The sequence below is a fragment of the Treponema sp. UBA6852 genome (genome assembly GCA_002449305.1).
Taxonomy (GTDB): domain Bacteria; phylum Spirochaetota; class Spirochaetia; order Treponematales; family Treponemataceae; genus Treponema_D.
Map to the genome: position 1 here is coordinate 53,837 of DKDI01000018.1, position 57,671 is coordinate 111,507.

General features: G+C 41.1%; 52 protein-coding genes (1 of these 52 cut by a window edge). 42 read left to right on the top strand and 10 right to left on the bottom strand.

Features of this window, described 5'->3' with window-relative positions:
• Positions 1 to 208 precede the first annotated feature (208 nt).
• From B3209_RS04550 to B3209_RS04600, 11 genes are all read left to right on the top strand, one after another.
• A complete protein-coding gene (locus tag B3209_RS04550) occupies positions 209 to 874 on the top strand; it encodes a LolA family protein (protein WP_296664807.1) in 666 nt (221 codons plus the stop codon).
• Between the two features lie 3 nt (positions 875 to 877).
• Positions 878 to 1,993, top strand: coding sequence for a helix-turn-helix domain-containing protein (locus B3209_RS04555; RefSeq protein ID WP_296090207.1), 1,116 nt, complete (start codon positions 878 to 880; stop codon positions 1,991 to 1,993).
• Complete coding sequence (gene rimO, locus B3209_RS04560) at positions 1,986 to 3,440, top strand: 30S ribosomal protein S12 methylthiotransferase RimO (RefSeq protein WP_296664805.1); 1,455 nt, start codon at positions 1,986 to 1,988, stop codon at positions 3,438 to 3,440. Before B3209_RS04555 ends, rimO begins: the two co-directional genes overlap by 8 nt.
• Complete coding sequence (locus B3209_RS04565; RefSeq protein WP_296664803.1) at positions 3,437 to 5,647, top strand: ATP-dependent helicase; 2,211 nt, start codon at positions 3,437 to 3,439, stop codon at positions 5,645 to 5,647. The genes rimO and B3209_RS04565 overlap by 4 nt, the downstream gene beginning before the upstream one ends.
• Positions 5,644 to 6,672 carry an FAD:protein FMN transferase gene (locus B3209_RS04570; RefSeq protein ID WP_296664800.1) on the top strand — a complete coding sequence of 343 codons (1,029 nt, stop codon included), beginning with the start codon at positions 5,644 to 5,646 and terminating at the stop codon, positions 6,670 to 6,672. The genes B3209_RS04565 and B3209_RS04570 overlap by 4 nt, the downstream gene beginning before the upstream one ends.
• A 70-nt stretch (positions 6,673 to 6,742) precedes the next feature.
• A complete protein-coding gene (locus tag B3209_RS04575) occupies positions 6,743 to 8,080 on the top strand; it encodes a sodium-dependent transporter (protein WP_296689959.1) in 1,338 nt (445 codons plus the stop codon).
• Between the two features lie 628 nt (positions 8,081 to 8,708).
• Positions 8,709 to 12,326, top strand: coding sequence for a helicase-related protein (locus B3209_RS04580; protein WP_296664325.1), 3,618 nt, complete (start codon positions 8,709 to 8,711; stop codon positions 12,324 to 12,326).
• Between the two features lie 14 nt (positions 12,327 to 12,340).
• Entirely contained in the window at positions 12,341 to 15,661 is a 3,321-nt protein-coding gene (locus tag B3209_RS04585) for an Eco57I restriction-modification methylase domain-containing protein (RefSeq protein WP_296689960.1), read from the top strand.
• A gap of 104 nt (positions 15,662 to 15,765) precedes the next feature.
• Positions 15,766 to 16,380: a type IV toxin-antitoxin system AbiEi family antitoxin domain-containing protein gene (locus tag B3209_RS04590; RefSeq protein ID WP_296689964.1), complete on the top strand. Its 615-nt coding sequence runs from the start codon at positions 15,766 to 15,768 to the stop codon at positions 16,378 to 16,380.
• On the top strand, positions 16,370 to 17,212 hold the full coding sequence (locus B3209_RS04595; protein WP_296689966.1) for a nucleotidyl transferase AbiEii/AbiGii toxin family protein: 843 nt from the start codon (positions 16,370 to 16,372) through the stop codon (positions 17,210 to 17,212). Before B3209_RS04590 ends, B3209_RS04595 begins: the two co-directional genes overlap by 11 nt.
• Positions 17,213 to 17,248: 36 nt before the next feature.
• On the top strand, positions 17,249 to 17,629 hold the full coding sequence (locus B3209_RS04600; RefSeq protein ID WP_414718099.1) for a hypothetical protein: 381 nt from the start codon (positions 17,249 to 17,251) through the stop codon (positions 17,627 to 17,629).
• On the opposite strand, the gene B3209_RS04605 is transcribed toward B3209_RS04600, so the two are convergent.
• The 4 genes from B3209_RS04605 to B3209_RS04620 all read right to left on the bottom strand — a co-directional run bounded on the left by B3209_RS04605 (position 17,630) and on the right by B3209_RS04620 (position 20,357).
• Positions 17,630 to 18,487, bottom strand: a complete 858-nt coding sequence (locus B3209_RS04605; protein ID WP_296689968.1) for a TaqI-like C-terminal specificity domain-containing protein — start codon at positions 18,485 to 18,487, stop codon at positions 17,630 to 17,632.
• 64 nt (positions 18,488 to 18,551) lie between these two features.
• On the bottom strand, positions 18,552 to 19,151 hold the full coding sequence (locus tag B3209_RS04610) for a master DNA invertase Mpi family serine-type recombinase (protein WP_296689969.1): 600 nt from the start codon (positions 19,149 to 19,151) through the stop codon (positions 18,552 to 18,554).
• A gap of 228 nt (positions 19,152 to 19,379) precedes the next feature.
• Entirely contained in the window at positions 19,380 to 19,826 is a 447-nt protein-coding gene (locus tag B3209_RS04615) for a GNAT family N-acetyltransferase (RefSeq protein ID WP_296689972.1), read from the bottom strand.
• A 42-nt stretch (positions 19,827 to 19,868) separates the two neighbouring features.
• Entirely contained in the window at positions 19,869 to 20,357 is a 489-nt protein-coding gene (locus B3209_RS04620; protein ID WP_296689974.1) for a prolyl-tRNA synthetase associated domain-containing protein, read from the bottom strand.
• A gap of 69 nt (positions 20,358 to 20,426) precedes the next feature.
• On the opposite strand from B3209_RS04620, the gene B3209_RS04625 reads away from it, so the two are divergent.
• The 15 genes from B3209_RS04625 to B3209_RS04695 all read left to right on the top strand — a co-directional run bounded on the left by B3209_RS04625 (position 20,427) and on the right by B3209_RS04695 (position 32,001).
• On the top strand, positions 20,427 to 20,939 hold the full coding sequence (locus tag B3209_RS04625) for a GNAT family N-acetyltransferase (protein WP_296689976.1): 513 nt from the start codon (positions 20,427 to 20,429) through the stop codon (positions 20,937 to 20,939).
• A 277-nt stretch (positions 20,940 to 21,216) separates the two neighbouring features.
• Positions 21,217 to 21,675, top strand: a complete 459-nt coding sequence (locus B3209_RS04630; RefSeq protein WP_296689978.1) for a pyridoxamine 5'-phosphate oxidase family protein — start codon at positions 21,217 to 21,219, stop codon at positions 21,673 to 21,675.
• Entirely contained in the window at positions 21,672 to 22,637 is a 966-nt protein-coding gene (locus tag B3209_RS04635) for an SIR2 family NAD-dependent protein deacylase (protein ID WP_296689980.1), read from the top strand. The genes B3209_RS04630 and B3209_RS04635 overlap by 4 nt, the downstream gene beginning before the upstream one ends.
• A 9-nt stretch (positions 22,638 to 22,646) precedes the next feature.
• Positions 22,647 to 23,060 (top strand): Fur family transcriptional regulator, encoded by a 414-nt coding sequence (locus B3209_RS04640; RefSeq protein ID WP_296689982.1) that lies wholly within the window; start codon positions 22,647 to 22,649, stop codon positions 23,058 to 23,060.
• Entirely contained in the window at positions 23,057 to 23,368 is a 312-nt protein-coding gene (locus B3209_RS04645; RefSeq protein ID WP_296689984.1) for a hypothetical protein, read from the top strand. Before B3209_RS04640 ends, B3209_RS04645 begins: the two co-directional genes overlap by 4 nt.
• A 224-nt stretch (positions 23,369 to 23,592) precedes the next feature.
• Complete coding sequence (locus B3209_RS04650) at positions 23,593 to 24,705, top strand: CobW family GTP-binding protein (protein ID WP_296689985.1); 1,113 nt, start codon at positions 23,593 to 23,595, stop codon at positions 24,703 to 24,705.
• A 37-nt stretch (positions 24,706 to 24,742) separates the two neighbouring features.
• Complete coding sequence (locus B3209_RS04655; RefSeq protein ID WP_296689987.1) at positions 24,743 to 26,308, top strand: metal ABC transporter solute-binding protein, Zn/Mn family; 1,566 nt, start codon at positions 24,743 to 24,745, stop codon at positions 26,306 to 26,308.
• A gap of 314 nt (positions 26,309 to 26,622) precedes the next feature.
• Positions 26,623 to 27,450, top strand: a complete 828-nt coding sequence (locus tag B3209_RS04660) for a M15 family metallopeptidase (RefSeq protein ID WP_296689989.1) — start codon at positions 26,623 to 26,625, stop codon at positions 27,448 to 27,450.
• 10 nt (positions 27,451 to 27,460) lie between these two features.
• Entirely contained in the window at positions 27,461 to 28,159 is a 699-nt protein-coding gene (locus B3209_RS04665; protein ID WP_296689991.1) for a metal ABC transporter ATP-binding protein, read from the top strand.
• A 26-nt stretch (positions 28,160 to 28,185) separates the two neighbouring features.
• On the top strand, positions 28,186 to 29,022 hold the full coding sequence (locus tag B3209_RS04670) for a metal ABC transporter permease (RefSeq protein WP_296689994.1): 837 nt from the start codon (positions 28,186 to 28,188) through the stop codon (positions 29,020 to 29,022).
• Complete coding sequence (locus B3209_RS04675) at positions 29,019 to 29,702, top strand: hypothetical protein (RefSeq protein WP_296689996.1); 684 nt, start codon at positions 29,019 to 29,021, stop codon at positions 29,700 to 29,702. The genes B3209_RS04670 and B3209_RS04675 overlap by 4 nt, the downstream gene beginning before the upstream one ends.
• A 149-nt stretch (positions 29,703 to 29,851) precedes the next feature.
• A complete protein-coding gene (locus tag B3209_RS04680) occupies positions 29,852 to 30,085 on the top strand; it encodes a hypothetical protein (RefSeq protein ID WP_296689997.1) in 234 nt (77 codons plus the stop codon).
• Positions 30,086 to 30,098: 13 nt separating this feature from the next.
• Entirely contained in the window at positions 30,099 to 30,569 is a 471-nt protein-coding gene (locus tag B3209_RS04685; protein ID WP_296690000.1) for a GNAT family N-acetyltransferase, read from the top strand.
• A 34-nt stretch (positions 30,570 to 30,603) separates the two neighbouring features.
• Positions 30,604 to 31,149: a GrpB family protein gene (locus B3209_RS04690; RefSeq protein WP_296664785.1), complete on the top strand. Its 546-nt coding sequence runs from the start codon at positions 30,604 to 30,606 to the stop codon at positions 31,147 to 31,149.
• Positions 31,150 to 31,164: 15 nt separating this feature from the next.
• Positions 31,165 to 32,001, top strand: a complete 837-nt coding sequence (locus B3209_RS04695; RefSeq protein ID WP_296664783.1) for a protein-ADP-ribose hydrolase — start codon at positions 31,165 to 31,167, stop codon at positions 31,999 to 32,001.
• A gap of 18 nt (positions 32,002 to 32,019) precedes the next feature.
• On the opposite strand, the gene B3209_RS04700 is transcribed toward B3209_RS04695, so the two are convergent.
• The 3 genes from B3209_RS04700 to B3209_RS04710 all read right to left on the bottom strand — a co-directional run bounded on the left by B3209_RS04700 (position 32,020) and on the right by B3209_RS04710 (position 38,638).
• A complete protein-coding gene (locus tag B3209_RS04700; protein ID WP_296664781.1) occupies positions 32,020 to 33,507 on the bottom strand; it encodes a glutamate synthase subunit beta in 1,488 nt (495 codons plus the stop codon).
• A 20-nt stretch (positions 33,508 to 33,527) separates the two neighbouring features.
• Complete coding sequence (gltB, locus tag B3209_RS04705) at positions 33,528 to 38,051, bottom strand: glutamate synthase large subunit (protein WP_296664779.1); 4,524 nt, start codon at positions 38,049 to 38,051, stop codon at positions 33,528 to 33,530.
• Between the two features lie 209 nt (positions 38,052 to 38,260).
• On the bottom strand, positions 38,261 to 38,638 hold the full coding sequence (locus B3209_RS04710; RefSeq protein WP_296664777.1) for a NusG domain II-containing protein: 378 nt from the start codon (positions 38,636 to 38,638) through the stop codon (positions 38,261 to 38,263).
• 111 nt (positions 38,639 to 38,749) lie between these two features.
• On the opposite strand from B3209_RS04710, the gene B3209_RS04715 reads away from it, so the two are divergent.
• The 6 genes from B3209_RS04715 (at position 38,750) to B3209_RS04740 (ending at position 43,792) form a co-directional block, all read left to right on the top strand.
• On the top strand, positions 38,750 to 39,463 hold the full coding sequence (locus B3209_RS04715; protein ID WP_296690001.1) for a rhomboid family intramembrane serine protease: 714 nt from the start codon (positions 38,750 to 38,752) through the stop codon (positions 39,461 to 39,463).
• Between the two features lie 83 nt (positions 39,464 to 39,546).
• Positions 39,547 to 40,629, top strand: coding sequence for a 6-phosphofructokinase (locus B3209_RS04720; protein ID WP_295798769.1), 1,083 nt, complete (start codon positions 39,547 to 39,549; stop codon positions 40,627 to 40,629).
• A complete protein-coding gene (locus B3209_RS04725; protein WP_296664772.1) occupies positions 40,619 to 41,470 on the top strand; it encodes an alpha-hydroxy-acid oxidizing protein in 852 nt (283 codons plus the stop codon). Before B3209_RS04720 ends, B3209_RS04725 begins: the two co-directional genes overlap by 11 nt.
• Before the next feature lie 8 nt (positions 41,471 to 41,478).
• Entirely contained in the window at positions 41,479 to 42,135 is a 657-nt protein-coding gene (locus B3209_RS04730; RefSeq protein WP_296664770.1) for an ECF transporter S component, read from the top strand.
• A 54-nt stretch (positions 42,136 to 42,189) separates the two neighbouring features.
• Entirely contained in the window at positions 42,190 to 42,957 is a 768-nt protein-coding gene (locus B3209_RS04735; RefSeq protein WP_296664767.1) for a TrmH family RNA methyltransferase, read from the top strand.
• Between the two features lies 1 nt (position 42,958).
• Positions 42,959 to 43,792, top strand: coding sequence for a phosphatase PAP2 family protein (locus tag B3209_RS04740; protein ID WP_296664764.1), 834 nt, complete (start codon positions 42,959 to 42,961; stop codon positions 43,790 to 43,792).
• 118 nt (positions 43,793 to 43,910) lie between these two features.
• Here the strand turns inward: B3209_RS04740 and B3209_RS04745 are convergent, their stop codons facing one another.
• Positions 43,911 to 44,909, bottom strand: a complete 999-nt coding sequence (locus B3209_RS04745) for a methyl-accepting chemotaxis protein (protein ID WP_296664762.1) — start codon at positions 44,907 to 44,909, stop codon at positions 43,911 to 43,913.
• 338 nt (positions 44,910 to 45,247) lie between these two features.
• On the opposite strand from B3209_RS04745, the gene B3209_RS04750 reads away from it, so the two are divergent.
• Complete coding sequence (locus B3209_RS04750; protein ID WP_296664760.1) at positions 45,248 to 46,144, top strand: GerMN domain-containing protein; 897 nt, start codon at positions 45,248 to 45,250, stop codon at positions 46,142 to 46,144.
• A gap of 2 nt (positions 46,145 to 46,146) precedes the next feature.
• Here the strand turns inward: B3209_RS04750 and B3209_RS04755 are convergent, their stop codons facing one another.
• A complete protein-coding gene (locus B3209_RS04755; RefSeq protein WP_296664758.1) occupies positions 46,147 to 47,202 on the bottom strand; it encodes a hypothetical protein in 1,056 nt (351 codons plus the stop codon).
• 25 nt (positions 47,203 to 47,227) lie between these two features.
• A complete protein-coding gene (locus tag B3209_RS04760; protein ID WP_296664756.1) occupies positions 47,228 to 49,039 on the bottom strand; it encodes a proline--tRNA ligase in 1,812 nt (603 codons plus the stop codon).
• Between the two features lie 154 nt (positions 49,040 to 49,193).
• On the opposite strand from B3209_RS04760, the gene fliS reads away from it, so the two are divergent.
• From fliS to mnmA, 9 genes are all read left to right on the top strand, one after another.
• Positions 49,194 to 49,652 carry a flagellar export chaperone FliS gene (fliS, locus tag B3209_RS04765; RefSeq protein ID WP_295798189.1) on the top strand — a complete coding sequence of 153 codons (459 nt, stop codon included), beginning with the start codon at positions 49,194 to 49,196 and terminating at the stop codon, positions 49,650 to 49,652.
• 57 nt (positions 49,653 to 49,709) lie between these two features.
• Positions 49,710 to 50,198, top strand: a complete 489-nt coding sequence (locus B3209_RS04770; protein ID WP_296664754.1) for a flagellar biosynthesis protein FlgN — start codon at positions 49,710 to 49,712, stop codon at positions 50,196 to 50,198.
• A gap of 21 nt (positions 50,199 to 50,219) precedes the next feature.
• Positions 50,220 to 50,855 carry a TetR/AcrR family transcriptional regulator gene (locus B3209_RS04775; protein WP_296664752.1) on the top strand — a complete coding sequence of 212 codons (636 nt, stop codon included), beginning with the start codon at positions 50,220 to 50,222 and terminating at the stop codon, positions 50,853 to 50,855.
• 61 nt (positions 50,856 to 50,916) lie between these two features.
• Complete coding sequence (locus B3209_RS04780; protein WP_296690003.1) at positions 50,917 to 53,019, top strand: toprim domain-containing protein; 2,103 nt, start codon at positions 50,917 to 50,919, stop codon at positions 53,017 to 53,019.
• 10 nt (positions 53,020 to 53,029) lie between these two features.
• Positions 53,030 to 55,009 carry a DNA topoisomerase IV subunit A gene (locus B3209_RS04785; protein WP_296690004.1) on the top strand — a complete coding sequence of 660 codons (1,980 nt, stop codon included), beginning with the start codon at positions 53,030 to 53,032 and terminating at the stop codon, positions 55,007 to 55,009.
• Between the two features lie 22 nt (positions 55,010 to 55,031).
• A complete protein-coding gene (locus tag B3209_RS04790) occupies positions 55,032 to 55,934 on the top strand; it encodes a hypothetical protein (protein WP_296690006.1) in 903 nt (300 codons plus the stop codon).
• Positions 55,918 to 56,505 carry a YigZ family protein gene (locus B3209_RS04795; protein ID WP_296690008.1) on the top strand — a complete coding sequence of 196 codons (588 nt, stop codon included), beginning with the start codon at positions 55,918 to 55,920 and terminating at the stop codon, positions 56,503 to 56,505. Before B3209_RS04790 ends, B3209_RS04795 begins: the two co-directional genes overlap by 17 nt.
• Entirely contained in the window at positions 56,496 to 57,293 is a 798-nt protein-coding gene (locus B3209_RS04800; protein WP_296690009.1) for a histidine phosphatase family protein, read from the top strand. The genes B3209_RS04795 and B3209_RS04800 overlap by 10 nt, the downstream gene beginning before the upstream one ends.
• A gap of 57 nt (positions 57,294 to 57,350) precedes the next feature.
• Positions 57,351 to 57,671, top strand: partial view of a tRNA 2-thiouridine(34) synthase MnmA gene (gene mnmA, locus B3209_RS04805; RefSeq protein ID WP_296690011.1) — the start only. It continues 900 nt past the right edge of the window; 321 of the gene's 1,221 nt are visible here — the first part of the coding sequence; the start codon lies at positions 57,351 to 57,353; the stop codon falls past the right edge of the window.

The following is a 57,671-nucleotide window of genomic DNA, read 5'->3' on the forward strand; positions in this document are numbered from 1 at the left end:
CACGGCAATCTTGCAAAAAAAAAGTGCAATAGATTATCGGGTCAAGCCCGATAATGACATTAAATCATAAAACTCGAAATTCAGGCTAAATAAAATTCCCAAAACTTTTTTCTGAATAAAAATCACTTCGGACATTTTTCGCTGTTAAATATGCCTGTTGACGATAAAAGATTATTTTTCTACAATATATCAGTTTGGAGTACTTTAAATGAAAAAGTTTTTGTGTGCCGCAGTTTTTATGTGTGCTTTCTGCACGGCGGCTTTTTCACAGGAAATTACGACGGCGAGCGATTTCTTTAAATCTGTCAGCGACCGTTATGCGGAAATAAAAGACTATGAAGCTGACATTGACATAACAATTGACAAAAATGAAATGAAAGGAAAAATCAGTTTTAAGCGTCCAGAAATGCTTCGCATAGATTTTTCGGATCCTGCGGAACAAGTTGTTGTCTTTAACGGTGATGACCTTACAATTTATTTGCCAAGCCCGACTTCCGCAATTCTTGAACAGAATGTTACTGCTTCTGGACCAAATGCGGCTACAGCTCAGGGACTTTCTCTTTTGCGCCGTTATTACACAGTTGCCTATGAGTCTGGACAAAGCGCAGTTCCTTTGGATGAAAACAGCGATGAAATGGTTGTGAATCTTTTGCTTTCAAGAAGATCCGCGGCTGAAGCTTTCCGTACAATAAAACTTTCTGTAGATCCTTCGACAAAATTAATTCGCCGTGTTGCTGCGGTTTCAGCTCAGGACGTTGATTATATTTTTGATTTTCATAATTACAACTTGAATGTGAGTATAAGCGATCAGCGTTTTATTTATGATCCGCCGTCATCTGCAAATAACTACAACAACTTTCTTCTTTCGGAGTAATAAATGGAAAGCTACGGAGAAATTTTGCGCAATGCCCGTGAAGAAAAAAAAGTTTCCATGGAAGCGATTGAGCGTGCAACTGCGATTACAAAAAATTATATAGATTCATTGGAAAATGAGCGCGTTGAAGACTTTCCTGGAGAATCTTATTTTATAGGTTTTCTTTCAAATTATTGTGAATTTTTGGGGCTGGACAAAGATGAAATTTTGCGGCTTTATCATGCGAAAAAAATTCAGGAATCTCCAGTTCCAGTTGAGCTTTTAAAAAAGCAGAAGCCAGTTTTTCTTATTCCTGTAATTGTCGCATCTGTTGTTTTAGTTTTGGCGGCGATTGGAATTTATATTTATTTCAGCGTTTTAAAGATTCCACAGAAAAAAGAACTTAAGGCAAGAGAGCAAGTTGAAAAAGAAAAAATCCATCAGTATCAATTTACTGGCAAGCCCGAAACAAAGCGACTTTATAAAGGAGATCAAATTCTTGTACCTGCAAAACAAGGCAAGGGAAATATTATTTTGACAGTTGGCGGAACTTTAGGAAATCTTTCAATTCTTACGCCTTCTGGAAATCAAATTGTAGAGCTTAGCGAGGAACGTGATATAGATATTGACGGAGACGGATTTGCGGATTTGATTATTTATTTGAGCGATGTTTCAAATGACAATGAAGCGAACGGCGCGGAAGTGAGAATCCTTGAAAAATCTATTGAAAATTCTTTTGTTGCACTTTCAGATGGAAAATCTGGAACAGAACTTTCAGAAATTCCTGCGGCTTCGGCTGTAAAAAATAATGCAAACAGAACGGTAATTCATGAAGACACGCGCGCTTATCCGTTTACAATAAATGTTACATTCCGCGGTTCTTGTCTTTTCAGATATAAAAGCGACCGTCAAGATTATGTTGAAGGCTATTACAAGAGCGGCGAGCTTGTTACAATTACTTCAAACAACGGAACACGTCTTTGGATGAGCAACATCAACGCTTTGAAAATTCATGTTATTGCAGGACTTTCTTCCTATGATCTTGAAGTTGGGCGTGCTGGTGAAGTTCAGGCTGAAGACATAAAATGGGTTCGTGACAGTGACGGAAAATATCGTTTAGTGGTGCTTGAACTTGACTAGTAAAAAATTTTTTCTTGACCAGCATGGCTGTGCAAAAAATCAGGTTGACGGCGAGCTTATAATGAATAGGCTTTCTAGCCTTGGATTTGAGCAAGTTTTTGAACCTGAAAAAGCCGACCTTGTTATTGTAAATTCTTGTGGATTTATTGAAAGCGCAAAAAAAGAAAGTCTAGATTCCCTTATGGAAGCGCGTTCTGCTTTTCCGAATGCAAAGATTCTTTTGGCAGGCTGTCTTGCCGAGCGTTATGCGGATGTATTTAAAAAAGATTTGCCTGAAGCTGACGGAATTGTTGGAAATGGAAACTTGGAGCTGATTGATTCCGCTGTAAAAGATTTGTTTGAAGAAAAACGTCCGGTTTTAAAAGCTGAACAAAAAGGAGTTTGCTGCGGTGAGCGGAATTCTCTATTGTCTTTTAAAGGAAGTGCGTTTGTAAAAATCACAGAAGGATGCGACAACCGATGTTCATTCTGTGCAATTCCTGTTATACGTGGAAAACTTCGTTCAAGAAATTCAAATGAAATTGTTGCGGAAATAAAATCTCTTTTGGCTCGTGGAATTTTTGAAATTAATTTGATTGGTCAGGATTTGGCAGCTTATGGTTGCGGCGAAGAAGACAAAGAATTTTCTTCTGAAAAAAACTGGCATGAAATAATTTATAGGAATTTAAAAACTCCTGTTTGTGCAGAAGAAAATTTTTATGAGAAATATGGCGAATCTCCTTTGTGCAGTTTGATAAAAAAAATTTCTGCGCTTGAAGAAAAATTTTGGATTCGGCTTTTGTACATTCATCCCGATCATTTTAACAAAGACATTCTTGAAGTTATGAAAAACGACACAAGGTTTCTTCCTTATTTTGACATTCCATTTCAGTCTGGCGACGACAAAATAATACGCGCCATGAACCGAAAGGGCAGCTTTGAAAATTATACTTCACTTATAAAAACTATCCGCTCTTATTTTCCTGAAAGCTGCATACGCACAACTTTTCTTACAGGATTTCCTGGGGAAACAGACGAAAATGCTTTGCGCACAGAAGAATTTTTGCAGTCAATAAAAAGCGACTGGTCCGGATGTTTTCCGTACAGCAGAGAAGAAGACACTGTCGCTGATAAAATGAAAATGCAAGTTTCTTCAAAAAAAGCAAAGGCAAGAGCTTTTCGGCTGGAAGAAATGCAGCATGAAATAACTTTTGAAAACTTAAAAATGCGCTGCGGAAAAATTTACGATGTTCTAATTGAAGAAATAATTGAAAACAAAGATGGCACTGATGAAGGTCTTGCAATTGGACGTGCCTGGTTTGACGCGCCGGAAGTTGACGGAGCTTTTGTTGTGCGTTATGACCTTGACAATGAAAATGCCGTGAAAAAAATAATTCCGGGAGCTGTTGTAAAGGCAAAGGCTCTTGCCGCATCCGATGTTGATGTTGACGGAGAATTTCTTGAATGAACGCGGAAGATTATCTTTCAGTTTTAAATAAAGAGCAGCGTGAAGCAGTTGAACATGAGGGAAGCCCTCTTTTAATTTTGGCCGGGGCAGGCTCTGGAAAAACCCGCGTAATCACGACGAAAATTGCGTATATGATTTCGGAACTTGGAATAAATCCGGCTTCGATTCTTGCTGTTACTTTTACAAAAAAAGCCGCAGAAGAAATGAAAGAGCGTGCAATAAATCTTGAGCCGCGCGCGCAAAAATCCCACATAAGAACATTTCATTCATTTGGTGCTTGGTTTCTTCGGCTCTGTGCGGAAGATTCTGGAATTGGGCTTCAAAATAATTTTACAGTTTACGATGATGACGATGTGTGCTCACTGATTTCAAAAGCACTTCCTTCGCTTACAAAAAAAGATGCGTCGCATTATGCAAAAAAAATTGCGCTGGCAAAAGACTATTGTCTTCTTCCCGGAGACTTGGAATTGAGCCGGATTTGCGATGAGCCTGTTTTTCCTGAAGTCTATGAAAAATATCAGCAACGTCTTAGAAAAACTGGCAATGTGGATTTTGGCGATTTGATTTTGCTCCCGTATTTGATTTTAAAAGAAAATGATTTGATTAGAAAAAGTTTTCATGCGCGCTACAAAGTTATTTTGGTTGATGAATACCAGGACTCAAACGTTGCGCAGTTTAAGCTTTTAAAGGAACTTTCCGGCGTCAATGAAAATTCTGGAACTTATGTCTGTGTTGTTGGCGATGATGATCAGAGCATTTATAAATTCCGAGGAGCTGAAATTCAAAACATATTGAATTTTAAAGATGAATTTCCGGGAACAAAAATTATACGCCTTGAAACAAATTACCGTTCGACTTCTGAAATTTTAAATTGCGCAGGAAATGTTGTAAAAAATAATTCCGGGCGTCTTGGAAAAGAGCTTGTGTCTGCGCGCGGAAAAGGAAAAATGCCGGCATTGGTTTTTCTTCCGTCGCAAGATGATGAAACTGAATTTTGCTACAGCCTTATTGAGCAGGCCTTTGAGCATGGAATTCCTTATAGTGACTGGGCAATTCTTTACAGAACAAACGCACAGTCGCTGGGCTTTGAAACAGAATTTCTTCATAAAAAAATTCCTTATGAAGTTGTAGGCTCTTTGAAATTTTATGAGCGTGAAGAAGTAAAAGATATTATTTCGTGGCTTTCATTTATCGTGAATCAGCGTGACGAAATCTCTTTTAGGCGGATTGTAAACAAGCCTGTGCGCGGAATTGGAAATACAACGCAAGATAAAATAATCGAAGCTTCTGATGGAAATTCAATTTTGAATGGAGCGGAATCTTTGAAGCTTTCAAAAAAGACAAAAGAAGGATTTGATTTTTTTAAATCGCTTGTTGAAAAATTTTCCGATGAATTGCCAGATGTTCCTGTAACTTCAGAAGCGGCATTGCTTGCAGGGCAGGCGATAAACGAAAATAATATTGTTTCCGCAGATGAAAAAAAACTTTCAGAGTTTGTTGAAAAAGTTGTAAAAGAAAGCGGGCTTGAAGAATTTCACAAAGATCAGGATGAAGAAATCGGCACGCAAAAAATTGAAAATCTTCAGGAACTTGTAAACAGCGCAGTTTTGTATCCGTGCACAAAGCAAGGACTTTTAGATTTTTTAGATCACATAAATCTTGACCGCACTTTAAAAACTGAATCCGAAGAAGAAAAGCAGAAAGACAAGATTACTCTGATTACGCTTCACAACACAAAAGGACTTGAATTCAAGCGCGTGATAATAACAGGAATGGAATCTGGAATTTTTCCGCGCGAAGGAAAAACGGAGTCAGAACTTGAAGAAGAGCGGCGTCTTTTTTACGTTGGAATTACGCGGGCAAAAGACGAGCTTTATTTTACTTCATGCGGAGTCCGCCGGCTTTTTGGAAGAACAAATTTTATGATTCCAAGTCCGTTTCTTGCTGAGCTTGGAAATGAAATCCGCATACTTGGACAAAAGCCAGATTCATTTTCATCTAGCCGCACAGAAAAAAATCCACTCGAAAAAAAATACTGCCGGGGTGCTTGCGTTTTCCATGATGATTATGGGCATGGACAAATCATAAGAACTAACTATAGCGATGAAGGTGAATACGTTGTTACTGTGAGTTTTGAAACTGGCGGAATTAAAAAGTTTCTTCCAAAGTATCAAAAAAATTCTTTGCTTGTTGAAGACGATTTATGAAATTTGTTTTGCGGCTTTGTATTGTTTTTGTTTTTTTATTCGCTTCATGTTCTGGAAAAATTGAGCCAAGAACACAAACTGTGATGGACACTCTTTGTACAGTCAACGCATTTGAGGACGGAACAAAAAAACTTTATGATGAAATTTTTGAACGTCTTGCGCAGATTGAAAATGAATTCAGTGCGACTTTGCCAAGTTCTGAAATTTCACGGATAAATTCAATGGCTGGAATTTCTTCGGTAAAGACAACTGAAGAGGTTTTAAAAGTTTTAGATTTTGCTTTGAAAACTGCATGGATTTCTGATGGAGCATTTACTCCGGCTGCAGGTCCGCTTGTTGACTTGTGGGGCATAAACACAGACCACCAGAAAATTCCTTCGCAAACTGAAATAAACAACGCTCTTGAACTTGTTGATTTTGGCTGCGTTGGACTTTCCAGAAATTCAGTTTTTTTGCGGAAAGCTGGAATGAAAATAAATCTTGGCGGAATTGTAAAAGGCTTTGCCGCAGATGAACTCTGTAAGATTTTAAAAATGCACGGCGTTAAAAAAGCTGTTATAGATTTGGGCGGAAACATTTACGTTTATGGAAAAAAATCTGACGGCAGCAAATGGACTGTTGGAATAAAAAATCCAGAATCTCCTTCGGCCGCTCCTCTTTTGCGCCTTTGCATAAATGAAAATTCAGTTGTTACAAGCGGAAGCTACGAGCGCTATTTTGAAGCCGGCGGAAAAAGTTACCATCACATTTTTGATCCTGCGACAGGATTTCCTGCAGATTCTGGAATTGTTTCCGCGACTGTAATTTCTCCATCTAGCATTACGGCGGATGCGCTTTCGACTGCGACCTTTGTTCTTGGCGTGGAAAAATCTTTTAAGCTCCTTGATAAATTCAAAAAAGAATTCGGATCTGACATTTCATTTATTTTTGTCTGCAAGTATGGTTCTGTTTTTGCTTCTGCGGATTTAAAAGGCTCTTTGGAATTTGTTCAGGATGATTTAAGAAAAATAATTTTTGTTCCTTAAATTGTTCACTTGTATTTAAATATGAAAAATTTTTATACACACCGCCCCTTATTTCTGCTAAAATGGCTTTATGGCTAGAGAAAGATTGAGCAGCAGACTTGGATTTATTCTGCTGAGCGCAGGCTGCGCTATTGGCTGCGGAAACGTCTGGAAATTTCCGTGGATGGTCGGTCAGAACGGAGGCGGCGCGTTCGTTCTTGTTTATCTTGCGTTTCTTGTTGTGCTGGGGCTTCCGGCTTTGACAATGGAATTCGCGCTTGGAAGAGCGTCCCAGGCAAGCCCGGTCAGAATGTACCAGAAGCTTGAAAAGCCCGGCTCAAAATGGCATATTCACGGCTACGTCTGCCTGCTTGGAAACATTTTCTTGATGGCGTTCTACACGGTTGTTACAGGCTGGCTGATTTACTATTTTGTCTCGTTTGTCGCGGGAAAGTCAGGCTCTCTTAGCTTTGGCAAGATGATTTCAAATCCTAAGTTAAACGTGGGCTATCTTTTTATCGCCGTTGCGGTCTGCTTTTTGATTCTAACGCGGAATCTCCAGAGCGGACTTGAGCGGATTACAAAATACATGATGGTTCTTCTTTTGGTCTTGATGACAGTTCTTGCGGCACGGAGCATTTCTCTTCCGGGCGGGGCAAAAGGTCTTTCATTCTATCTCGTTCCTGACTTCAAGAAGCTCACAGTTCCGGTTGTGGTTGGAGCAATGAACCAGGCGTTCTTCACTCTTTCGCTTGGAATCGGCGCAATGTCGATTTTCGGAAGCTACATCGGAAAAGACAGAAGCCTTATGGGAGAATCAGTAAAAGTCATTATTCTTGACACTTTCGTTGCGGTTACGGCAGGGCTGATAATCTTTCCGGCGTGCGCTTCGTTTGGAATCGCGGTTGACGCAGGGCCGTCCCTTCTTTTCAACACGATGACAACCGTCTTCAACAACATGGGAGGAGGCAGAATCTGGGGAAGCCTTTTCTTTCTTTTTATGGTGTTCGCGGCGTTCTCAACAGAACTTGCCGTCTGCGAGAATATTCTTGCGTGCGTGCGCGAGATGACAGGCTGGTCGCGAAAGAAAGGCTGCGTAATCTGCGGAACAGGCATTTTCTTAATCGCGCTCACAACTGCTCTCGGCTACAACGTGCTTCATTTTCATCCGTTCGGCGAAGGCTCGGCGTGGCTTGATTTCTGGGACTTTATCGTAAGCAACAACCTTCTTCCGCTAGGCGCGCTTATTTTCGCAGTTTTCAGCTGCAGCGGCAGATTCGGCTTAGGCTGGGAAAAACTCGTTCAGGAAGCGAACGAGGGCGAAGGACTCAAAGTGAAGAACTGGATGAAGCCAGTATTCGCGTACTTTGTTCCGCTTTGCATAATCGCAATCTACATAATCGGCCTTGCGACGTTTAAGTGGAAATAATTAAAGCGAATGTAAACTTTTATACTTTACTGTCATTATCGGGCTGTCAACAGTTTGTCATTATCGGACTGTCAATAGTTTGTCATTATCGGACTTGATCCGATAATCTCCTTAAAAGCTGATTGCCCGGTCAAGCCGGGCAATGACAGTTGCTTAGAGATTGATAAACGAGTTTGGTGTGCGGATAGATTCCTGTGTCGGGGCACAGGAATGACAAAAAAACGCGGTGTCGTGGCACGGCAATGACATTCAAAGCTTATTAGACACAACATGACAATCAGCCGGATGCTTTTACAACAGCTAAAAATAAAGTAACTAAGTTACCCGAATAAAGTAACTATATTTCCAAATATAGTTACTTTATTTTAAAATATAGTTACTTTATTTGCCTAACATACTGGATATATTTTCCCCTTGCCTCTTATCCCCTGAAAAAGCTAATTAGACGATTTTTTTAGATGTATAGACTGTTTTTGCACTGCCGTTCAACAAACAAAGACTTCCGGCTTGAAGAGGAATAGAGTTCAAACTGTATAGAAAAAGATTTCAGAGTCAAAGCGAAAAATTAATAAAATCTGTGCTATAATATCATGGAAAATTTTCTCACAAACAGAACAGGAACGCATAAATGCTTAGCAATACGCTTTTAGACAATTCTCCTAATTTAAAACTTGTTGATACATTGAATGAAATAATTTGCCGCCCGGAAGTAAAAGAAATCTGTATTGCTACTGGCTATTGGGATTTGAAAGGAACGGCTTTGATAACAGATTCTCTAAAATCTTTTCTGAAAAAAGACGGAACAAAACTAAGACTGTTGATAGGTAAAGACCCTAATGTTTTTCAAAAAGATTTGACTGCTTCCGCATATAATTCAGCAAAGAAATATCCGCAGGACTATATAAAAATAGACTTGCAGAACATCGAAACGAATGACGAGCAATGCCAGAAAGCGGCAAAAATGCTGATTGACTACTGCTCAGAAGATAATCCTAAAATTAAGGTTCATATTTTCAATGTAAATGAGAATGATGAAAAGCAGTTCTTCCATTCAAAATGCTATATTTTTAAGGGCACAGATAGAACGAATTATGGAATAATTGGAAGCAGTAACTTTACAGCAAACGGTCTGCAAGGAAATTCTGAGCTTAATTATCTTGACAATGACTATTATCATATTAATGCAAGACCTAGACCTGATGAAAATGACCCGTCTAAAGGACATTATTATTGGTTCAATGAAAAATGGAATCTTTCTGGTGACTGGACAAAAGAGTTTTTTGTTGAACTTAGCAATTCGCCTGTAGGAACAAAAGCAAAAGAGAATTTTGTCTTAAAGTCAGAATCTGCTACCTCTAAAAATCTTACGCCTTACGAGAACTACATAAAACTGCTGCAAGACAAATTCGGCATGATAACAGACGCAAATTTCAAGTCAATTCTGACAGGATATTTGCCAGAAGACATCAAACCGCTGGAATATCAGCTTAATGCCGTCCAGCAATGCTATTTCTATATGATTCAGCATGGAGGTTTTGCTCTAGGAGATGTTGTAGGGCTTGGAAAGACTATTGTAGGTATCTTAATCATAAAATATTTTATAGACGTTTCCGCGTCTTTGAAAAAATCAGATAAAGTCTTAATTATCGTTCCGCCGGCAATAAAATCTTCCTGGGTGGATACAATTAAAAAATTCGACAAGAAGCAGACAGATAAGATTGAAGAGCATGTAAGATTCTTGACAACAGGAAGCCTTAATCATCTTTCTGATGATTTTTCCGAGGAAGAAATAAGCGATGCAGAAGATGTTATTGAAGAAGATAATGATTTTTCTCTAAATTCTGAAGTTAAAAAACAGGCAGTAAAAGAAATGGCGCCGGAAATGAAAACATTCTCTTCTGCCGCTGAAAACTACGGTCTTGTAATAATAGATGAAAGCCATAAATTCCGTAATTCTGGAACAGAGATGTATATTGCTCTTTCAGAATATCTTGAAAGCGTAAATGCCCGCACCGGTTATTATCCGTTCATTGGCTTGCTTTCCGCAACAATGCAGAACAACAGTCCGCGCGACATTCAAAATCAGATTTATCTTTTTGAGCATGAGCCAAAAAATTCTTCTTTTGAGAAAGTTGAAGGCCGCGACCTGGAACACTTTTTTGCAGAAATAAACAGAAAATACAAATCAATTATCCATTCAAAGAAACAGGTATTTGGCATTGAACAAGCTTCTTTTGACTCCGCCGCAAATACAAAAAAAGAACTGATTGAACTTTCAAAAGAAGTCCGCGAAAAAGTTTTAAGCGACATTCTTGTTAGACGCACGAGAACAGATATTAAAAAGCATTATTCTGATGATTTGAAATTTCCTCAAGTTCATGGTCCTGAAAATCTTTACTACACTATGGACAAGAAACTTGCCCAGCTCTTTTCAGACACGATGAATATGATTGCCCCAAAAACCGAAGAAGAAAATCCATTTGCGGCAGAAGGTCTTGGATATTACCGCTATAGGGCTACAATGTTTCTTAACAGCAAATATGAAAAGATTTATTCCGGAAGAAACATGACTGCCCAGCGTTCTTCTAATCAGCTTGCAAGAATTATGCAGATTCTTCTTGTAAAGCGGCTTGAAAGCAGTTTTGAAGCTTTTAAGGAATCTTTGAGAAACTTTCAGAGATACACACAAAATATGATTACTATGTGGGAAAATGACGCCATCTTTATTTGTCCTCAAATTGATGTGAACAAGGAACTGAACATAAAGGAAAAGCAGGCAAAAAATCCTGATAAAATTATCACTATTGAATCTTGTTTTGCTGACATAAGAGCGAAAATCAAAAAGCTCAACAAAGAAGGCAAAAATCAAAAAAATCAGAATGCTGAGTATAATTGTTCTGACTTTAAAACCTTTGGAGATGAAAAGAAAAGTTATATTGATTATTTGAAATCTGATTTGGCGAAAATCAACGACCTTGTAGAACGCTGGAACGAAAACGACTACGACCCTAAATTTGACAGATTCAAATCTGCGCTAAAAGAAAGTTCAGGCCTTTTTTGCAAGGAAAGAAACACGCCTCATAAGCTCGTAATCTTCTCGGAAGCAATCAGCACGGTCAAGTCCTTAAGCCGCGCAGTGGAAAACATCACAGGAAAAGAACCTCTTGTAATTACTGCCGCAAACCGTGACGAAAAAGAGCCTATTATCAGGGAAAATTTTGATGCAAACTATGATAAAGAAAAACAGAAGAATGACTACGATGTAATTATCACAACAGAAGTCCTTGCCGAAGGCATTAACCTGCACAGGGCAAATTCAATATTGAATTATGACACGCCATGGAATTCCACACGGCTTATTCAGAGAATCGGCCGTGTAAACCGTATCGGAAGTGAAAACAAGGATATTTATGTCTATAACTTTTATCCTTCAAGCCAGGGAGACGAGCAAATAAATCTTGTGCAGAATGCTTACACTAAATTGCAGTCTTTCCACACAATGTTTGGCGAGGACGCAAAAATATTCAGCCAGGAAGAGGAGCTTTCTGAAGGAAATTTTGAGACAATTGTTGACGGCGAGGAAAGTCCGCAAGAGAAATACATTGCTGAATTAAAAAAATATAGAGATTCAAATCCTGAGCGCTATGATTTTATTCAGAAACTTGAAAGCGCAGAAGAAAAAAGCCTTGCCCCCCTTTTGCAAGATGAAAAAGGAAACACTTATTTTGCAATAAAAGTAAAAAATAAATACGGCTGTGTCTATGTAAAAGTTGCAAAGGATTTGCAGGCTCAGGTTATCAACTACATGGATATGTTCGATTCCTGCAAATGCACGTCAAATACGGCTGAGGCTGCTTTTAACACAATCGAAAATATTGAATCAAAAAGAAAGGCTGCGATGGACGCTTATCATGTATACGAAAGCAAGCTGAGCAAGGCTAAAAACGCAAAGACTGTTGTTTCAAATGTGCTTATAAGAGCAAATGAATGGATTAACAGCCAAAAGCTTCCAAAAGAATCCATGAGTTTAATCGGGCAAGCAATGAAGTCAATTAAAGCGGGCAACACAACTCTGGCAAAGAGATTAGACAAGCTCCTTACCGAACTTGGAGAACCTGATGAGCTGCTTATTCCTGTATCTCCAGAGGATATTGTAAATATGATTAAACAAGAGCTTGGAAATATAACAGCTGCAAATACACAAAAGCATGGCGAAGCCTATATTTTCGCAGGATTCTATTACTAACAGAGGAAAAGTAAATGACAAACTTTAGACAGATTTTCGAAAATGACTGGTGCGGAATTGAAAATTTTTTGAAGGAGGTTTTATCTCCTGTTTTTGGTGACTATGAACAAGGCTATGATATTCTTACAAATGATCCAGAAGTCCGCCAAAAAGCTGAAAATTCAAACATCACAGAAATTCGCCACGCGGCTTCTTTTGATTTTTTTGGCAGCGAGTTAAAAGTATTTGACATAACAGTTGGAGATGACAAAAAACTTGAAAACAATAAGGTTGGAATTCAGGCAATTGTCCGCCAGTATATAAATCAGTTTGAAGGCGCGCTGATAATCTTCCATCACCAGAATGTGGAAAATCAGGAATGGCGGTTTTCTTATGTTGAAAAAAGAGCAAACTCAAAAGATTCTACTTCCGCAAAGAGATACACATATATTTTAGGAAAAGAGCATCCTGCACGGACTATATCAGAGCGTTTTAATGACCTTGAAAGTAAAAAGAATAAAGGTGAGACAATTCTTTTATCTGACTTGACAAATGCATTCAGTGTGGAAGCCCTTACAAAACAGTTTTATCAGGAACTGTTCAGCTGGTACACCTGGGCCTGCAAACTTTCCACCTACCCGCAAGGAAAAGGAAGCAGCGTAAAACAAACTGACAAAAACAACGAGACAAACCTTATAAGACTTATAACACGTTTAATGTTCGTCTGGTTTATCAAACAAAAAGACCTGATTCCGTCCTGGATTTTTGACGAGCAAGAACTTAAAGAAATTCTGTCAGATTTTGATTCTCAAAACACAGAAAAAGGAAACTACTACAATGCGGTCATCCAAAACCTGTTTTTTGCCACTTTGAACAAAGCCATTGCGGAGCGCGGTTTTACAGATGACGACAAAGCGTACTTGCAATACGGAATCAAGACTTTATACAGGGACGACAACAAAAAATCATTTTTCAAAGTAAGCCATGAGGAAATAATCAGATTATTCAGTTCAGTGCCTTTCTTGAACGGCGGACTTTTTGAGTGTCTTGACAAGCTTGAAACTTCTGAAAATGGAAACAATATTCAGATTTACAATGACGGTTTCAGCCGAGAAAAAGACCGGCGGGCTTTTATTCCGAACGCATTATTCTTCCAGAAAGAAAAAGATGGACACGAGGGAATTGTTCATATCCTAAACAGATATAATTTTACAGTAGAAGAAAATACTCCAAGCGATGTGCAGGTTGCCCTTGACCCGGAGCTGCTGGGAAAAGTGTTTGAGAATCTTCTTGGAACATACAACCCGGAAACAAGCGAAACTGCCCGCAAAGATTCCGGCTCGTTTTACACACCGCGCGAAATTGTGAATTTTATGGTGGATGAATCCATAAAAAATTATCTGGAAAACAGCATTAAGATTTCAAGCGAGCAGTTCAGTCAGCTTTTTGATGACAACACCAGCGAGATAAAATTCAACGACAATGGAAAAATCTTAAATGCGCTTACAAGCATAAAGGTTCTTGACCCGGCCTGTGGCTCAGGAGCTTTTCCAGTAGGAATTTTGCAGAGACTTGTCAGTTTAATAAGAAAACTTGATTCTTCTTATGATTCAAAGCAAAGTCTTTATGAGCTTAAATTGCACCTGATTGAAAACTGCATATTCGGCTCCGATATTCAGACAATCGCCGTGCAGATTGCAAAGCTCCGCTTCTTTATAACGCTGATTTGCGAACAGGAAAAAGGAAACGACGCAAAAAACAACTACGGATTTGACCCGCTGCCGAACCTTGAGACAAAATTTGTGGCGGCAAATTCACTGATTGAGATTTCTAAAAAAGAAGAAAATATGGCACTTCAACTTTTTGATAACGGAGTAAGCCAAACACGTGAAGAGTTAAAAAATATCCGAGCAAAACATTTTAGCTCACAGACAGCAAAAGAAAAAATGCACTACAGAACTCTTGACAAAGAATGCCGCGAACGACTTGCAAAACTTTTGGAACAGGACAGGCTGTACGATAACGAAGATGCAAAACAACTTGCCTCATGGAATCCTTATGACCAGAACGCGGTTGCCGATTTCTTTGACGCGAACTGGATGTTCGGAATCGAGGACGGATTCGACATTGTGATTGGAAATCCGCCGTATATCCAGCTTCAGAACAACAGCGGAAAGCTTGCAAAACTATACGAAAACCAGAATTACAAGGCGTTCGCAAAGACAGGCGACATTTACTGCCTTTTTTATGAACGCGGCTTTAACCTGCTTAAAGACAACGCTCATCTCTGCTTTATCACATCCAACAAATGGATGCGCGCAGGCTACGGTGAAAAGCTACGCGACTTCTTTGCGAAAAACGCAAATCCAAAGGAGCTTATAGACTTTGCCGGCGTAAAGGTCTTTGAAAGCGCGACAGTTGACACAAACATTCTGCTTTTCCAGAAAGCGCAGAACCAAAAGCAGACGCTTGCCTGCGTCACAAAAAACATGAAATATGATGACTTAGGAAATTTGAGCCATTTTATTCAGCAGAACTCGTCTGTGTGCGCGTTTGAAGGTCCTGCAAGCTGGGTGATTCTCTCTCCAATTGAGCAGAGCATAAAGAGGAAGATTGAGAGCGCGGGAGTTCCACTGAAGGACTGGGACATTTCAATCAATTATGGAATAAAAACCGGCTACAACGATGCGTTCATAATCAGCGGAGCAAAGAGAGCGGAAATTCTTGCGGAGTGCAAGACAGAGGAGGAGCGGCGGAAAACAGATGAGCTTATACGGCCGGTTTTGCGCGGCCGCGACATAAAGCGATACGGGTATGAGTTCGCGGATTTGTGGCTGATAAACACGCACAACGGAATCAAGGAAAAAGGAATTCCAAGAATCGACGTTGAGAAAGACTATCCGGCGGTGAAAAAACATCTGGATGGATATTGGGACAAAATCGAGAAAAGGGCTGACCAGGGCGATACTCCGTACAATCTGCGTAACTGCGCGTATCTGGACGATTTTTTTAAGCCAAAGATTGTGTGGGGAAACTTGAATTTAAGGGCGGCTTACGCCGTTGCCCCGGAAGGAATGTTTGTGAATGCTCCGTGTCCGATGATTGTTCCTGCTGACGAATATTTGCTGCGTATTCTGAATTCCAAGCTGGCGGATTATTATATACGAAGCCTTGGCGTTACGAGGAACGGCGGATATTTTGAGTACAAGCCTATGTTCATAGAAAAACTTCCTGTTCCACCAAAAAAAGGAAAAAGCCCATTTTCGGAAAAAGACAACGAATCACAAATAGACCAAAGAGTCTATGAACTCTACGGACTGTCAAAAGAAGAAATTGATTTTATCGAGCGTCAATGAAACAGTTTCATCTTGTTCATTTCATATAAAGAAAACAATTATATTCTATTCATCTAAAATTACTTCTTGTGTTTTCAACCAAAAAATCATAAAATAAGTTGTAAATGCAAGAAAATACAAACTCGTCAAAACTAGGCGATATTCTCAAGAAAAATGGCGGATATATAACCCGCAGGCAGGTTGACCAAAACGGAATCCAATCCTGGTTTCTTACGGACTTTGTGCGCAAAGAAAATCTTGAAAAACTTGCGGCGGGTTTCTATGCAAAACCAGACTGGATTGCAGATGATTTTCTTGTGTTCCAGTATAAATATCCCAAATTCATCTTTTCTTATGAGTCAGCCCTTTACCTTTTGAATCTTGCGGATTCTCTTCCTCAAACTTTTGAAGTAACCGGACCGAAAAATTACAGACCTTTCAGTCCCAAGGAAAATATTGCGATAATTCACACGGACTACAAAAAAGAAACTTATGAGCTTGGAATTGCGGAAGTTGAAACAAATCTAGGAAATAAAGTTCTTGCATACAATGCGGAAAAAACAGTCTGCGACCTTATCCGCCGTTCAGAAAAAATCGATTCTGAAATTTACACAAAAGCCCTTTATAACTATTCAAAACTTAAAAACAAAAATCCGAGCCGGCTTATTGAATACGCAAAAATAATGGGAATACAAAAAAAAGTCTATGACACAATGATGGTGGTGCTGAATGAACTATAGCAAAAATTCTGTGCAGGCCCGCATAAAAAATCTTTCCGCAAAAACAGGAGCAAGCGCGAATGTTCTTCTTGCGACATATTTTTTCGAGGCGTTCTTGTACAGGCTTTCAAAATCTGATTACGCTGAAAATTTTATTTTTAAGGGCGGATTTTATCTTTCATCGGTTATAGGCGTGCAAAACCGTTACACGCAGGACTTGGATTTTAAGCTGGCTGGAGAAGACCTTGAAGAAGAAAATCTTGTCAAAATTATAAATGACATAATCTCAAAAAATGCGGATGACAATATCTCTTTTGATTTCTCATCAATTGAGCCTATACGAGGCGAAGACCAATACGGCGGTTTTACAGTAAGCATTATCGGACATCTTGAGAATATCCGCCAGACAGTGAATATAGACATAGCAACCGGCGACCCGATAACTCCTGCCGCAATAACATACAATTATAAAAGACTGATTGCCGAAGACATTCTGAACTTCAAGGCATATAATCTGGAGACAATTCTTGCTGAAAAATTGCAGACAATTTACAGCAGAGGACTTTTCAACAGCAGAAGCAAGGATTTTTACGATGTCTATATAATCCATAAACTAAAAATGAATGAAATAGACTATGGAAATTTAAAAGAAGCGTTTGCAAAAACTTGCGAATACCGGAAAACTCATTTTTTTAAAGAAGATGTAAATAAGCTTTTGAAAGAACTAGAAACGGATATTCAAGCTCTAAACCGCTGGAAAAACTACGCTAGAAAAAATTCTTTTGCAAAAAATATTTCATTTGAAACAGTCATTGAAGCGTGCAAATTTATGACGAATATTGTTTTCGAATGAGTAAAATTTTTCGACGATTTTTTTAAGCAAAAGATTGTGTATCCGAATATGACAAAATTTTTGCCTTTTGTTTATGATGATAAAGCGTTTTTGACTAACCAAAAATGTTTTATCATCACAGGAAATGCAATGGCTTTTTTAACTGCGTTTTTTAATTCATCATTATTTAAATATTGTTTTAGGGAATCTTTTCCTGAATTGCTGGGCGGTACAAGAGAATTAAGCAAAATATTTTTTGACAAAATTCCTGTAATACAAGTTGATGAGAAAACGGAAATAAAATTTAAAACAGCAGTTTTGGACATTCAGTCAGAATATACAGAGTCTAAAGCAAGAGAAATTGATTCCATGATTTTTGACCTATATAATCTTACAGCAGAAGAACGAGATGCAATTGGTTATATTACAATAAAATAGCTATTTTATTATATTCAAAACCTCCTGTTGTTTGTGCTTGATGGCTTCTCTTATAAAGTCAATTTCTTTACAGGAGAAACCAAACGCTTCATATATTTTCTCGTCAACAGTTTTTTTTGTAACTCCTTTTGTCAGTTTTGGAAGAGGAATATTTTCAACATATTGCTGACGCATTTGAAATCCTCCGTTGTCTAAAACTGCTACATTATTGAAAAAATACCAAGCGGCAAATTCGGAATTCAATTCATTGACAAGAACTTCTACATTACTGCCTGAGAAAAAACACAAGCTGTCTACAACAAAATAATCTCCGCTTGTAAAACAGAAGCGCGGGAAATTATTTATGTCATTTTTTGAAAGCCTCATCAATCTTGACCACACAATCTTTGGCTTAAAAAAATCGTCCCAATAACTGATACTGTCCTGTGTCTCGAACCACTTGTTGTTTGTCTTTTTTCTTGCTTTAATTTTCTCTCCGTTCACAATATATTCTTTTCCAGTTTGCTCCAGTCGTTCAATTCCAAAAGAAAGAAGATAGTTTTTTACAGCAGGATATTCTTCAATATTGTAATGCATTGATGGGAATGTCGCGATTAAATACAAATCCGCGAACTCATACCCGTATCGTTTTATGTCGCGGCCGCGCAAAACTGGCCGTATAAGCTCATCTGTTTTCCGCCGCTCCTCCTCTGTTCTGCACTCCGCAAGAATTTCATCTCTCTTTGCTCCGCTGATTATGAACGCGTCGTTGTAGCCGGTAAGAACCCCGCGGTAAATATTTATGTCCCAGTCTTTCAGTGGAACTCCCGCGCTCTCAATCTTCCGCTTTATGCTCTGCTCGACTGGGGAGAGAATCACCCAGCTTGCCGCGCTGCCGAATGCGCAGGCTGACGAGTTCTGCTGAATAAAATGGCTCGTTTTTTTACTTCATTTTTCCAAGAAATCTTGCAAGTGTGTTTCTGTCAACCTTAAGTTTTTTCGCAATCTGACGTTGAGAAATTCCAAAAGCGAGCAGTTCGTCTATAATTTCACGTTTTCCATAGAGCTTGTGTTTTAAAGGGGAAGTTTTCCGGCCTTTTGGACGGCCGAGACTTATTCCTTCCGCCTTTTTCAGTTTCAACGCTTCCTTTGTCCGCTGGCTAATCAAGTTGCGCTCAATTTCCGCGCTTAGGCCAAACGCAAACGCTAACACCTTGCTTTGAATGTCATCGCCTAGCCTGTAGTTGTCCTTTATTGTCCAGACCTTGCAGTCTTTTTTCATGCAGATTGAAAGGATTTCCATAATCATGAACAGGCTTCGCCCAAGCCTGCTAAGCTCCGCGCAGATTATCAGGTCGCCGCTCTGAACATGATTCAGCAGGTCTCCGAGTTTTCGCTTGTCGTAGTTTTTTGTTCCGCTGATTGTCTCTTCTATCCAGCCGTCAATCTCAAGATTTTCCTTTTTGCAGAAATTGCAGATTTCAAAACGCTGATTTTCAACCGTCTGCTTGTCCGTGCTCACGCGGATATAACCATAAGTCATTTTGTACCTCTGCAGCTATTGTAAAGGAAAGCTATAATCCGTTTCCAATCGCATGGATGAAACTGTGAGAACATTTGCGGCACAATCTTTTGCGAAAGCACGCCACTTCACGGAACGTTAAAACAACGCTTCAAGAAATTGCGTCAGTTCAGCTAGCGTTATGACAATGCGAACAAAAAACACGCCGGGCGGAGCATAAATTTTCCGTTTTCTAAAACAGTTTTCTTATCATTTCCTGAAAAATATGAATGAAAGCCTTGTCGGCTCGGTCTGTTCCTTGTATGGCTTGTATCCTGTCTGAGTGTACAGGGCGATGTTCGTCCAGCTTTTTGAGCAAGTGTACAATTCTTTTTGCGCGGAAGGAAAGAGCCTGTCGATTTCTTCAAGAAGCCTCTTTGCAAATCCTTTCCGGCGGAAGTCCGGATGAACCATCAGCCGCCCGACATTTATTTTGCCGTTCTCTTCTTTATAGCGGATTGCGCCGATGATTTTTCCGCCGTCATTTACAAGCTTGAGCGTGCTCCAGTTGCTAAAGTCAGCCGAATTTTCCTGCGCCGTTTCTGTAAGAGCCGGAACATCGCGGCTTCCAATCATTTCAGCCTCGCTTTCAAAAGAGAGCAGCTGCAGCGCGTAAAGCTCGGGAATATCTTTCTTGTCCGCCGGAATTATCTTCATATTTTTCTCCAATGTTCTGCCCGAAACTGCGTTTCTGACAAATCACAGTTCCTCAAGTTCAACTTCGTTTCCGTTTTCTCTTATTAGATTAATCAAATCGGCTGTTTTTAGCCAGACGGTCGCTGTGTTTTCGTTCGGGTGGATTCCAATCATCCCTGGCGGCTCAAGAAAATCCTTGTCAAGAAAGAATTTTACTTTGTGTTCGGCGTCGTTCAAAAGTCCGAGCGGAGTTACAGAGCCGGGCGTGAGATTCAGGAAGCGCATCAGGTCTTCCGCGCTTGCAAAGGAGAGCTGCCGGATTCCGTGGGATTTACGGAATTCTTTTAGGTCAACGCGCTTGTTTCCTTTTACGGTAATCAGAAAATATTCGCGTTTCTTGTCGTCGCGCACAAAAAGATTTTTCGCGTCACATTCCGAGTGAGGCAGCACAACGTCGCAGATTTCGTCCATGCTGAAAACCGCCTTGTGCTCAGTGATTTCGTATTCAATGTTTTTTGCGTTCAAAAAATCGTAGGTTTCCTGTTTTGTCATGATTTGAAAATTATAGCAGAATTTTTGGGGATTGTTTGCATCCGCTGAAAATTTTGCTAGAATCCTGCTATGAAAATAAAAAAATGCGGTTTAGATGATGTTCTTGATTTGCAGAAAATATATCGGCAGACTTTTTACGAGACGTTCTCGGAACAGAATTCCGAAGAGAATATGAGAAAATTCTTGGACGAGGCGTACAGCGAAGAAAAACTGAAATCTGAGATTGAAGACAAGGAATCAGAAACTTTTCTTGCAGTGGAAAATCAAAAAATTCTCGGGGTTCTGAAAATCAACACTGGAAATGCGGAGACGGAATCCGGCTTGGAAAATTCACTTGAAATTCAGCGGATTTATGTATTGAAAGAAGCAAAAGGGCTTGGAATCGGAACGGCTTTTATGAGTCTTGCCGAAAAAAAGGCCAGAGAGCTTGAAGTTTCTTTTATTTGGCTTGGCGTTTGGGAGAAAAATTTTCCTGCCCAGAAATTCTACACTGACAAAGGCTTTAGAAAATTCAGCGAGCATGCTTTTGTTTTAGGCGATGATGTGCAAACTGATTTTCTGATAAAAAAAGAGCTTTCTTGATTCTCGCATTTATAATGTTTGCCGTGTATACTTGCGCGCATTCTAATGCCAATGCGTTAGGGCATGGAAGCCCGAAGTTCTGGAGCGGAACGAAGTGTTCGCACGAAGCGAAGCGGAAGAATGAGCGTGAGCGAAGGCTGGAACGCCCGGCCCGAACGGAGCGAGGGAAACGCCCTAAAATAAACTCTTGACTTTTATTTTTTCCTATCATTATCTTCTTAACTGTAACAACAAAAATTACAACAATACTTTCATCAAAAAATTCTCGGAGGAATTTATGGAACTTCACGAGGTTGCGTCTTATCTTGAAAAAGTCGGGCTGCAGTATATGGCGACGATTGGTCTGGACGGAAAGCCGAAGGTGCGGCCGGTTCAGTTCATGGTGGAATACGGCGGGCGGCTCTGGTTCTGCACGAACAGCAAAAAATCGATGTACGCGGAGCTTCTTAAAAATCCCTGGATTGACTTGTGCGCGTCAAAGCTGCTTGAGGACGAGATTCAGACGGCGTGGATTCGCCTGAGCGCGGAAGCGGTTTTTGAGGAAAATCTTGCGGTCAAGAAAATGATTATGGAAAAAAGCGCGATTGTGCATGAGCTTTACGAAAACAACGCTGAGCATCCACTTTTCAAGGTTTTCTATCTTAAAAATATCAAGGGCAGCCTGAACAATCTTGGGCACGTGAAAGGACTTTCTGAGCGCGCGGATTTTGCAAAGCCGGAGGAGTTTGAATTTTGAGCGGATTTGAAAACATCGCAAATGAAGAAATCGCAAAACTCCGCGAGATTTTGGATTCTGCCGAATATGTCGTGGTTGGAGCTGGCGCAGGTCTTTCTGCAAGCGCGGGATTTTCGTACACGGGCGAGCGGTTCAAGAAATATTTTTCGGACTTTGAGGCGAAATACCATTTTCACGATATGTATTCAGGCGGATTTGCGGATTTTGGCTCTCTTGAAGAAACCTGGGCTTACTGGAGCCGCTACATTTACATCAACCGCTACATGAGCGCGCCGGTTCCAGTCTACGAAAAACTTTTGGAGCTTGTGCGCGGCAAAGACTATTTTGCAATCACAACGAACGTTGACCACTGCTTTCAAAAGGCCGGATTCGACAAAAAGCGGCTTTTTTACACGCAGGGCGACTACGGACTTTTTCAGTGCTGCGTTCCGTGCCGCAAAAAAACTTATGAAAACGAGGAAATTGTAAGAAAAATGCTCGTTTCGCAAGGTTTCGGATTTGAGGACAGCGAAAACGGAAAAGACGGCGACCTTGTTTTTCTGAGAAATCCTTTGAAAATGGAAATTCCGCCGGAACTTGTGCCGCGCTGTCCTGTCTGCGGAAAACCGATGTCGATGAACCTCCGCTGCGACGAGACTTTTGTCGAGGATGACGGCTGGCACGAAGCGGCAAGACGCTATCAAGATTTTATTGAAAAGCACAAAAATGCACGGACGCTTTTTTTGGAGCTTGGAGTCGGCGAGAACACGCCCGGAATCATAAAGTATCCGTTTTGGAATCTCACGTACAAAAACAAAAACGCATTTTATGCGGCGGTCAATATGGAAAAGGAAGAAGTTCCTGCGGAAATAAAGGCGCGCTCGGTTCTGATAAAGGGCGATATTTTTAAGACGATTGAGAGTCTTGGGCACCAATATAAAATAAACACAATTTTTCTTGACAATTCTTTTTCATCTCGCTAATATGCAACCGTGTTGCAAAAGTCTTATCACACTAAAACTTCGGAATTGATTTCTCAGTTTGTTCAGGAAAGGACGGAAAGCGGATTTTCCGCGATGGAGCTGCTTGCTTTTCTTTCTGAGCGCGGGGAAAGTGTGAACAAGACGACTGTTTACCGCAACCTTGAAAAGCTGGTTGAAAGCGGACGGCTCATAAAGCGCAAGTCGGCTGTTTCTGACGGTTTTGTTTATCAGAGGGCGGAAGAAGACGGACAGTGCGGCGAGCATATTCACTTTCAGTGCGAAAAATGCGGCGCGATGATTCATCTTTCGGACAAGCTTACGGCGGATTACCTGAAGTCGGTTTCTGAAAATTTCGGCTTCAAGGTTGATTTTTCTTTGTCGTCACTGAACGGGCTTTGCGAAAAATGCAGGACTTTGGAATGAACTCAAGGCTGGATTCAAAATTGAACAGGCTGCGCGCGGTTTTTGCGGCGGTCTTTATCTTGCTTACAGTTTTCTCAGTGTTTTTTGCGGCTGCCGAGGCCGGACACGACTGCTCAGGCGACGACTGTCCAATCTGCTTTGTGATTCAAGTTGCCGAGCAGAACGCAAAGCTTTTGAGCCTTGCCCTTTGCGCCGCTGGAGCTTTTTTTGCCCGGCGATATTTTGTCTTAAAACTTTCCTTTAAAAATTCATATCAGACTTTTTTCAATAACTCTTTAATTTCTCTAAAGACACGTCTTAACAACTGAAAATTCTCTTTTCATCTTTATGTGCTAGGGATTTTGCATGCGCAATGCTGCGAATGTCCTTGCGCTGCGCTAGGGATTGTAGGGGCGGCAGAGCCGTTGCGGAACTAAGCAACGCGAAGTGTAGCAATGGAGGTAGCACGAAGTGCGTACGGAACCCCGAAAAGCCCGGTCTGCCTTTAGACAGAAGCGCCCGTAGTATCAAAATTTATTCAAAGAGAAAAAAAATGAAAAAGAAACCAGTTACGCTTATCACGGGCTATCTTGGCTCTGGTAAGACAACTCTGCTGAATGAGATTCTTCGGCAGGAAAAAAGGCGTGTCGCGCTGATTGTAAACGACATGGGAAGCATAAATATTGACGCTGAAATTCTGAAAAAGAACGGAGCGGCGGTTGCCCAAAGCGAAATGTACGAGATGCAGAACGGCTGTATCTGCTGCACTTTGCGCGATGAGTTTCTTGCGCAGGTCGAGAAGATTTCCGAGAACGACTCCATTGAGACTGTCTTTGTGGAGGCTTCGGGAATAAGCGATCCCGGCGCGATTGCGGCTTCCTTTCTTGCGTATGAGGACGACACTCCGGACACGAATGTTTTTCTTTCGAACATTGTTACGGTTGTTGACGCTGACAGAATTTACCGCGAGTTTCTGACAGACCTTGAGAACTACGAGGAGAACGACCCGAACAATCTTAAGTCGAACGACATTACAACGCTGATTGTTGACCAGATTGAATTCTGCAACGTGATTGTCCTGAACAAGCTTGACTTGCTTGACGAGCAGAAGACAGAGCAGGTCATAAAGGTTATCCGGGATTTCCAGCCAAAGGCGAAGATTGTAAAGACTGTGCGCGGAAAAGTTGACATCGAGCAGATTGTGTCCGAGACAAAATTCGACTTTGACATGGTGGATTCCTCTTCGGCAATTCAAAAGGCAATCAACACACTTTCCGACACGAACCGCGGATTTGAGGACGAATACGGAATTTCTTCGTTCGCATACGAGTGCAGAAAACCGTTCAGCCAGGAAAAATTCATGGATTTTGTGAACGAAGGATTTCCAAAAGAAATTATCAGGGCAAAAGGCTATATTTGGTTCAAGGAGAAGGCGCAGGATGTTCTTCTTTTTGAGCAGGCCGGAAGAAATTCTTCTGTGATGGCGGTTGCATACTGGGTTGCGGCTTTGGACGAGGCCACGCAGAAAGAGTGCCTTGAAAATGACAAGGAGCTGCGTTCATCTTGGGACAAGGATTTTGGCGACAGGATGAATCAGCTTGTGTTTATCGGAAAAGGCTACGACAAGGAAAAAATCATCAGGAAACTGGATTCCTGCCTTGCATAGTCTTGCAAAATATTTTGGATTTTATTGGAGAAAAAAAATGAAAAAGATAACGAAACTTTTGGCTTTAGGAGCGATGCTTGCCTTTGGAATGGCAGGCGCGTTTTCTGCAGAAAAAAAATCAATTGTCTGTACGACTTTTCCGCAGTACGACTGGTGCCGCGAGATTCTTGGAGACAAGGCGAAAGACTTTGACCTTACGCTTCTTCTTGACAAGGGAACTGACCTTCATTCGTTCCAGCCGAGTTTTTCCGACATCGCAAAAATTTCCGCAAGCGATATGTTCATCTACGTTGGCGGCGAGAGCGACGGCTGGGTTGGCGGCGTTCTAAAGGAAGCGAAGAACAAGAATCTTGTTCCAGTCAACATGATGGAAGTTCTTGGAGAGCGCGTAAAGGAAGAGGAAGTTGTGGAAGGAATGCAGGAAACAGAGCATTCTCATGAGCACGGCGAAGAAGGACATCACCACGACCACGGCAAGGAAGTTTCAACTTTTGAGGACAGCGAGGTTAAAAGCAGAAATCTTTCTGACTGGGCAGGCGAATGGCAGTCGGCTTATCCTCTTGCGCTTGACGGAACTTTGGACGAGGCTTTTGAGGAAAAGGCTGAATCAGGAAAAATGACCGCCGCAGAATACAAGGCTTACTATCAGAAAGGATACAAAACTGACATCTCAAAAATCAGCATAAAGAAAGACAAAATCGAATTCACTTATGCTGACGGAAGAAAAGTAAGCTCAAAATACAAAAATGTCGGATTTTACATTCAGAACTGGTCAACAGGAACAAAGGCCGCGATGTACCGCTTTGTCGCAAAGAACAAGAAATCAGGCGCGCCGCTTTTCATTGAATTCAACGACCACATGATTGAGAGTGCGGCTGCGGAGCATTTCCACATCAGAATGAGCAACGAGAGCTTTGACGCGATTGTTGACCCGGAAAATTCTTTCCCTACATTCTTCCCTGCAAGCATGAGCGGCGAGGAAATCTGCGAGCATTTGGCAGGACACGGACACAGCCACGATGAGGACGGAGATGAGCACGGACATCACCACGAGCATGACGAAATTGAATACGATGAGCACGTCTGGCTTTCTGTCAAGAATGCCGCTGTTCTTACAAATGCGATTGCTTCCCAGATTGAAAAGCTTGACCCAAAAAACGCTTCTGTTTACGCGGCTAATGCAAAGAGTTATGTTGAAAAGCTCAACGCTTTGGACAAAAAATATTCTGAAACTGTAGCTTCCTCAAAGTTCAAGACAATTCTTTTTGGCGACAGATTCCCGTTCCGCTATCTTGCTGACGACTACGGCCTTAAATATTATGCGGCTTTTGTAGGATGCAGCGCGGAAAGCGAGGCTAGCTTTGAGACAGTGATTTTCCTTGCGAAGAAAGTTGACGAGCTTGGACTTGGCAGTGTTCTTACAATTGAAAATTCAAACGGAAAAATCGCGCGCACTGTAATTCAGAATACATCAAAAAAGAACCAGAAGGTTTTGAAGATGGACTCATTGCAGTCTGTGAACCAGAAAGACATCAAGGGCGGAAAAAACTATCTTGACACAATGACAGAAAACCTTTCCGTTCTAAAAGAGGCTTTGAACTAGTTCTAGCTTATTTTAGCTTAGGGATAGAAGCACGGGGATGTCCCAAAAGTATCTTTTCTGTCATTTTCGGGCTTGACCCGAAAATCTAAATGCATATATTGCAATCATTTAGAGATTGTCGTATCAAGTACGACAATGACATTTAGAACTTATTAGACATCCCCATTCCTGTAAAAATTTGGTTGCGGTGGTCATTGAGTTCGTCCGGCCATTGAGCCTGTCGAAATGACCGCTGCAACTTTTTGCGTCGGTTTCGTAAAATAAAACCTGCGCCTACTTTTTCTTGAAATTTTTGTCTAGAAATGAGGTTTCTTATGACTAAAAAAACACTTTTGGAGATTTTTGCGGTTGCAGGAATTTTTTGTCTTGCAGGCTGCGCAAAAAAAGCTTATGCCCAGTCTTCAAAGCCGGCTGCAAAAATTTCATCTGCGGAAGAAGAAAAGTTCGGCAGAGTTTTTCAGAAAATGTCCGGCAGGGCAAAAGAAGCCATTTGTGTTGCAGAAGAAAACAAGGCGGAATTTTTAAAAGACCTTCACGAAATTCTTGAGGAGGAAAAGACATTCCGTGCGGACGACAAAAGCCTTTTCTTTTTAATTGACAAAAACCACGCCGTGCCTTCCTCCTACGTGCCGAAAGACTTGGTTTCTTTGAAAAAAAACAGCCTTTTTGACTTGAACAAAGCTGGAATGAAAATCCGCTCGGAAGCCTATTCCGCTTTAAATGAAATGGCGCAGGCCGCATTGAATGACGGAATCAGGCTCTTGGTAAGCTCCGCCTACCGCTCTTATTCTTATCAGGAAAATCTTTTTAACCACTACGTAAGCGTGGACGGACTTGAACAGGCTGAACGAGAAAGCGCACGCCCCGGAACAAGCCAGCATCAGCTTGGAACAGCAGTTGACTTCGGCTCGATTTCTGACGACTTTGACAAGACTCAGATGGGGCAATGGGTCTATAAAAACGCCGCGGATTACGGCTGGTCTCTTTCGTTTCCAAAAGGCTATGAAGATGTTACCGGCTACCGCTGGGAATGCTGGCACTTCCACTACATAGGAAAAAACGCCTGCCGTTTTCAGCGGAAGTGGTTCGGCGGAATCCAACAGTTCATGCTTGAATTTATAGACTTCTGGAAAAGCTGCTGAGGAGGAAAAAATGGCGTACATTTCTTGCGAGAATCTTGTGGTCGGATATGACGGAAAGGCAGTTTCGCCGCCGGTGAGTTTTACCGTTGAAAAAGGAAGCTACGTTTGCATTCTAGGTGAAAACGGCAGCGGAAAAACAACTCTTATGAGAACTCTTGTTGGGCTTCAGAAAAAAATCAGCGGAGAGATTTTGTTTGGAGACGGACTTTGCCGAAACGAGACAGGCTACCTTCCGCAGAAACTTTCTGTAAGTGCGGATTTTCCGGCTTCTGTGCGCGAGATTGTGCTTTCTGGAACGCTCGGGCAGTTTAAAAACCGACCTTTTTACGGAAAGGCGCAGAAACTGATTGCGGACGAGCAGATGGAAAAAGTCGGAATCGCTTCCCTTTCGCATAGGCGTTTTACGGAACTTTCAGGCGGACAGCAGCAGCGGACTCTTCTTGCACGTGCCTTGTGCGCCGCAAAAAAACTGATTTTTCTTGACGAGCCTGTTTCCGCGCTTGACCCGGCCGCCGCAAAGGAATTCTACGCCATCTTGGAAAAACTGAACAATGAAGGGCTTTCCGTTGTAATGGTGAGCCACGATTTGGACTGCATTGATTACGCATCGCACATTCTTTCGTTCAGAGGCGGAAAAGTCCAGTTTGAAACCCGCGCGGATTTTTGCAAAGGCGCATCGTCTGTCAAATCTGATGAAAAACGCGGCTGAAAAAACTGGAAACACTGGAGACTTCGATGGAAATTCTTGAAAAACTTTCTTATTACCTTTCATTTTCGTTTGTTAGATACGCGCTGATTGTCGGCGTTCTTGTTTCTCTGTGCGCGTCGCTTTTGGGAACAGTTCTTGTCCTTCGCCGCTACTCGCTTATTGGAGACGGACTTTCTCACGCCGCGTTCGGAGCATATTCGGTTGCCGTTACGATGAAGCTTGTGAGCGACAGCCTTTTTACAATTCCGGTTACGGTTCTTTGCGCGGTTTTTCTTCTTTGCATGGACAAAAAAAGAAAAGTGCAGTCGGACTCGCTGATTGCGATGATTTCCGTGGGCGCGCTTGCATTCGGCTATCTTGTGATGAACGTTTTTTCAACTTCGGCGAATGTCTCAGGCGATGTCTGCACAACGCTTTTCGGCTCAACCTCGATTCTCACTCTCACAAAAGGCAAGGTCGCGGTCTCGGTTCTGATTTCCTGCGTTACGATTGCCGCTTTCGTCTTTTTCTACAACAGGATTTTTTCAGCGACTTTTGACCCGGACTTTTTGCGCACGGAAGACAGATTCGCGGGCATTTACGACATTTTAATTGCCGTGATTACAGCCGTTGTGATTGTGCTTGCGATGAATCTTGTAGGCTCGCTTCTGATAACGGCGATTCTTGTTTTTCCGCCTTTAAGCTCAATGCGCGTTATGAAAAGCTTCAAGTCCACGGTGATTTATTCCGCCGCCCTTGGCGCATTCTCATCGTTCTTGGGAATTATGATTTCGATTGTTCTTTCAACGCCGGTTGGAGCCACAATCGTGATAATCGACATAATGATTTTCGCACTTCATTGCGTTGCCGGGAGATTTTTATGAAAAAGATTCAGACTGCCGCTTTGATTTTGATTTTGATTGCAGCCTCATCATGCTCGGCGAAAAAATCCTACAGCGCAGGCGGACTTCCAAAGAGAAACAAAGTTGCCAATATAATAGAAGAAAAAATCAAGGAAGAATCATCTGACAGCAGGCAGCAGAATGCCACTTCCGGCAACTATGACAATTACTACAGCTACAGCAGCGGCACGGAAAATGCTGCCCCGCAAAGCACTGAGAGCGCGACGCAAAATTCCAGCGACTCGGCTCAAGATTCCTCTTCGTCATCCTACGACTATTACGGAACTAGCTTTGAAGAAATCTCCGCGCCAAAAACCGACGTTGAGATTGACCTTTCAAAAATGAACGCCGACCTTGCATATGCGTTTATTTTCCAGCTTGTTGTGAAGCCAGAAAAATACGAGGGAAAAACAATCCGAATGACTGGAACTTTTGAAACTTTCTACGACAACGAGCCTCTCGGACGGCACGACTACTGCATCATCACCGATGTTCTTGCGTGCTGCGCGCAGGGACTTGAATTTGAAAGCGCGAAGATTGCCGGCATTGAGCCGGGACAGAAAATCACAGTCAGCGGCAAACTAAACCTGCGCGACGCGGTCTCGCCCGACGGAATGGAATACAAGACAATGCGGATTACAGAAGCGGCGGTTTCCTCATAAAAATCAAAAAATGCCAATTTTCTTGAAGAAAAGCACAAATTCAGCGGACAAAATCTTGAAGAAAAGCACAAAAAGTTCCGTGCTTTTAATAGCATAAAATCTTTGCGTTTCTTAATAAAAAGACAAATTTTTGATATAATAAAAGAAATGTGGCAGGGATTGCATACCTGACGGTATGCTGCGAGATTTTGCTTCGCAAAACTCGTTTATTTACGTGTGCGCTCACGCGCACGCCTGCACTTCGTGGCAGGGATAGAAGTGGCGGCGAAGCCGTTCCGAAGCGCAGCGGAGGAATGGAGGCGAAAGCCGGAACCACGGATTGCCCGGTTTTTGCGGAACGCAGCGAAGCAAAAAGCCACCCGAAAAATAAAAAATCAATTTAACAGGAGCAAAAAAATGACAATACGAAGAGCGAACGAAAATGACATTCCGAAGATTATCGACCTGCTTGGACAGGTTCTGCAGATTCACGCGGAAATCAGGCCGGACATTTTTATTCCAGGAACGACAAAATATACAAATGCGGAGCTTTCGCAAATGCTAAAGGACGAGACGAAGCCGATTTATGTTGCCGCGGACGAGAACGACACTTGCGTAGGCTACGCTTTTTGCCAGATTCGCGAGCAGCCTTTTTCGAACAACATGGTTCAGTTCAAGTCGCTTTTTATTGACGACTTGTGCGTTGACAAAAGCACGCGCGGCCAGCACATCGGCGAAAAACTTTTCGAGCACGTGAAAAACGAGGCGAAAAGGCTTGGCTGCTACGAGGTAACACTGAACGTGTGGGCAGGAAACACTTCGGCGGAAAAATTCTACGAGAAAATGGGGCTAAAGACAAAAGAGCGGCAGCTGGAATATATTTTGTAGGATGGACTGGAATTTCATGGATGGCGGATTTTGCATGACAGGATTAAAAAGAGGTTCGGTGAAACTGGAAGCGCACCAAAGCGGCTGGCAAAAAGAAGCCGAGAATACGATTGCTGAACTAAAATGCATTTTTGAAAATATTGCCACCGACATTCAGCATATCGGAAGCACCGCCGTTTCCTCCATTCACGCAAAACCGATTATTGACATTGCCGTGGGAGTCAAAAATCCGGAAGATGTTTTTCCGTTCATTGAAGAATTAAACAAAAAGAACTACATTTTTCGCGGAGAAGATGTTCCCGGACAGCTTCTGCTTGTAAAAGGCGATTTTAAAAAGGACACTCGAACGCATCATATCCACGTGATCAAATGGAACGGAACTGAATGGAAAAATTATATCGATTTCCGGGACTATCTAAATGCCTTCCCTGAAAAAGCCGCGGAATATGATGAATGCAAACAGAAATTAGCAAAGAGATTTCCTGATAACCGCAAACTCTACACAGAAGGAAAGAAAAAGCTGATTGCAGAACTAATAGAAGAAGTAAAAGTGTGGAAAACAAAAAGACCGAATTGCTGATTTTGGAGGCAAACCATGACACAAACCGAAAGACGCGAATGGCTCATAAAATATCTTCTGAACGAGCCGGGCTCTCCAGCTGAATACAAGAATATTGAACTTCCGCCGCAAGATGACGAAGTTGCTCAGAAAGACTTGCTGCGCTCGCTGATGAACGTGCGCCCGCCGCGTCCTGTTTCCAACGAGTTCTTGAAAATTCAGGACGAATACTTAACGGAACGCAACAAAGAGCGCGGAATCACCGACATTGCAACGCTGAAAAATGTTCCGGCGGACAAAAGGCTTTTTCTATGGCAGGGCGACATTACAACTCTGAACGCGGATGCAATCGTGAACGCAGCGAATTCCGCCTTGCTCGGCTGCTTTGCTCCGCTCCATGCGTGCATCGACAACTGCATCCACACTTTCGCAGGAGTTCAGCTTCGGCTTGAGTGCAACGAGATTATGCAAAAACAAGGCTCTCCTGAAAAAACAGGAAGCGCGAAAATCACTCAGGCATTCAACCTGCCTTCAAAATTCGTTCTACACACGGTAGGTCCTATAATCCACGCCAGTGTAACCGAACGCGACAAAATCCAGCTCGCCTCGTGCTACACAAGCTGCCTGAACCTTGCCGCGCAAAATGGGCTTGAAAGTTTAGCATTCTGCTGCATTTCCACAGGCGTTTTCAGATTTCCGCAAAAGCTCGCCGCCCAAATCGCCGTAAAAACCGTAACAGATTGGCTGGATGAAAACAAAACCACAACCGCAAAAAAAGTGATTTTCAACGTTTTTGGAAACAAGGATTTGGAGATTTACCGGGAGATTTTGGGAGAAAAGCCGGAACTGGCACAAGGAAAACACTTAGGCTAGTCCGGCTGTGTTTTTGCCCTACAAATTTGAATATCCCATCAGGTATTCATCAATCTCCCTTGCGCATTCTCTTCCTTCTGCAATCGCCCAGACAACTAGCGACTGGCCTCTGTGCATATCGCCTGCTGTAAAGACTTTGTCTATTCCCGTGAAGTATGAACTTGCGCTGGAAGTTGCGACTGTGTTTCTTGCGGAAAGCGGTGTTCCGAATGCGTTTGCGGTGTAGTCCTCGCAGCCGAGAAATCCTGCGGCAATCAGAATCAGGTCGGCCGGGAGTTCTTTTTCGCTTCCTTCGATTTCGCAGAGAGTGCGTTTTCCGTCCACGTTCTTGAATTCAACCTGAACTGTTTTTATTCCGCAGACTTTTCCGTTTTTCTGGTAAACTTCCTTGATTGTCGTTTTGTAGACGCGCGGATCATGCCCGAACTTTTCAATTGACTCCTGCGCGCCGTAGTCTGTCTTTAAGACTTTGGGCCACTGCGGCCACGGATTGTCTGGTTGACGTTCCGCCGGAGGGCAAGGCATCATTTCAAGCTGGGTTACACTTGCAGCTCCGAGCCTTATGCTTGAGCCTGTGCAGTCGTTTCCTGTGTCGCCTCCGCCAAGGATTATCACGTGCTTTCCCTTTGGATCAATAAAATTCTTGTCTGAGAAGTCTGAGTCCAAAAGGCTTTTTGTAACGCTCTTGAGCCAGTCCACGGCGAACATTATTCCCTGCGCGTCGCTTCCTTGTGCAGACAGGGGACGCGCTTTTTTTGCTCCGCAGCACAAGGCGACTGCATCGTATTCAGAAAGAAGCTGTTTGGCATCTACATTGCGGCCGACATCGGCGTTCGTTATGAATGTAACTCCTTCCGCTTTCATAAGATTGACTCTGCGCTCCACGATTTTTTTGTCTAGCTTCATGTTCGGAATGCCGTACATCAGAAGTCCGCCGATTCTGTCATCGCGCTCGTAGACGGTTACATTATGTCCGCGGCGGTTCAGCAAGTCGGCAACGGCAAGTCCTGCAGGGCCTGAGCCTATTACCGCGATTTTTTTGTCGCTTCTGACTTTCGGAATCTGAGGCTTCATGTAGCCTGACTCGAACGCCTTCTCGATTATGTAAAGTTCGTTGTCGTGGATTGTTACAGCTTCCTTTATGTCTCCGCCGTTTCCGCAATTGCAGGCTTTCTCGCACAATGCGGGGCAGACTCTTCCTGTGAATTCCGGGAAGCTTGAAGTTTTTAAGAGACGCCAGGCCGCCATGTCGTACTGTCCTTTGTAAAGCGCGTCGTTCCATTCAGGAATAAAGTTGTGGAGAGGGCAGCCCGTCACCATTCCGGCAAGCTTGATTGCGCTCTGGCACATCGGAACTCCGCAGTTCATGCATCTTGCCGCCTGCTCGCGCCGTTCCTTGTCGTTAAGATGATTGTGGAATTCCTTGAAATTTTTTATGCGTGAAGAAGGTTCAATCCAGGAATCCTCAACACGCTTGTATATCATAAATCCGTCGTTTTTACCCATAGTGTACCCCTGACTTTTTCTTATGCAGTGAGCTTTTTAAAAGCTTCAAGGACTGCTTCATCGTGATTCAAACCGCGCTCTTCGCCCTTTGCGATTTCCGTCATCATCTTCTGATAATCATTAGGAACGATTTTCTTGAAGTGCCTGATGTAATTATCAAAGTCCTTAAGAATTTTCTTTGCAAGCTCCGAGCCGGTTTCTTTTTCATGACGCTGAATCAAGTCCTTTATGATTTCAATGTCGTGGCTGTCTGAAACTTCTGTCATGGAAACAAGCTGCTTGTTCAGACGCAGATACAAATCATGGTTCTCGTCCAGAACATAAGCGGTTCCGCCACTCATTCCCGCGCAGAGATTTTTTCCTGTTCCGCCCAAAATTACAGCAGTTCCGCCTGTCATGTATTCAAGTCCGTGGTCGCCGCAGCCTTCTACAACCGCAACCGCCCCGGAATTTCTTACGCAGAACCTCTCGCCTGCAATTCCGTTTATGAACGCGCTTCCGCTTGTAGCTCCGTACAAGGCCACGTTTCCGATGATAATATTTTCTTCGGCTTTGTAAGTTGCCTTTGCTGAAGGGTGGACTACGATTTTTCCGCCGCTCAAGCCTTTTCCGAGGTAGTCGTTTGCGTCTCCTGTAAGGTTCAGTGTAAGTCCTTTCGGAATGAACGCGCCGAATGACTGTCCGCCGCCGCCTGTGCAGTTAACAACGTAGCTGTCTTCTTCAAGCGATGAGCCGAAATTCTTCTGGATTTCTGAGCCGAGAATTGTTCCCACCGTTCTGTCCGTTGAAGAAACCGAAAGTTCAAAAACGCCCTTCTTTGCTTTCTTTGACTTTTCAAATGCCTTTAGAAGTTTTGCCTCGTCTACAGTTTTTTCAAGCTGGAAGTCAAAAATGTCCGCAGGCTCAAAATGTGTCTTTGCATCTTCCGGAGTTTTCCAGCCGATGATTCTGCTCATGTCCACAAGGTTTGCCCTAGGGAACGCGCTTTTTTCTTTGAGGGCAAGAAGCTCCGTATGTCCGCACATTTCGTCAATGCTGTGGAAGCCGAACTTTGCCATGATTTCGCGCAACTCCTCGGCAATGAACTTCATGAAATTTTCAACATATTCAGGTTTTCCTGTAAATCGTTTTCTAAGCTCGCTGTTCTGGGTTGCAACTCCGAACGGACAAGTGTCAAGGTTGCAAACGCGCATCATTGCGCAGCCCATTGTGATAAGAGGAGCTGTTGCAAAACCGAATTCCTCCGCGCCCAAAAGACAGGCAATCGCAACATCGCGGCCGCTCATAAGTTTTCCGTCTGTCTCAATCACAACGCGCGAGCGAAGTCCGTTCTGAATCAACGTCTGATGAGTTTCCGCAAGTCCCAATTCCCACGGAAGTCCTGCATGATGAATTGAAGAAATTGGAGCAGCTCCAGTTCCGCCGTCGTGTCCTGAAATCAAAATCACCTGCGCGCCGGCCTTTGCAACACCAGCCGCAATCGTTCCGACGCCAGCCTCTGAGACAAGCTTAACGGAAATGCGGGCGGCACGGTTCGCGTTTTTCAAGTCGTAAATCAGCTGAGCCAAATCTTCAATTGAATAAATATCGTGGTGCGGTGGCGGCGAAATCAAAGAAACACCTGGAGTCGCATAACGGGTCTGCGCAATCCAAGGATAAACTTTTTTTCCGGGAAGATGTCCGCCTTCTCCGGGCTTTGCTCCCTGCGCCATTTTAATCTGAATTTCCTTCGCGCTCAAAAGATATTCTTCTGTAACGCCAAATCGTCCGGATGCAACCTGCTTGATTGCGGAATTTGCTTCAGTTCCAAGACGCTCAGGTTTTTCACCGCCTTCTCCGGAATTTGATTTTCCGTGCAAGTGGTTCATCGCCAAAGCCATGCATCTGTGCGCTTCCTCAGAAATTGAACCGTAGCTCATAGCTCCAGTCTTGAACCGCTTTACAATTTCGGAAACTGGCTCAACTTCGTCTATGCTGATTTCTTTTCCTTCTGGAAAGCTGAATTTGAGCATTGCGCGCAAAGTGTGGGGATGCGCGTTGTCGTCAACCAGGGCCGTGTATTCCTTGAATCTTTCGTAGCTTCCCGTGCGGGTGGCTTCCTGCAGCGCGATAATTGTTTCAGGAGAGTAAAGATGATCCTCGCAGGTCGGACCGCGGCGCAGTTTGTGGTTTCCAACCGAATCAAGGTGAGTGTTCACGGCAAGTCCGAGCGGATCAAATGCCTTGTTGTGATGGAAGTTCACATCCTCGTCAATTTCTTTAAGGCCGATTCCACCGACGCGGCTGACAGTGTTTGTAAAATATTCGTCGATTACATCCTTGCTGATTCCGATTGCCTCAAAAATCTGCGCGGACTGATAAGACTGGATTGTTGAGATTCCCATCTTTGCGGCGATTTTTACAATTCCGTTTATGATTCCCTTGTTGTAGTCGTCGATTGCAGTGTGATAATCCTTGTCCAAAAGCTTCTGGTCAATGAGCTCGGCAATGCATTCGTGGGCAAGATAAGGATTCACCGCGCGCGCTCCGTAACCAAGGCACATCGCTGCCTGATGGACATTTCTGACTTCCGCCGACTCAAGGATGATTGAGATTGCGGTTCTCTTTTTTGTGCGGATTAAATACTGCTCAACTCCGCTTACGGCAAGAAGGCTTGGAACGGCAACGTGGTTTTCGTCAACTCCGCGGTCACTCAAAATAATTATATTGCTTCCGTTGTGATATTCACGCTCGATTGCGACAAAAATATTGTCCAGAGCCTCTTTAAGCGAAGTGTTCTTATAATACAAAAGGGAAACAACCGCAGTTTTCAGTCCGGGGCGGTTCAGGTTCTTGAGCTTGAGCATATCGACACCGGTCAGAATCGGATTGTTTATCTCAAGTACTGTGCAGTTCGCGCTTTTCGGCTCAAGAAGGTTTCCGTCTGTTCCAACGTAAACTGTCGTGTCGGTAACAATTTTTTCACGCAGGGAATCAATCGGCGGATTCGTAACCTGCGCGAACAGCTGCTTGAAGTAATTGTAAAGAGGCGGATGCTTGTCGCTCATGACTGCAAGCGGCGTGTCTATTCCCATGGCTCCGGTCGGTTCAACTCCGTTCTGCGCCATAGGAAGAATCATCTCGTTCACATCTTCGTAGTTCCAGCCGAACGCACGGTACATTATGTCGCGCTCTTCCTGCGTGTAGACCGGAATTTTTTTGTTCGGAATAACAAGATCCTTCAGCTTTAAAAGATTCAGGTTGAGCCATTCGCCGTAAGGATAAAGATTTATGTACTGCTTTTTCGCTTCCTCGTCGGAAATAAGACGCTTCTGGACAGTGTCAACAAGAAGAATTTTTCCGGGCTGAAGACGTGATTTTTTTACGATGTTTTCTTCCGGAATATCAAGAACTCCGACTTCCGAAGAAAGAATAAGCATATTGTCTTTTGTAATATAGTAGCGGCTTGGGCGAAGTCCGTTTCTGTCAAGAGTCGCTCCGACAAAATCTCCGTCGCTGAAAAGAATCGCCGCAGGACCGTCCCATGGCTCCATCATTGTTGCCCAGTAATGGTAGAAGTCGCGTTTCTGCTGGCTCATCGTCTCATCGTTTTTCCAAGGCTCTGGAATGCAGACCATCACCGCAAGCGGAAGCGGCATTCCGTTCATCACAAGGAATTCCAAAGTGTTGTCGAGCATTGCGGAGTCAGAGCCTGTCGCGTCTACAGCAGGAAGAATTTCACGGAGCTCCTCATCCTTGAAAACAGGAGAGTCAAGAGTTTCCTCTCTTGCCAGCATTCTGTCAACGTTTCCGCGGATTGTGTTGATTTCTCCGTTATGCGCAATGAATCTGTTCGGATGCGCCCTCTGCCAGCTTGGCTGCGTGTTTGTGCTGAATCTTGAGTGGACAAGCGCAAGGGATGAAGTGTAGTCTTCGGACTGAAGGTCTTTGTAGAAAGTCCTGAGTTGCTGAACAAGGAACATTCCCTTGTAGACGATTGTGCGGCTTGAAAGCGAAGCAATGTATGTGTTCAAATGTGAATGCTCAAACTGGCGGCGCAGAATGTAAAGCTTGCGGTCAAAGTCAAGTCCGCGGCTGATATTTTCCGGACGCTCGATAAAGCACTGCATTATGCAAGGCATACAGTCTTTTGCGCGCTGACCAAGAACATCAGGATTTACAGGAACTTTTCTCCAACCAAGGAATTTGAGGTTTTCCTTTTTTGCAAGGACTTCAAGCATTTTCATCGCCTGCGAGCGGATATATTTGTCCTGCGGAAAGAAGAACATTCCGACTCCGTAGTCGCGTGCCTCTTTCAACTCGATTCCTTCCTGCTTTGCCGCCTGCTTAAAAAACTGGTGTGAAATCTGAACAAGAATTCCGACTCCGTCGCCAGTCTCGCCGGTGGCATCTTTTCCAGCGCGGTGCTCCAGCTTTTCAACTATGCACAGCGCATTGTCCACGATTTTGTGAGTCGCCGTACCGTCAATGTTTACGACTGCTCCGATTCCGCAAGCGTCATGCTCAAATGACGGATCATACAAAGTTCTGTTTTTTTCAGTCATAGTAACCCCTTGCATAAAAAAAAAGACGCTTTGCAAAAAACAGACACTTAGCCTGCATTTTACAAAACGCCTTCGTTTCGTTCTTTAGACTATATAAAAAATCAAATAAATTATCAAGAGATTGTAAAAAAATATTGCTAAAAATATTAAGGCTATCTTGCAAGTTTCAAAATTCCAAAAGGATAGTCCTGATATTATTGCTGCGGATTTTAGTTTGAAACCGCATCGAAACTGTTTTGTTTGCTTTTTCCTTCTATTGTAATAAATATTCCGTTTGGCAGGCAGGCAGCCCATTGTCCGTTTGTGCTTATTTCTCCGCTTTGAATGCAGTTTTTGTTTTCGCAAGGTGAATCTATAAATTTTGCTCTTCCGTTTTCAACTTGAATTGAACTTTCTCCCAAAAGCCCTTTGAATTTATAAATTCCGTCTTTTGCAAGGCTGTAAACAAATTTTTCTTTTGGAGTTTGCACAAAAAGTTCCGCCGCCTTTTCGTTTTTTTTTCTGAACAAATTGAAAAATGAAAGGAAAATCACAATTAAAAAAATCAGAATAAAAACGATGTCAAATAATTTCAAGCGCAAGTTCATATAGTTTTTTTTTACATTAACTTTAAATAAAAGTCGAGATGTTTTTCATCTTGCATACCGTAATTTTTTTAATCTGAAATTTCTGCGGAAATCTGCCGAAATATTTAAAATATGGCTAAGAAAAATTCTTTGAAAGTTGTTTTTGATTCTCCGGTTGTTCTTGTTTTTTCTGTTGTTTCGGCGGCGGTTTTTATTGCTGACTTGATTTTTAAGCTCAATCTTTCCGAAAAAATTTTTGAATGTCCTGGGGCAAAATCTGTTCCTGCGTTTGACTTTAAATCAGCGTTGGATTATGCAAAGCTTGTTATTTATCCGTTCAGCGGTGAAAACTCAACTTCTTTCTTTTTGAATACTGGATTCATTCTTTTGCTTGGTCCTGTTTTGGAAGAACGTTATGGCTCGGTTATGCTTGCACTTATGATTTTTATAACTTCCCTTGTTGGCGGAGTGCTGACAGCTTGCGTTTCAACGTTTGGAATTTCTGGATGCGGCGGAATTGTTTTTATGATGATAATTCTTTCGGTGCTTTCCGTGTTTATAAAAAAACAGCTTCCAGTTTCATGGATTTTTATTTTTGTCCTTTATCTTGCGTTTGCTCTTGCCAGCGGAAAAAAGATTTCAGGATTTATGCCGTTTATGCAGGAAAGCGTTCCTGTTTTTATTCAGCTTGCTTCTGGAATTTGTGGAAGCCTTTTTGGATTTTTTGTCTGCCCAAAGAAACGTTCTTCTCAAAGCCAGAAAAAACAGCAGGAAAAAACAATTGAAAGCGAACCGGAATATTCTTCTAGCAGCGATGAAACTATAGTCGGAAATATTAGCTTGTAGAAAAATTTCTTTTAACTTGTTTTTAACTTTTGCGATATGCCTTTGTCTTTTCTAAATGCAATAATTGAGATATAATTCAGTTCATGGAATGCAAGGTAAAAAGATTTGGAATTCTTACAAGCGGCGGAGATGCGCCTGGACTTAATGCTGCAATAAGGGCTTTGTGCCGTGCCGCAAAAAATCAGTACAATATGGAAGCTGTGGGAATTTTCAACGGCTACCGCGGACTTATAAATGGAGACATGAAGGTTCTTTCTGAAAACGAGCTTTCTGGTCTTATTGCTCAGGGCGGAACAATTCTTGGAACTTCAAGAGAAAAGCCTTTTAAAAATCCTGTTGTAAATGAAGCGACTGGTCTTTTGCCTGTTGAAGCCATAAAAGAAAACTACAAAAAATGGAATCTTGATGCGCTTGTTTGTATCGGCGGAAACGGAACAAATACAACTGCAAGTCTTTTGTTTCAGTCTGGCCTGAATGTAATTGGGCTTCCAAAAACAATAGACAACGACATTGAAGGCTCTGACGTAACGTTTGGATTTTATACAGCTTTGGATGTTGCGACTGATGCGATTGACAGAATTCACACCACAGCCTGCAGCCATGGCAGAGTTATGATTGTTGAAATCATGGGACACAAAGCCGGCTGGCTCGGACTTTATTCAGGAATCGCAGGCGGCGGAGATGCTATTTTGATTCCAGAAATTCCTTACGACATAAATAGCGTTGCAAAAAAAATAAAAGAACGCAAATCTGCTGGAAAAAACTTTTCAATTGTTGTTGTTGCGGAAGGTGCAAAGTCAAAAGAAGAATCCTTGCTTGACAAAAAAGCTTTTAAAAAGGCGAGGGCGGCAATGCAGTGTTCCATAGGCGCAAGAGTCGCAAAGGAACTTGAAGATGCAACTGGATTTGAATGCCGCGCGACTGTTGTTGGCTACTTGCAGCGTGGAGGTACGCCTTCTCCTTATGATCGCCTTCTTTCCACGCAGATTGGAGCTGCTGCCGCTGATTTTCTTGCTCAGGAAAAATTCGGAAATCTTGTTGCTGTTCAGAACGGAAAAATAAAGCCAGTTCCGCTTGACTACGTTGCTGGAAAAGTAAAAAATATTCCTCTTGATCATCCTATGATAAAAACTGCAAGAGACTTGGGTATTTGCCTTGGAGACTAATTTTAAATGCCGGTTCTGCTCTGAATGTCTTGGTTTTGGCTGTACTGGCGAACTTCCCGGAATGGGCGGTGTGAATGCAAATAGAAATTTCATCTTGAATTGCGCCGCTTGGAAGAAATTAGAGTTCGGTCCGTTTGATTTTGGCAAAAAAGAAATACGGCTTGCCCCAATGACTGGTGCTGTTGAAAATGTCGGCTACTTTGACGAAAAGAAATTTTACTTTGACTTGATAGACGAATGCTCAAAGTTTGGAATAAAGCTTAGCATTGGCGATGGTGTTCCAGACACAAAATTAAAATGGGGAATTGAAGCCGTTCAGTCGGTTGGAAAAAAAGCGGCAGTTTTTATAAAGCCTTACGCCAACAAAAAAATTCTTGAGCGTTTTGAGTGGGCGCAAAATATTTCTGAATACTGCGGAATTGATATTGACGCATACAACATTGTAACAATGCGGAACAAAGTTCAGCTTGAAAAAAAAGATTCGTCTTTGCTGATTGAGCTGAAAAAATATTTTTCAAAAAAAGGAATTCCGTTTGTAATAAAAGGAATTTTTACAGACGAGGATTTGCAGCTTGTTAAAGAAGTAAAGCCGGATGTTGCTTTTGTTTCAAATCACGGTGGACGCATTGAAACACGGGAAGGCAGCTCTGCGGAATTCCTTGTTGAAAACTTTAAAACGCTAAAGTCAAATTGCGCAGAACTTTGGGTGGACGGTGGAGTCCGCACCTGGAACGATGTGTTCAAGGCGCAAAGCTATGGTGCTTCTGAAATTCTTGTTGGTCGTCCTTTTGCTTCTGCGCTTTGCAAAAAAAAATCTTTTGATAACATTTTAAAAAATTGAGGTAATAAATGAAAAACGAAAATAATTCCATGAACTACAAAATTGCCATGGCAGGAGCTTTTTCTGCGCTCAGCATAATTTTAAGTTTTACGCCGCTTGGATACATTCAGCTTGGAAACGCAATCCAAATAACTTTAATGCACATTCCTGTAATTCTTGCAACTCTTTTGGCTGGGCTTATTCCGGGGCTTGCAACTGGATTCGTCTTTGGCGTTTCTAGCCTTGTAAAAAATCTTATGCTTGGAGCCGCGGCAAGTCCGTTTTTTATGAATCCACTTGTTTCTGTTTTGCCTCGCCTTCTTTTTCCTGTTGCTGTCTGGGCGATTTTTACTTTGCTCAATTTTATTCCGCACATGCCAAAATTTATAAGCGTTGCTTTTTCCGCTGCCCTTGGAACTTTTGTTCATACTGTTTTAGTTATGGGCGCGATTTTTATTTTGTTTGGAGATAAACTTCTTCTGATGGTTCTTGGCGCAATTGAAAAGATTGGAATCAGCACAGAAAATATTTCCGGATTCAAGGCTTTTGCGGCAATTATTGCAACAACGATGATTACAAACGGAATTTTTGAAGTTATTTGCGCGGTTGTTCTTTCATGCGCTGTTCTTGGAAGTGTTTATGTCGCTGGCTCTAGGAAGTCAAAGATTTCAAAATTTGAAGAATAATTTTTATTGTAAAACAGAATTGAATTTTTATTTTCTTACGGATATATTTTTGCTATGAAAAACACTCAAAGAAATGAACTTGCAGTTTGCGGTTTTGCCGCTGTAAAAACATTGGAAAAAATTAACAGCCAGAAAATCCGCCGTTTATATTTTATGGAAGAAAAAGCTCCTCTCTTTGGCGGGCTTTGCAAGAAAATGGCTGCCTCAAAACGTCCTTACAATAAAGTTGCAGATTCTGTTGAGCTTGAGAAACTTTGTGGAAGTGTTCATCATCAGGGAGTTGTCGCAATGATTGACACTCCTGTAATTTTTCCGCTCAATACAGATATTACTGCGCGCTGGGTTGAACAAAAAGAAGACGCTGTGATTCTTGACCGTGTTGGAAACGCAAATAACCTTGGCGCAATTGTAAGAAGCGCAGCGTTTTTCGGCATAAAGAATATTGTAATTCCATTGGATGAATCTCAGTCTTCAATTACAACCAGCAGCTACCGAGTTGCAGAAGGCGGAATGGAATTTGTAAACATTTATTCTGTAAGATCAATTCCATTTTTACTCAAAGACATGAAAGGAAAAATGGCTCGCTTTGGAACTTCACTAAAGGCGCAGAACAAAGTTTCAGAAATGAAATCGCTTTGCCAGGAAAAACCGACTTTAGTTGTGCTTGGAAACGAAGAAAAAGGAATTAGCGAAGAAGTTGCCCAGAACTGCGATTCACTTGTAATAATTCCTTTTGCAGGAATGGGAGAAGCCGGACCTAAAGTTGACAGTTTAAATGTTGCTCAGGCGGCTTCTGTAATAATGTACGAGCTTAAAAAATAAAATGAAAAGGCATTTGTTTTCAATTGTTCTTTTTTTGTTTTTTGCAAAGATTTTTGCGCAAACAGAAAATTCTCCGTTTAAACTAACACCAGTGGACGGAATTATTCTTGGAGCAGGAATTTCTTTTACAGCTTCTGCAATTATTGCTGAAAAAACATTGGACTTTCCTGAGTATACAGAGCGAAGCTACGATTTACATTCAGTCAATTTTGTGGACAGAAAACTTTCCCAAAAATACAATCATACTCTCGACAACCTTGGAACTGCAACTTGCGCCGTGAATCTTGCCCTTCCGTTTGCAGTTTATGGAGCAGGATTTTTCAACGATGTTTTTTCCGCGGAAGATTTTCTTACGCTGACTACAATGTATATTGAAGCGTATCTTTTCGACTATGGCGCGAAAAATTTTTTGAAGATGGGAATAAGAAGAGTCCGGCCTTATATGTATTATGACGGCTACCCGACAGACAAACTTGACGACTATGACTTTGAGTTTTCAAGTCCAAGCGGACACACAACGGATTCTTTTTTGGGCGCAGGATTTCTTTCGTATACATTTTGCCGTTATTTTCCTGAATCAAAATGGAAAATTCCTGTAGTTGCGGCATCTTACTCAGTTGCTATTGGAACGGCGGCTTTGAGAATCGCAAGCGGAAATCATTTTCTTACTGACACAATTTTTGGCGCGGCACTTGGCACTGTCTGCGGAATTGGAGTCCCGCTTTTGCATGAGCTTATCGCTTCGCATTCAGAAAAAAAAGAAACAGCATTCAAAAAAGGAAGCGTGCATTTTTCTGTAACGCCAGTTTCAGTGAATTGGAAAATCGCCCTTTAAAACATTGTCATAAATATAGATTCTCGCATCAAGTGTGGAATGACAGAAAATCAAGCAATGAAATGCGGTGGAACAATTTGTCATTGCCGGGCTTGACCCGGCAATCTAATGAATAACATCAATAATTTTCCTTTATTACGACCGACCATTCTTTGCCTTTGTAAGAGTTGTAGCCTGGAGTTTTTGAATATCCAAAAACTTCAAGCGCTCTGCTGGTTTTGTTTGTGTAGAATCCCATTTTTTGTCCTTGCGAAATATGATTGAATGCTTCCCAGTCCGCAAGGTGTCTTTTTAAAATTTCATCCTTGTTTTTTGAAGCTATTACAAGTCCGTCTTTGTTTATAATGAATATTTCGCCTGAATGAGAAACTTTTGCGCTTGAAATTATGTTCAGTATGAATTTCCAGTTGAACCTTGTTGAAATTATTCCTACAATTGTTCCGTCTTGGGCGCGCACAGGACAACTGTACGAAACTGTCCAGTCTTTTACAGATTCAGAGTAGTACATATCTGAATAAGTTGTGCTTTGGGATTCAGAAGTTTCCTTGAACCATTTTGTGTTCTGCATTGAGCGTCCGCGCAAATTTTTGTTTACGCCCACGCATACAACTGTTCCGCTTGTGTCTGTAAGAAGAATGTCGTGGTAAACTTCATAGATTCTTACAAGATTTTCTATTGTATGTTCTGCGGAGCGTCTTTTTTCTTCAGTAGGATTTGCAAGGCAGTCGATTATTTTTCCGAATGTTGCCCAAGCCTGAACATCGCAGTAACGCTCAAAAAGGTTTCGGTCAACTTTGTCGATTGTGTCGAACGCCATTTCCGCAGTTCTTATTCCAATCAGCTTGTGCATTTTTGTTTCAATTTGGTCAACGACTTTTTGGCACGTCTGGTTTTGCGTGTCGTTTTTTTCTGATATATTTTTTATTTCGTTTGCAATTACGCGGAATCCTTTTCCAACTGTTCCAGCCCTTGCCGCTTCAATTGAAGAGTTGAATGAAAGAATTCTTATGTTTTGCGACTCGTTGTATATTTCATTGAGCGAGCTGTGCAAGGATTCGTAATCTTGAATAAGCCCGTCAAAAACCGTGCTTAGCTTTTCTGATTTTGTGTCTTCCATTTTATTTCTCCTATAAAAAGTTAAGAGTAAAACTTCAGTTTTAGGATTAACTTTTTATTGCAATTTCGTAACAAAGTGAGAAATTGCAGTAGGATAAGAAAGTTTGCAATGCAAACTTATAAAGATAAAAACAGACGCCATTTCCGGCTGTTTTTATCTTATCTCCTATATCCGCTGAAAAAAAATGGGACTGCGCACCAAGTAAAGTACACAGCCCCATTGCTATATTGTTCTATTATAATGAAAATAAAATAACTTTCAATAGAACATAAAAAACTCGCAGCGTCTATTCCATGTCATTATTGAAAATTTAGACTGTCTAGTTTATACTCATTTCTATGTCGGAAAAAAATGCAAAGAAAAAGAGAACGGGAATCGGGCTTGCGCTTTGGGTTTTGGCAGCTCTGCTCATTCTTATAATTTTCCTTATAAATCAAGATAAAATTGCAAGCAACTTAAAGGCGACTGGTTTTTTCAATAAGACTGGCTTAAAGACTCCTGAATTTGTAGAAAAGGCGGAAGTAAAAAACTCTTCTGTTGCTGACAAAAATGAAGTTGCTCCTATTGAAACTATTGAAATTGACTTGAACGGTGTTGGCTCTCATGTTGAAGAAGAAAGCGCGCAATCATCAGCTCAGGAAAATATATACGAAAATGTCAAGGCGCAGAACGACACTGCAAAAAAACAGCAGGAATCCGCAGTTGAGGAAAAAATAAATTCCAAGACAGAAAAAAAAGAATCCGCGCAGAAAACAGAAGAAAAAGAAACAACAATAAGAAAAGAAGTTTCTGTAAAAACCGAGCCAAAGATTTCCAGCATGAAGCTTAAGCTTTATTTTATGACAATAAACAGCGATGGTTCAGTTTCAAGAAAAGAAATTACCCGCGAAATGAAAAAGTCCGACAGTCCGCTTATGGATGCAATAAATGCCTTGATAAAAGGTCCGGTCGCTTCTGAAGAAAATTCCGGCTGCCGTTCGCTCATCTCTGAAAACACAAAGCTTATCGGCGCTTCTGTAAAAAATGGAACTGCCATTTTGAATTTTAGCGGCGACTTTGAATTTAACCAGTACGGAATTGAAGGTTTGCGCGGACAGCTTCAGCAGATTGTCTTTACTGCGACTGCGTTTCCGACTGTTGAAAATGTTCAGTTTTTGGTGGACGGCGAAAAGAAAGAATACCTTGGCAGCGAAGGCGTTTGGATTGGCACTCCGCTAAACCGTAACAGTTTTTAGTTCTACTGGGAAACTTTGTAACTTTCAAGAATTTTTGTAAAGTAGCTTCTGTTTTTCTGATAAACGCTGTCGAATATTGTAAGTGTAAGAAGTGAAATTGTGCCGTCTTTGTTCTGTGTGATAATTTTAAAGTCGCGGGTTACGTTTTCTGATTCAGGCTGATAAAAAACATTCATCACAGAAATTTCGTTTTCAGTTATTGTAATTTTTCTTTGCGGCGCAATTGAATATGATAAGTCTGTGCTTTGGCAAAGGCGGCGCAAAAGGCTGTCTAGCGCATGATTTTTTTGCTCTTTTGGAACTGCCATTGTTGTCATTGAAAGAATTGCAAAGTCCTCAAGAAGCCACAAGTTTTCCATTGACTGCTTCCACATTTTGTCCAGCGTGATTTTCTGAGCGCCAAATTCCGCCGCAAGCTCTTCCGCCTTTATTTTTTTGAAGCTGCGTTTTTTGTCTTTTGGAAGTCCTTCAATTCCTTTAAAGAGCGCGAAACTTTCGTCAGTTGAAGACATAAGATGTCCTGCAGTTTCCATTGAAAAAATGCTTTGACCATCGGATGCTTTTATTTCTTCAATGTTGAAAATTGGAACATAAGGATTGAACAGAATGTTTACGTTTCCGCCGAACTGATGAAAATCCTGCTGGCTGTTTATTTTTTTGCATGAGTCAAGATTTTCTTTTTGCCTGCGCGAAGTGAATTCGTAAAACAAGTCGTGCAGGTAATTTATGATTTCTGTGTCTTGTTCGGATGTTGCGCCTTGGATTTTTTCTCCTGTAAATTCCATTCCGGTTTTTGACTCAGGATTTACAGAAACATAAATTGTGATGTCTTTTTCAGGCGTGCTGTTTTTTTCATCGGCAGGAGAATAAAAACGTGCGGCGTAAGTACTTTCATTGTAAAAAAGAAATCCTACGATGGATTCATTTTTAAAGCTTCTGTCCTTGTAGTAAACATATTCCCCGGAAATATCAGGAATATACTGCTTTGTTCCCGGAAGAGAAAATGAAGAGAAAGACGCAATAAAAATAAATGTCAAAGTCAGGATTATTCTTTTCAATGTTTTTTCCTTTGCAAGTCAGTTTTTATGAATTCAGTTTGTCGAATTCAGCCTTTACAATTTCGCTGGCTTTTGCGGCGGCATTTTCAAGCGGAACAAGTTCTGCCTGTTCACTTGAGCGCATTTTTATTTCTATGTTCGGAAGATTTTTGTCTCCAACTGTAATTCTTACCGGGAAGCCGATTAAATCCATGTCGTTGAATTTTACGCCAGGACGTTCATCGCGGTCGTCAAGCAAAACTTCAACACCAGCTTTTAAAAGCTCGTCATAAATTTTGTCTGCCGCTTCTTTCATTGCTCCGCTGTATTTTATTGGAACAATTGCAACTTGGTAAGGTGCGGTTGACATCGGCCAGATAATTCCGCGGTCATCGTGGAAAGATTCAATAATTGAAGCAAGAACACGGTCAACTCCGATTCCGTAGCAGCCCATAGTTGGAACAGCAGACTTTCCGTTTTTGTCAAGGTAAGTCACGTTCATTGACTCTGTGTATTTTTTTCCAAGCTTGAAAATGTGTCCAAGCTCGTTTCCTTTTGTTGTGTAAAATGGCTTTCCGCAGACAGGGCAGATGTCTCCGGCTTTTGCAGTTCTAAGGTCGGCTGTTTTCCATGCAGAAAAATCTCTGCCGTATTCAACGTGGACAAAATGTGTGTCGGCTTTGTTTGCCCCTACAAGGAAGTCATGCATGTCAAGCACGGAATTGTCTGCGATTACAGGCACACTTGAAAGATTTATAGGTCCTGCGAATCCTACTGGCGCGCCTGTGATTTTTGTGTCTTCTTCTGCAGTTGCAAGTTCCACTTCTGACGCTTTTAGGAATCCTGCGAGTTTTGCTTCGTTTATATCAAGGTCGCCTCTTATACAGACCGCAACAAATACTTCAGGATAAAATTTTATGTTTCCTTCTGTAATTGTCTTTAAATTTTTGCAGCAGTCAAGTTCGCTAAGATCAAGGCAGACATTTGTGGCTTTGTAAATCAACGTTTTTAAAAGCTGATGCTTTGAGCATTTTAAATGTTTTTCCAAGTCGTCGATTGTTCCAACATTTGGAGTGCTGATTGGCTCGTAATTTTTTTCTGTTGCCTTTACAGGATTTCCGTCTATGTCAACTGGAATGTCTTTTGCGCATGAAGCTTTTTCAACGTTCGCCGCATATCCGCATTTGCACAAAATGAGCGTGTCATCTCCGATTTCGCTTTCAACCATAAATTCTTCAGAGCCGCTTCCGCCCATTGCGCCTGTGTCCGCTTTTACAGTTATTACATTCAGTCCAAGACGCTTAAAAATTCTAAGATATGCTTTTGCGTAAGCCTGATATGACTGGTCAAGAGATTCGTCGTCAGCGTTGAGAGTGTAGCCGTCCATCATGTTGAATTCACGACCGCGCATAACTCCGTATCTAGGTCGGATTTCATCTCTGTATTTCGTGTTTATCTGATAGCAGTTTATAGGAAGTTGCTTGTAGCTTGTAAGTCCCTGTCGCATAATTGCCGTGTATGCTTCTTCTGCTGTCGGGCTTACAACCATATCCTGCTGCTGTCGGTTTTGCGCTTTTAGCATTTGCGGTCCCATTGTTTCCCATCTTCCGCTTTCTTTCCAGATGTCTCCGGGAACAATTACAGTCGGCTTAAATTCCATTGCGCCCGAAGCTTCAATTTCTTCCTTGATAATTTTTTCAAGTTTTCTGTATGCTCTTAAACCGAGCGGCATATATGTGTAAAGTCCGTTTCCGAGTTTTCTGATTAAGTCGGCTCGCATCATAAGCTGATGGCTAGAAATAATTGCTTCTGACGGAGAATCACGAAGCGTCCTGAATGGAATTTGTGAAGTTTTCATAATCGGATATTTTAGTGAAATTCAAGTCTATGTTCAATATTTTGTCTTCTATAAAATGTGCACTGTTTTGCTAAAGTCGTTTTCTAAAATTCCGATAATCGAAAGTAGCAGTCTTGTTTTTGCAAAGCAGAAGCAAAGCTATGGGAGGAAAAAAATGGCGTATGGAAGCAATCCTTATGGCGGGTTCAGCGCATACCGGGAAATCGGAGTGAAAACTGCCAGCCAAGGAAAACTTGTTGTAATGCTTTATGACGGTGCTGTTTCAAATTTGGAAAAAGCGATTGCATTGATTTCTGAAGACGGAAAAATTGCTCCAAGCAGCATTGAAAATTTTGGAAACTATCTGCAAAAAGTTATGGACATAATCACAGAGCTTGAAGTGAGCCTTAACATGGAGCAGGGTGGCGAAATTGCAAAAAATCTTATGTCGCTTTACGTTTTCTTTAACAAGCAGATTCTGGATTCCACAATAAGCCATGACAAGAAAAAGCTTTCGTTTGTTCGTGATATGCTTTCCCAGCTTCAGGACTCTTGGATTTCGGCTTCAAACAGCACTGCAAATGCCCAGACAAAAATTCCGGGAGCTGCGCCATCGCTGAATATAACAGGATAATTTTAGCTGCAAGTTCACTTTGAATTTGCTGAATTATTTTTGATGCGGAGAAATTTTATGGAACAAAAAATTAGTAAAGAAGAACTTGACGAGCGTGTTGCGATTCTTAAAAAATTCAAAATGCTTCTTGAGCAGCAGAGAAAAAAGTTTCAGGAATATTTAAAAGTTCTGGAAGCTCAGGAAAATAAAATTACAGAAGAAGATTCTGATTCCTTGATTGCGCACAGTGAACTTGAAGCGCAGATTGTTCAGGGAATTGGCTCATTGCAGAAAGTGATTGTTCCAATGCAGGAGCTTTACAATAAATCTGGAGCGGCTTTTTATAATCCAAAGGAAGCTTTGCCTGTTTCGCAGATTCAAAATGATTTGTCCAAACTTCAAAGTCAGGTGCTTGCCCAGAATGAAAAAAACCGTTCGCTTTTAAAAGTTAGAATGGTTCAACTTAAAAAGCAAATTTCAGATTTTAGAAATCCGTATCGTTCTTTGAATTCAATCTATGCGCAGAAGTCTTCTTCGGCTGGAACAAGAATTCAAGTTGAAGTTTAAAATTTTATAAAGAGAAAAATTATGTCGGCAACAAAAAAAATTACTAAAAATATGATAGTTGATGCTGCCTTGGAAATTTTTAGGGCAGAAGGATTCGATGCTGTTACATCTCGCCGTGTTGCTCTTAGACTTGGATGTTCAACGCAGCCTATTTATTTTGAATACAAAAACATGGACGAGCTTAAAGACGACATTGTAAAAAAAGTTGTCAGTCAGCTTAATGAGATTTTCAGTTCTGTATCTAATGAAGGTAAAGAAGATCCCAATGAATTTGTTTACCGTTCATACGGTCTTGCATTTTTGAAATTTGCGCAAACCGACCCTTTTGTTTTTAGGCAGATTTATATTGTGGACGGAAAAATCGGAAGACAAGTTGACGATTTTTGGATGCCGAAAGGTATAGACATTCTTGAAAATAAATATGGTTACAAAAAAGAAACAGCGATTGCAATTAACAAAATGGCATCTTGCTCTTTGATGGGAATGGCGGTTTTTACTAGTTCCGGCTATAAGAAAACTTCAGAAGAGGAAATTTTAAAAAGCCTTGAAATTCTTTTTGCTTCTGTTTGCGCTGTTTATGGTCCGCCTCCAAAGCTTATGAAAATCGAAAAATTTAGAAATCACTTTGAAAAACTTATGGCAAGCTTTAAAAAATAGAAATACAACTGAATTTTTCTTACATTGAAGAATTTTATTTTATGCATTAAAATAGAGCGTTATGGGTGGAAAAACTGAAAAAAAAACTTCGGCAGTAAAAAAATCATCTGCAAAAATTTCAAAGGCTTCTAAACCTGAGCCAAAGCAAAAAGCTACAAAAACAGTGGCAAAATCTGAATCAAAAACTGCAAAGACAGCAGCAGTAAAAAAATCCGCTGCAAAAGAAAAAGTTCCCGCAAAGAAAATTCCGGCGCTAAAAAAATCAGAAATAAAGAAAGAGACAAATGTTGTTTCAAAAACCCCTGACGTTTCTGTTGTAAAAGCCTCCGCAAAGCCAGTTGCCTTAAAAAGCAAAGACTACGGCGATGATAAAATTATTCACCTTGATGCGCTTGAGCATATTCGCTTGCGCTCCGGAATGTACATCGGACGGCTTGGCGACGGTTCAAATCAGAACGACGGAATTTATATTTTGCTGAAGGAAGTTGTTGACAATGCCATTGATGAATTTATCATGGGCTTTGGTAAAAAGATTGAAATCGAAGTAAAAGAAAACCGTGTAAAAGTCCGCGACTATGGACGTGGAATTCCGCTTGGAAAAGTTGTTGAATGCGTTTCAGAAATTAATACCGGCGCAAAATACAATGATGATGTTTTTCAGTTTTCAGTTGGAATGAACGGAGTTGGAACAAAAGCCGTAAACGCTCTTTCTTCTTATTTCCGCGTAGTTTCTGTTCGTGCAGGCCAATGCGCAGAAGCTATTTTTGCGCAAGGAAAACTTGTAAGCCAGCGTTCTGGAAATTTAAAGCAAAAGCAGCCGGACGGAACTTATTTTGAATTTGTTCCTGATGAAGCGATTTTTGGAAAATACAATTTCAACATGGAATTTGTTGAAAAACGAATTTGGAATTATGCTTATTTAAATGCAGGACTTACTTTAAAGCTCAATGGTCAGGAATACAAAAGCGATAACGGACTTTTTGATTTGCTTAACAAAGAAATTGAAGGAACTTCGCTTTATGCAATAGGAAGCTATCAGGGAGAGCGGTTGAAGTTTGCCTTTACGCACACAAATAGCTACGGTGAAAATTATTTTTCATTTGTAAACGGCCAGTACACGGCAGACGGTGGAACTCATCTTGCAGCTTTTAAAGAAGGATTTGTAAAAGGAATAAATGATTTTTACGGAACTTCATATAAAAGCGAAGACATCCGCGAAGGAATGGCGGCCGCAGTTCTTGTAAAAGTCAAAGATCCTGTTTTTGAAAGCCAGACAAAAAACAAACTTGGCAACACGGATATTCGACAGTGGATTGTTTCGGAAACTCAGAGCGGACTTGATGACTGGCTGCACCACAATCCTGAGGCTGCAAAAAAAATTCAGGAAAAAATTCAGGCAAATGAAAAGCTCCGCACAGAACTTAGCGCGGTAAAAAAAGAAGCCAAAGAAGCCGCAAGAAAAATCAGCATAAGAATCCCAAAGCTAAAGGACTGCCGTTTTCATATTCAGGACGGCGCAAAAGGCGAAAACAGCATGATTTTTATAACCGAGGGAGATTCTGCTTCCGGCACGATGACTCATTCACGCAATGCCGATTATCAGGCGATTTTTAGTTTGCGCGGAAAGCCTGAAAATATGTACGGAAAAAAACAAAGTGAGATTTATAAAAACGACGAGCTTTACCAGCTGATGATGGCGCTTGGAATTGAGCAGGATGTTGAAAATCTAAAGTATTCAAAAATTGTAATTGCAACCGATGCTGATAACGATGGTTTCCATATTAGAAATCTTGTGATGACATTTTTCCTTGGATATTTTGAGGAGCTTGTAACTTCAGGCAGAATTTTTATTTTGGAAACACCGCTTTTCCGTGTAAGAAATAAAAAGGAAAATATTTATTGCTACAGCGAAGAGGAGCGCGACAAGGCACAGAAAAAACTTGGTGCTTCTGCGGAAACAACGCGATTCAAAGGACTTGGAGAAATCAGCCCGTCGGAATTTAAAGATTTTATTTCGCCGGAAACAATTCATCTTACGCCTGTTGAAATAAGCCAGCTTAAAATGGTGCCCAAGCTTCTTTCATTCTACATGGGAAAAAACACGCCTGAGCGAAGGGCTTTTATTGAAAAACATTTGCTTAGCAATGCTGACATCGATGCATAAGGATTTTTAAATGGCATTTGTAAAAAACTTATTCGACAAGAATTTTATAGAATACGCAAGCTACGTTATCCGCGACCGTGCGATTCCTGATTTGGAAGACGGACTAAAACCTGTTCAGCGCAGAATAATGCACACGCTTTTTAACATTGACGATGGCAGAATGCACAAGGTTGCAAGTGTTGTTGGCGACTGTATGAAATTTCATCCGCACGGAGACGCTTCGATTGGAGCTGCGCTAGTTGTTCTTGCAAACAAAGAAATTTTTATTCAGCGTCAGGGAAACTTTGGAAACCTTTACACTGGCGACACAGCTTCTGCTTCCCGTTACATTGAATGCTGCGTTCATCCTCTGGCGAAAAAATTTTTGTACAATCCGAATATTACAGAATATGTTCCAAGCTACGACGGACGAAGCAAAGAGCCTGTTGCTTTCCGTGCAAAAATTCCAGTTGTTCTTCTTGGCGGTGCGGAAGGAATTGCAGTTGGAATGTCCACAAAAATTCTTCCGTACAATATTAAAGAAGTTCTTGATGCCGAAATAAAAGCCTTGCGTGGCGAGCCGTTTGAAATTTATCCTGATTCTCCAACCGGCGGTCTTATGGATGTAAGCAATTACAATGATGGAAACGGAAAAATAATTACACGTGCAAAATTCGATTTGAGCGACGAAAAGAAGATTGTTATAACAGAACTTCCGCTTGAAACAACTTCCAAAGATTTGCTTGATTCAATTGATGCGGCTTATAAAGCTGGAAAAATAAAAATCAGTTCAGTTGAAGATTTTACAACTGACCACTGCAATATTGAAATAAAGCTTCCGCGAGGCGTTTATTCTAAAGACGTGGAAAAGGCTTTGTATGCGTACACTTCTTGCGAAAAATCAATTGCTTGCCAGATGCTTGTTATAAAAGAAAATATGCCGGTGGCAATGACGGCTACGGAAATTATAAAATATTACGCAAAAAAACTTACTGGCATTATAAAAGACGAACTTGAATTTGAACGCGGCTCTTTAACGGAAGAACTTCATCAGCGCACGCTTGAGCGTATTTTTATTGAAGAGCGGATTTACAAATCCATTGAACAAATGAAAACTGCCGAAGCTGTCAACAAAGCTGTTAAAGACGGATTTGTTCCTTTTAAAGATGAGCTTATAAGAGAAGTTACGGATGAAGATGTTGAAAAGCTTTTAAAAATTCCAATCAGACGAATTTCGCTTTTTGATATAAATAAAAACCGTGATCAGGTAAAGGCTATCAATGAACGTTTAAAAGAAATTGCGCGTCGGCTAAAGCATTTAACTGATTGCGCTGTTGAATATCTTGGTGGAATTCTTGATGAACTTAAAAAATTTTCCGCGCTAGATCCAAAGCAAGACCACACAGCGATAAGCCCTGCGCTTCTCGAACGGCAGACAAAAATAACTTCATTTTCCGCAGTTGATGTAAAGCAGATTGTTCAGCGTGATACTCCGTTGCGGTATGATGAAAAAGGCTATCTTGGAACTTCTGTTAACGGCGGACGGGAAATTTTAAAAGTGACTCCTTTTGACAGAATTCTCATTGTGCGCAAGAGCGGACTTTGGAGTGTTTGCGATGTGCCGGATAAACTTTTTGTTGACTCTGGAATTTGGTTTTGCAATTATGCAGACAAAGATATTATCAGCAAAATTCTTTTTACAATAATTTACCGTGATCCAAAAACAAAATACTGCTTTATAAAACGTTGCCGAATTTCTGGCTGGATTATGAACCGCGACTATAATTTTGTGCCAGACGGAATGGAAGTTCTTCACATTGATACAAGAGCTAAATTTAAATTTACTTTGAATTACACTAAAAAGCCTCGTGTAAAAATTACAGTCCAAGAATTTAAAGCGCAGGATTTTGAAGAAAAAGGTTTGAAGACTAACGGAATCCGGCTTGAATCCAAGGATGTTGATTCTATAAAAGTTGAAGATTCAGGTTTGCAGACGAAACTTGATTTATAAATTGTAAAACAGGAATAAAAAATTGGATAAGGAAAAATTAAAAAATCCTGAGTATAAAAGAATGTATCAGGTTTTAAGAGAGCGGCTGGCAAAAAATATTGCGCGTTCGGTTTTGCTGCTTTTGCTTTTTAATGTAATGCTGTCTTTTTTACTTACAAGTGGATTTTCTCCTGCAATGCTTTTTAACGGCTCTGCTATTGGATATGTAATTTCATTTGTTTTTACTTCGCTGATACTTATTGTTGTTTTTACGCTTGCCTATGGAATTGTTGCTGATTTTACAAATATTGTTCTTGGCAAAAAAAATTCTTCCGGAGGAATCTTCTGTGGTTTTTTTGAAAAGTCAAAACGTATATTTTATTCTTCAGTTTTTTTTACGCTTGTTGTAGTTTTTGTAGCGTTCGTATCTGCCGTATTGCTCTTTATATTTAAAGAAAAAATTATTTCCTGTTCAAGCTTTTTTGCTGAAGCATTTTCAAATGAAAACTTAAATCAGCTTGATTCTGAAAAGATTGCAAAGGCTTTTACTCTTGCACTTTTTTACACAGCGATTTTCTTTTTTGTTTTTGTATTTTGTTTTCTTCCGTTTATTTTTGTTTGGAATGCATTTCTTGAAAATAAAAAAATAGATTTAAAGGATGCAATTAAAAAAAGCCTTTTTGTTATCCGTGGAAGATATTTCCATTATCTGGGTTTTGTGATTTTTGTCTGCCTTAAAAATTTTGCAGTTTTATTTGTTGCGGTTTTTCTTAATGCAGTTCTTTCTGGAAAAAATAATTTTATTTCTCTTTTGCTCGGATTTTATGCGTTCCTTCAATATTATACAATTCTTGCAAAAATTTATTATTGTATTCCAATTTATTATTTTTCATTTTTGAGCGTTAACGGAATGATTGGCGGAGATAAAAATGAAGGTTCTTCTTGAAGAATCCAAAGCTGAGCTTATCATAAAAAATTCCCGCTTCATTTCAGAAGTTTTTCCTGTGGAAACTCAAGCGCAGGCAAGAGAAAAACTTCATGAGGTTAAGCAAAAATATTTTGATGCAACCCATGTAGTTCATGCTTTTTCTGTTGGTTTAAAATCTGAAACTTTTGGCATGAGCGATGATGGTGAGCCAAGCGGAACTGCCGGGCGTCCTGTTCTTGATGTTCTAAAAGGAAGCGGAATTACAAATATCTTGCTTACAGTAACAAGGTATTTCGGAGGAACACTTTTAGGAACGGGCGGACTTGTTCATGCATATAGTGAAAGTGCTAAACAAGTTCTTTCTGTTTGTAAAGCCGAACCTTATGTTGAAAAATCTTCATTTTCATTTTCGTGCGGCTATGATTTGTATCAAACTGTAAAACATTTGTTTGAGGACTTTAATATTTCAAATCTGACTGAAAACTTTGGAACCGACATTTCCATTCAGGGTGAAATTTTTCTATCTGAAAAAAATACTTTTCTTGAGCAAATAAAAAACATTTCAAAAGGAACAATAAAATGCATTTGATTTTTATTCGTCATGGAGATCCTGATTATTCAATTGATTCTGTTACAGAAAAAGGAAAACGTGAAATAGAGCTTTTGGGCAAGCGCATTTCAAAACTGAATGCAACAGAATTTTTTGTTTCGCCGATGGGACGCGCGCAGGCTACGGCAAAAGCTTGCTTAGAAAATATTCATGCAGATTTTTCAAAGCAGCCGATGAAAGTTTCAACAATGCCTTGGCTTAGAGAATTCAACTACGACATAAAAGATTTTAAAACCGGAAAAAACAGAATTGCATGGGACTGGCTTCCGCGCGATTATTTTGGCGAAAAAAAATATAAGGATGTCCAAAAATTTTTCCAAACAAAATCAATGAAAAGCGGAAACATAGAATTTCATTATAAGGAAGTTTGCCGCGGACTTGATGAGATTTTGGCATCTTATGACTACAATCGCATTGATTCAAAAATTCCTTTGTATAATTGTTTTCCGCATATTTCAAAAGAAGAATCTTTGATAGACACTCACATTGACCCTGAGCAAAAAGATTTGGATGAAAAAAATCTTGTTTTTATCTGTCATCTGGGCGTGATGTTTGTAATGCTAAGCCATCTTACAGGAATTAGCCCTGTTCAGCTTTGGCAGGGATTTTTTGTTGCTCCAAGTTCAGTTACAATTGTTGGTGCGGAAGAAAGAGTTCCCGGAGAAGTTGTTTTTAGAATTCAGCAGATGGGAGATGTAAGCCATTTAATCGGCGCAAATGAAAAAGTTTCTGCGTCTGGATTTTTTGGAAACTGTCTTTCCATTTAAAGAGATTTTTATTTTTGTAAAATTGAATTTTTTATTGATTCTATTTATACTTGCTTTATGAATTACAATTCAATGACTTATGAAGAACTTGAGCTTCCGAAGAAAGGCGACAGAGTTGTCGTGGGGCTTTCTGGCGGCGTTGATTCTACAATGACAGCAATGCTTTTAAAAGAAAAAGGCTGCGATGTAACTTGTGTTACAATGTCTTTGTGGCAAGAGGTTGATTTAAATCTGCCTGACGATTATAAAATTCCAGACAGCTGCTACAGCCCAAAGGAAGTTGAAGACATAGAGGAAAATAAAAAATTCTGCGCAGAACAAAATATTCCGTATATCGTTGTTGACGTTAAAGAAAAATATCAGCAGGAAGTAATAGAA

Excerpts from the sequence above, each read along its gene's own strand:
- B3209_RS04550 (WP_296664807.1), top strand. The coding sequence starts at position 209 with ATGAAAAAGTTTTTGTGTGCCGCAGTTTTTATGTGTGCTTTCTGCACG.
- B3209_RS04555 (WP_296090207.1), top strand. The coding sequence starts at position 878 with ATGGAAAGCTACGGAGAAATTTTGCGCAATGCCCGTGAAGAAAAAAAA.
- B3209_RS04565 (WP_296664803.1), top strand. The coding sequence starts at position 3,437 with ATGAACGCGGAAGATTATCTTTCAGTTTTAAATAAAGAGCAGCGTGAA.
- B3209_RS04570 (WP_296664800.1), top strand. The coding sequence starts at position 5,644 with ATGAAATTTGTTTTGCGGCTTTGTATTGTTTTTGTTTTTTTATTCGCT.
- B3209_RS04575 (WP_296689959.1), top strand. The coding sequence starts at position 6,743 with ATGGCTAGAGAAAGATTGAGCAGCAGACTTGGATTTATTCTGCTGAGC.
- B3209_RS04580 (WP_296664325.1), top strand. The coding sequence starts at position 8,709 with ATGCTTAGCAATACGCTTTTAGACAATTCTCCTAATTTAAAACTTGTT.
- B3209_RS04585 (WP_296689960.1), top strand. The coding sequence starts at position 12,341 with ATGACAAACTTTAGACAGATTTTCGAAAATGACTGGTGCGGAATTGAA.
- B3209_RS04590 (WP_296689964.1), top strand. The coding sequence starts at position 15,766 with ATGCAAGAAAATACAAACTCGTCAAAACTAGGCGATATTCTCAAGAAA.
- B3209_RS04595 (WP_296689966.1), top strand. The coding sequence starts at position 16,370 with ATGAACTATAGCAAAAATTCTGTGCAGGCCCGCATAAAAAATCTTTCC.
- B3209_RS04610 (WP_296689969.1), bottom strand. The coding sequence starts at position 19,151 with ATGACTTATGGTTATATCCGCGTGAGCACGGACAAGCAGACGGTTGAA.
- B3209_RS04615 (WP_296689972.1), bottom strand. The coding sequence starts at position 19,826 with ATGAAGATAATTCCGGCGGACAAGAAAGATATTCCCGAGCTTTACGCG.
- B3209_RS04620 (WP_296689974.1), bottom strand. The coding sequence starts at position 20,357 with ATGACAAAACAGGAAACCTACGATTTTTTGAACGCAAAAAACATTGAA.
- B3209_RS04625 (WP_296689976.1), top strand. The coding sequence starts at position 20,427 with ATGAAAATAAAAAAATGCGGTTTAGATGATGTTCTTGATTTGCAGAAA.
- B3209_RS04630 (WP_296689978.1), top strand. The coding sequence starts at position 21,217 with ATGGAACTTCACGAGGTTGCGTCTTATCTTGAAAAAGTCGGGCTGCAG.
- B3209_RS04645 (WP_296689984.1), top strand. The coding sequence starts at position 23,057 with ATGAACTCAAGGCTGGATTCAAAATTGAACAGGCTGCGCGCGGTTTTT.
- B3209_RS04650 (WP_296689985.1), top strand. The coding sequence starts at position 23,593 with ATGAAAAAGAAACCAGTTACGCTTATCACGGGCTATCTTGGCTCTGGT.
- B3209_RS04655 (WP_296689987.1), top strand. The coding sequence starts at position 24,743 with ATGAAAAAGATAACGAAACTTTTGGCTTTAGGAGCGATGCTTGCCTTT.
- B3209_RS04660 (WP_296689989.1), top strand. The coding sequence starts at position 26,623 with ATGACTAAAAAAACACTTTTGGAGATTTTTGCGGTTGCAGGAATTTTT.
- B3209_RS04665 (WP_296689991.1), top strand. The coding sequence starts at position 27,461 with ATGGCGTACATTTCTTGCGAGAATCTTGTGGTCGGATATGACGGAAAG.
- B3209_RS04670 (WP_296689994.1), top strand. The coding sequence starts at position 28,186 with ATGGAAATTCTTGAAAAACTTTCTTATTACCTTTCATTTTCGTTTGTT.
- B3209_RS04675 (WP_296689996.1), top strand. The coding sequence starts at position 29,019 with ATGAAAAAGATTCAGACTGCCGCTTTGATTTTGATTTTGATTGCAGCC.
- B3209_RS04685 (WP_296690000.1), top strand. The coding sequence starts at position 30,099 with ATGACAATACGAAGAGCGAACGAAAATGACATTCCGAAGATTATCGAC.
- B3209_RS04690 (WP_296664785.1), top strand. The coding sequence starts at position 30,604 with ATGACAGGATTAAAAAGAGGTTCGGTGAAACTGGAAGCGCACCAAAGC.
- B3209_RS04695 (WP_296664783.1), top strand. The coding sequence starts at position 31,165 with ATGACACAAACCGAAAGACGCGAATGGCTCATAAAATATCTTCTGAAC.
- B3209_RS04700 (WP_296664781.1), bottom strand. The coding sequence starts at position 33,507 with ATGGGTAAAAACGACGGATTTATGATATACAAGCGTGTTGAGGATTCC.
- gltB (WP_296664779.1), bottom strand. The coding sequence starts at position 38,051 with ATGACTGAAAAAAACAGAACTTTGTATGATCCGTCATTTGAGCATGAC.
- B3209_RS04710 (WP_296664777.1), bottom strand. The coding sequence starts at position 38,638 with ATGAACTTGCGCTTGAAATTATTTGACATCGTTTTTATTCTGATTTTT.
- B3209_RS04715 (WP_296690001.1), top strand. The coding sequence starts at position 38,750 with ATGGCTAAGAAAAATTCTTTGAAAGTTGTTTTTGATTCTCCGGTTGTT.
- B3209_RS04720 (WP_295798769.1), top strand. The coding sequence starts at position 39,547 with ATGGAATGCAAGGTAAAAAGATTTGGAATTCTTACAAGCGGCGGAGAT.
- B3209_RS04730 (WP_296664770.1), top strand. The coding sequence starts at position 41,479 with ATGAAAAACGAAAATAATTCCATGAACTACAAAATTGCCATGGCAGGA.
- B3209_RS04735 (WP_296664767.1), top strand. The coding sequence starts at position 42,190 with ATGAAAAACACTCAAAGAAATGAACTTGCAGTTTGCGGTTTTGCCGCT.
- B3209_RS04740 (WP_296664764.1), top strand. The coding sequence starts at position 42,959 with ATGAAAAGGCATTTGTTTTCAATTGTTCTTTTTTTGTTTTTTGCAAAG.
- B3209_RS04745 (WP_296664762.1), bottom strand. The coding sequence starts at position 44,909 with ATGGAAGACACAAAATCAGAAAAGCTAAGCACGGTTTTTGACGGGCTT.
- B3209_RS04750 (WP_296664760.1), top strand. The coding sequence starts at position 45,248 with ATGTCGGAAAAAAATGCAAAGAAAAAGAGAACGGGAATCGGGCTTGCG.
- B3209_RS04760 (WP_296664756.1), bottom strand. The coding sequence starts at position 49,039 with ATGAAAACTTCACAAATTCCATTCAGGACGCTTCGTGATTCTCCGTCA.
- fliS (WP_295798189.1), top strand. The coding sequence starts at position 49,194 with ATGGCGTATGGAAGCAATCCTTATGGCGGGTTCAGCGCATACCGGGAA.
- B3209_RS04770 (WP_296664754.1), top strand. The coding sequence starts at position 49,710 with ATGGAACAAAAAATTAGTAAAGAAGAACTTGACGAGCGTGTTGCGATT.
- B3209_RS04775 (WP_296664752.1), top strand. The coding sequence starts at position 50,220 with ATGTCGGCAACAAAAAAAATTACTAAAAATATGATAGTTGATGCTGCC.
- B3209_RS04780 (WP_296690003.1), top strand. The coding sequence starts at position 50,917 with ATGGGTGGAAAAACTGAAAAAAAAACTTCGGCAGTAAAAAAATCATCT.
- B3209_RS04785 (WP_296690004.1), top strand. The coding sequence starts at position 53,030 with ATGGCATTTGTAAAAAACTTATTCGACAAGAATTTTATAGAATACGCA.
- B3209_RS04795 (WP_296690008.1), top strand. The coding sequence starts at position 55,918 with ATGAAGGTTCTTCTTGAAGAATCCAAAGCTGAGCTTATCATAAAAAAT.
- B3209_RS04800 (WP_296690009.1), top strand. The coding sequence starts at position 56,496 with ATGCATTTGATTTTTATTCGTCATGGAGATCCTGATTATTCAATTGAT.